Below are 55,835 nucleotides of genomic sequence, written 5' to 3' on the forward strand. Positions count from 1 at the left end.
GGTCATCGGTGGTCTTGCCGACGATGGCGAAATCGAGGCCCCACTTGACGAAGATCGCCTTGGCGACCTCTTCCTTGGCGGGCTCCAGCACCATGAGCATACGCTCCTGGCTCTCCGACAGCATCATTTCGTAAGCGGTCATGCGCTCTTCGCGCACCGGAACGGTGTCGAGGTCGAGCTCGATGCCGAGGTCGCCCTTGGCGCCCATTTCGACCGCAGAGCAGGTGAGGCCAGCCGCACCCATGTCCTGGATGGCGATGACCGCGCCGGTCGTCATCAGCTCGAGGCAGGCTTCGAGCAGGCACTTTTCGGTGAAGGGGTCGCCGACCTGAACGGTCGGGCGCTTCTCTTCGATCGACTCGTCGAACTCGGCAGACGCCATGGTCGCGCCGCCGACGCCGTCACGGCCCGTCTTGGCGCCGAGATAGACGACCGGGAGGCCCACGCCTTCGGCCTTGGAGTAGAAGATGGCATCGCTCTTGGCGAGGCCGGCTGCAAAGGCGTTGACCAGAATGTTGCCGTTGTAGCGGGCATCAAACTCGACTTCGCCGCCGACGGTCGGCACGCCGAAGGAGTTGCCGTAGCCGCCGACGCCGGCAACGACGCCGGAAACGAGGTGGCGGGTCTTCGGATGATCAGGCGCGCCGAAGCGCAGCGCGTTCATGGCAGCGACCGGACGGGCGCCCATGGTGAAGACGTCGCGCAGGATACCGCCAACGCCCGTTGCCGCGCCCTGGTAGGGCTCGATGTAGGACGGGTGGTTGTGGCTCTCCATCTTGAAGACGACGCAATCGCCGTCATCGATGTCGACAACGCCGGCATTTTCGCCCGGCCCCTGGATGACGCGCGGACCCTTGGTCGGCAGCGTGCGCAGCCACTTCTTCGAGGACTTGTAGGAGCAGTGTTCGTTCCACATCGCCGAGAAGATGCCAAGTTCGGTAAAGGTCGGCTCGCGTCCGATCAGGCCGAGAATGCGCTCATATTCATCGGGCTTCAGCCCGTGCGATGCGATGAGGTCCGGGGTGATGGGGCGGGTGTTGGAAATCGTCATCGTCGACCGTCAAATCCTTCGGGCGGCGCGCAATCCACTAGCGAGGAATATGGCGCGTGCGAACCGCAACAGAAACAGGGGGCGCTTTGCGGCTTCTTTAACCTATGCTGCGGCGCGGCGCGACAGAAAAATACGGGCGATCAACAGCGGTTGACCCGCTTATGTTGCTTTGCGGAGAGCCTCCGAAGCTCGCGGCACCCTGTGGACCGGCGCGTCGATCTTACGGCCGAAACCAAGAAAGAACTTTCGCGCATTGATTGTGCCTGCGAACAATCTTCGCGCATTGTTAAGAAGTGCGCCCTACGGTTGTATTCACGCATTGCAGCCACCGATTCGCGCATGAAGCCCGAACTGACGTACTTTCCCGCGGATGATGCAGCGGCGGAGGGATGAGGAACGCGCATGACATCCATTGGCGCCACGAACAGCGCAGCCCTGCTGATCCTGCAGCGGGCGCAAGCGCCGGCACCCGAAACCGGCGGCCAGACGAACGCAATCGATGCGATTGCGGCGATCATCTACAAGGTGGCAGGCGGTGACAGCCCGGTGAAGACGCAAGCCGCATCTCAGATCACCAGCGGCCTCCTGGACATCAAGCAGGCCAATGACGACATCGTCTCGGATGCGCTGAAATTCCTCGATTCCGACGGCTTCAAGTCGAGCGATCCCGGCGTAAAGGACACGTTGAAGTCGCTCATTGGCCAGGATGGCAGTCGCTTTGCGGACCTGGTGAAGGCGGAAAAGGTGAAGCGCCCGGGCATCGCGGATGAAAATGCGATCACGAATGCCCTGTTGAAATTCATCAAGGGGAACCGCGAAAAGTTCACGAATGACGAGATCGTCATCGGCTTCCGCTACTCGAACGGTTCATCAAACATACTCAACATTGAAGACATCAATGGGAACAGTACCCGTGGCGCCCTGTGGGCACGTCATACCGCAGCCCAGGACGAAGCGACCGCCGCAATGAAGGAGTTGCTCGAGGTCGCCAAGGATCCGACAAAGCCGAACAATTTTGACGGCAGCAGGCTGAAGACCACGCTGTTAGCGACGCTTGCCGCGGGCGCGGAACTCGCAGCCTGGGGCGACAGGTGGGCTGATGCTTTCGGTTTCAAATCGGGTCGGCCATCGGCCGCCTAAAGCTGCGAGCGCGGATATTGATCGCGGCGCGGAGCAGGTGCGGAAGGACTTGCACGCAGCCACCACGAAAGATGCGGGCGACCAACTGTGGTTGACACCCGCATGCAACATTGGCGAGGCTACGACAGGACGCCGCCTAGAATTTGTAACCGAGGGCGAGGCCGGCCCGTGTCAGGCCGTTGTTGGGACCGTCGCAGAGATTGGCATGCGACGCATGCTCCACGGTCGCCGACACGTTCCAGTGTTCGTCGAGGCGCACGCCGGCAGCGGCGTATTCACGGAAGAGGAAGCGGCAGCCGAGTTGCGGACCGGAACCGTTGGGATCGTCGAGATCGCCGTCGTGAACCGTGCCGCCCGCGCCGAACTCCACGAAGAGGCGCTGCGTCATGTCGAAGGTCCAGCTCAAGCCGGCATAGGCCTGGTTGACGCCGTTCGACGCCGTGGCCACGGCTGCACCGGTATAGACACGCGGCCGCAACAGCTTCTCGCCGAAATCTGCCGCGCCATCCGCATTGAACGGATCGAAGTAGAGCGTGAACGACGGAAACACGCCGTCTTCCTGCTTGCCGCCGCTGGCGATCGATGTCGTCACGCCGAAGCGCATTTCGTCGAAGACGCCGTCCTGAGCCAGCGCCGGCGCGGCGATGACGGACGTGGTCGTGACCAAAAGGAGGGGTGCGATCAGCCGGGACGAGACCGGGCGAAACGGTAGCGGCATGCGAAATCCTTAGGCGCGAATCATCTACGCGATACTGCTAAAATAGTATCTTGCGTAAGCTTGCGCGAAAGTCACCCCGCGGATTTCGATCGTCACTCGAAACTGTCGTAGCCGGCTCGGCCACTGTCGAGCAGCCGCTTCAGCGTCTGGAAGCCAGCCCTGACTTCGGCGCGCTGCGGTGGCGAGGAGAAGCCGATGCGGATCCGATGGAAGACGCGATCGGTGCGACCGGCCTTGAACTCGTCCTCGTCGTCCACGAGCACGCCTTCCTGCAGCGCCGCTTGCTTGAAGGTGCCGGACAGCCAGGGGTCCGGCAGCTTCATCCAGAGGAACGGAATGCAGGGATGCGAGGCGAACTCGATGCCCTCGAAGACTTCGCGCGCCATGGCCTCGCGGGCGCGAACCTCCTCGATGCCCTGGCTGCGCAAGGCCGCAGCCGAGCCGGAGAGCACCAGGCGCGCACACAGTTCCGCAAGGATGAACGGCAGGCCGCCGCTGACCATCTTGTGGGCGATGCGGATGCGCTGGCCGAAATGCGGAGGGCAGGCGACCCAGCCACCGCGAACACCTGCGGCAACGGACTTCGAAAGACCGCCGACGAGGAAGGTGCGTTCGGGCGCAAGCTCGGCGAGCAGCGGCGTCTGGTCGCCGGTCATGGCGCCATAGAGATCATCCTCGACCAGCCAGACACCGTATTTGCGGGCGATATCGGCGATCGCCTGGCGGCGGGCGAGCGGCATGACGGCCACCGTCGGGTTCTGCGCGCTCGGCATCAGGAAGGCGAGCTTGGGATGCTGCTGCGCACAGACGCGCTCGAAGTCGTCGGGGATCATGCCGAAGGCGTCGGATTCGACCAGCGTCGTGCGGCGACCGATCAGGCCGGCGCTGCGGCTGACCTGCGAATAGGTGAGGGTCTCGAAGGCGATGCGATCGCCAGGGGCGGTCACCGCCGCGATCACCGCCACGACGGCCGCATGGGCGCCGAGCGTCGGAACGATGTTCTCAGGCTTGGGGCGAAACCCGCCGCGCGCCAGCCATTGGCACCCGGCTTCGAACCAATGATCCGGGAAGTTCCGCGCGTAGCTGGCGATATCGGCGTGATGCTCGTGGCTGATCTCACCCAACACTTCGCTCAGCACCGTTCCCTGGCCGATGTCCGGCGCCGCTGTGCTGTCGAACCTGAGCTTGCCGATGGGCGCGACCAGGGGGCGGGTGCCGGCAAGCGACGTCGTCAGCGGATCCGATTGCTCCGGCGGCCGGCTTTCGGGATGGTCGAGCACATAGGTGCCGCGTCCGACCTCGCCACTCACCAGCCCGCGCTCGCGGACGATATTGTAAGCGCGCCCGATCGTGCCGATTGTCACCCCGATATCGTAGGCGAGGTTGCGTTGCGGTGGCAATTTGGCGCCGACGGGCAGGGCGCCGTTGCCAATTGCCTGTTCGATCTGGTCGGCGATGCGCGCGTAGAGCGGGCCATGACCTTGCTGAATGTCTGGGAGCCAATTTGTCATAGTGACAATTCTTTAGATTACAGCGTGAAATATGTCAATTATCACCGATACAACGATAGCAATCGCTGCATTGGGGTTATCAATGAGTACAATAGATACAATTTGTTTGTCCCGCTCGGAGGCGAAGTCCGCAGGCTGCACCGGAGCATTGCTGGGTGGCGACTATTCGGACGAGCGCGAAAGCCTGCTGAAGCGTCTTTGGAGCCTCTATTGCACGCTGGCTGCAAAGCGGCGCGGCCGGCTGGCGCTCGGGGAATTGAGTGAGTGGCAGCTCAAGGATATCGGCGTTTGCGAGAAGGATGCGCGCCAGGAATCGTCTGTCCCGTTCTGGCGCTGACCGATCGGATCGGAACGACTGTCCGAAATGCAAAAGGACCGGCAACCTTGAGGTCAACCGGCCCTTGGATCAATTCGATACGTTCAACTTGGGCTATTTGCAGCCCTGTCCGCCAGCGGCCCAGCGCTTGATGTCGGCGGCCATGCGCGTTCCCGTCGGTTCGCTCATCAGCGGCCCGAAGGCCTGCAGGCGGGCCGGATTGCCCTCGGCCTGAACGACGGCGAGGGGGCGTGCCTCCGGCGATTTGCGCGGGACAATCAGGATGCGCGGACGGCCGGAGAATGAGTTGAGCTCGGGCGCAAGGCGATAGGACTTGAATTCGGCGTCACCCGACTTGAACCAGCAGCTGTTGGCACCGAGAGCCACGCGTTCCATGGTCGGCAGCGCCGCCGTGTTCGGGCTTGGTGCCGGCGGCTTCGGCGACTGGCACGAGGCCAGAAGCACAAGACCGAAGGCCGTGCAGGCAAGGCCGGTCAGGCGTGCAGGGGCAAATGAAGGCATCGACGGTCTCGCTCGCAAATGGGGATGGGTCGAATGCCTTCTACCAGCCGGATGGTTAAGCGGCGATTACTTCGAGGGCAGACGCAAACAGGCCGCGACCGTCGGAACCGCCGTGGGCTGCTTCGATCAGGTTTTCCGGATGCGGCATCATGCCGAGCACGTTACCTTCAGCGTTCATGACGCCGGCGATATCGTTCATCGAACCGTTCGGGTTGGTGCCTTCAGCATAACGGAAGACCACCTGGCCATTGCCTTCGATCGTCTTCAACGTCTCGGCATCGGCGAAGTAGTTGCCGTCGTGGTGGGCGACCGGCGACCGGATGATCTGGCCCTTGGAGTAGGCGCGGGTGAAGTCGGTGTCGGCGTTGACAACTTCGAGCTTGATCTCGCGGCAGACGAATTTCAGCGAGGCATTGCGCATCAGCGCGCCGGGCAGGAGCCCCGCCTCGACGAGGATCTGGAAGCCGTTGCAGACGCCGAGAACCTTGACGCCCTTTTCCGCCTTGGCCTTGATCGCCTGCATGACCGGCATGCGCGCTGCGATCGCGCCGCAGCGCAGGTAATCGCCATAGGAGAAGCCGCCGGGAATGACGATCAGATCGACATCCGGAATATCGGTTTCGGTCTGCCAGACGGTGACAGGCGCCTTGCCGGAGATCTTGGTGAGGGCCGCGATCATGTCGCGGTCGCGGTTGAGGCCCGGAAGCTGGACGACGGCTGACTTCATATCTCTGTCTCCGATACGGCAAGATCAATCTTGATGCCGCACTCGGACGAGCCAGGCATCTGCTGCGACGATGGCAGCGGCGTTTCCCATGGGACCAGCGGCTGCTCCGGCATTTCGTAACGTCTGGTTCCGCGCCCGAAGACGCGGAACGCCTTCTTCGCCTGTAGGATCAGGCGAAGGAGATGCTGTAGTTCTCGATCACAGTGTTGGCGAGCAGCTTTTCGCACATGGCCTTGAGGTCTTCCTCGGCCTTGGCCTTGTCTGCGGATTCGATCTGCAGGTCGAAGACCTTGCCCTGGCGAACCTGGCCGATGCCGTCGAAGCCGAGCGCACCGAGCGCGCCTTCGATTGCCTTGCCCTGCGGATCGAGAACGCCGTTCTTCAGCGTCACGGTTACACGTGCCTTGATCACTTTGATTTTCCCCGAAGTTACTTCACGAGAACCGGACCGGTGCCGCGCACGGGTTCGTTCTCATTCATGATGCCGAGACGGCGGGCGACTTCCTGGTAGGCCTCGACGAGGCCGCCGAGGTCGCGGCGGAAACGGTCCTTGTCGAGCTTCTCGCGGGTCTCGATGTCCCAGAGACGGCAGCTGTCCGGCGAGATCTCGTCAGCAAGGACGATGCGCATCATGTCGCCTTCGAACAGGCGACCGCACTCGATCTTGAAATCGACGAGCTGGATGCCGACGCCGAGGAACAGGCCCGTAAGGAAGTCGTTGATGCGGATGGCGAGCGCCATGACGTCGTCGAGTTCCTGCGGGCTTGCCCAGCCGAACGCCGTGATGTGCTCTTCGGAGACCATCGGGTCTTCGAGCGCATCGGCCTTGTAGTAGAATTCGATTATCGAACGGGGGAGGACCGTGCCTTCCTCGATGCCGAGACGCTTGGCCAGCGAGCCGGCGGCGACGTTGCGCACGACGATCTCAAGCGGGATGATCTCGACTTCCTTGATCAACTGCTCGCGCATGTTGAGGCGGCGGATGAAGTGCGTGGGGATGCCGATCTTGTTGAGGTGCGTGAAGATATACTCGGAAATCCGGTTGTTCAGCACACCCTTGCCGTCGATGACGTCGTGCTTTTTCTTGTTGAAGGCGGTCGCGTCGTCCTTGAAGAACTGGATCAGCGTGCCCGGCTCGGGACCCTCATAGAGGATCTTGGCCTTGCCCTCGTAGATACGGCGGCGACGATTCATGGATTTGTCTCTGTGTTTACTGGCGCTCTTGGGGCGCGCACGTGGAGTATCTCTCGCGGTCCATAGCTGAAAAGAACCGATTTCACAATCGGCCTATGTTCCAGTCCCCTGATTTGCATGGGGCACTGCGTGTCCTCCTCGACGCACCGGATGCCGCGATGCTTTCCGGGATAGAACGCGACCGAGGAAACCCTTCAAAGGTAACACGAAAGTCATCGATCCGAAAAACTTCGCATTGCAGTTTGACCCGCGTTTTGATTTATGGCGATAAACTGATTTCAGACATGGAATTCTCAGGGAGATTGATTGATGACGTCGATGCAGGATCGCGAAAAGGCCTTCGAAGCAAAGTTTGCGATGGACGAAGAGCTGAGGTTCAAGGCTGAAGCGCGTCGCAACAAGCTGCTCGGTCTGTGGGCCGCCGGCCTGCTCGGCAAGGCCGACGCCGACGCCTATGCCAGCGAAGTGGTGGCTGCCGATTTCGAAGAAGCCGGCCATGAAGATGTCGTTCGCAAGATCAAGGCGGATTTCGACGCGGCAGGCGTTGCCCAGAGCGAAGAGCAGATCCGCGTGCGGATGCTCGAACTGCTCGGCGAAGCCGTCCAGCAGCTGCAGAGCAAGTAAGCCGAAAGGCTGTTGCCAGATCCATTGAAGCGCCGCCCGTCCTTCTGGCCGGGCGGTTTTTATTTGTCCGGACCGCCGAACACCGGCTTCCACCCGCGGCGCAAGCGCTGCTCCAGCTCCAGCCGGTCCATCGGCCGCGCAAGCGCGTAGCCCTGCAGCACGTCGCAGCCGAGATCCCGCAGCATCGCCGCGTGCTCCCAGGTCTCCACACCTTCACCCACGACAGCGATGTTGAGCGAGTGACCGATGTCGATGATCGCCCGCACCAGCTTTGCCTGCTTGGCGCTTTCGGTCATCGGGCCGACGAGCGCCCTGTCGATCTTGAGCCGGGCCGGATTGAGGTTGAGCAAGCCGATGATCGAGGCATGGCCGGTGCCGAAATCGTCGATTTCGATTTCGATGCCGAGGTCGCCGAGCGCCGAAATGGTCTCGGCGATTTCGTCTTCCGGATCGTCGAGGAAGATCGACTCGAGCAGCTCGAAAGAAAGGATGCCCGGCGGGATCCGCATGTCGCGCAGATCGGCGATCAACCCGGGATCGCGCAGCCGCGGCGACGACATGTTGACCGAGATCTTGGGAACCCCGAGCCCTTCCTTCTGCCAGAACTGAAAGTCGCGATAGGCGAGCTCGACCACCTTCCTGTCGATCGCCGGCAGGACGTTGATCTCCTCGGCCACTTTCAGGAAATGGAAGGGGGCGAGAATGCCGCGCTCCGGGTGGTTCCACCGCACCAGTGCCTCGACGCCGGATATCTCCAGCGAGCGCGCGTGGAACTGCGGCTGGTAGTAGACCGTGAACTGCCCTTCCTCGATCGCCTGGCGAATGTCGTCACCGATACGCTTGGCGTTGAGGATCTGAGTTTGAATGAGCTCTGAAAACACCTCGACGCGATCACGCCCGACGCTCTTTGCCCGATAGAGGGCGATGTCGGCATTCATCAGCAGCTGTTTGGCGTCGAAGTCTTCGCCGCCCCTGAACGCGATGCCGATGCTTGCACCCAGGCGGCAGAGCTGGCCGTCATAGGGGATGGGGCGGCGGAAGGCATGGACGATGCGCTCGGCAAGCTCGGTCAGTTGCGGCAGGTCGCGGTCGCGGCGGCAGAGGATGACGAACTCGTCACCGCCGATGCGGGCGATGAAGTCGTCGTGGCGGGCGTGCGCGCGCAGGATCGCGGCCGCATGCGTCAGCATGGCGTCGCCGGCCTGGTGGCCGAGTGTGTCGTTGATCTGCTTGAAGCGGTCGAGATCGATATGCAGGATCGCGTTGACGGCGACATTCTCCGTCAGCATCTGATCCAGGTAGCGACGGTTGGGCAGGTCGGTCAGGTAATCGTGCAGCGCGTTGTACTCGATCCGGATCCGGGCCTGCTCGAGTTCACGGTTGCGCGCTTCGGCCGATGCCTTCGCCTGGCGCAACTCCTCCTGCAGCGCAATGTCTTCCGTGACGTCCCAGTTGGCGCCGATGAGCTTGCGTGTGCCGAGATGATCGACATAGGTCGCGGCATTGGAACGGATGTGACGGACGGACCCGTCCGGGCGCACGATGCGGAAGGCGTTGGCGTAGGGCTTTCCCGAGGCGATGCCTTCATTGGTTCTGGCAATGACGGCGTCGCGGTCGTCAGGGTGCAGGCAGTTTTCCCAGGCCTCCGAGGTCGGCGCGCCATCAGCAGGGTCGAGACCATAGATCTCGAACATGCGCTCGTCCCAGTCGTCGCGCAGCGCATCGAGATTGAAATCGAACACGCCGATCTTCGACACGCCGAGCGCCAGCCTCAGGCGGCGGGAGACTTCTTCTAGCCGCGCCTCGGCCTCCTTGCGGGCGGTGATGTCGGTATCCGTCCCGATGATGCGGCTCGGCCTGCCGTCCGGCCAGTAGGCAACGGAGGCGCCGCGGCTTTCGATCCAGATCCAGTGACCGTCGGCGTGGCGCTCCCGATACTCGAAGGTGTTGAAGATCGCTTCGCCGGAATCCTGCCGCTCGATCGCCGCCCGCACATGCGCATGGTCGTCGGGGTGAACGTTCTGGATCCAGTTTTCGAGCGTACCGTCGACCTGGGCATCTTCGGGCAGGCCGCGAAGCCGCCTCCAGGTGGCCGAATAAAACAGGTCTCCGGTTTCGAAGTCGTGATCCCATACGCCCTCAAGCGCGCCGTCGAGGGCGTATTTCCAGCGGGTCTCGTCGTTGCGCAATCCGGCGATCTCGTTGACGAAATCGTCGGCCGGCAACATCAGCAGCAGCGAGGCGGCTTCATCGCCAAACCGCACCGGCGAACAGGCAACGAGCATCGGCGCTGAGCGGCTTGGGCCGAGGAAATGGATCGTCTCGGCGACCGCCGACGTTGCGCGCGGCGGCACGCGCGGCCGATCCTCGTCCGCCACGAAGTCGCTCAGAAAGGCGTGTCGCAACTGTGAAAGCGTGCGGCCGAACACGTCGCAGGCGCGGGCGTTGGCAGCCAGGATCCGTCCGTGCGCATCGACAATGACGGCGCTTGCCGGCAACCGTTCCAGGGTGGCCTGCGTCAGAGCATCCGGATGCGCCGGTGCGTTTTGCGCACCTTTGGTGAGACGTTCGTTTACGGCCACTTCCCATGTCCAGTATCTGCGGCCGGACGACCAAACCAAAGGATCCGGTCAATGCGGGCGCAGATCAAGGTTCGACAGCGCTCGGCACCATCATGAGACGAGTCGCATCGTGTCGGCGATGATGACCGCGGACAATGAACGTCGGATTAATATGGCCGCAACAGGTGGCCGCGGCGCGTCAGGGTTTAAGCCGGCTCAGGAACTGGGCAAACACCATCGTGCCCTCCGGCCACGGCCCATGGCCGGACTCGGTGTTGATGTGACCGGATTCACCCGCATCGACGAGCAGCGAACCCCAGGCGTTGGCGATGTCGTCCGCATGTTCGTAGGAACCGAAGGGATCGTTGCGGCTGGCGACCATCAAGGACGGGAAGGGAAGCGGATCGCGCGGATAGGGGCCGAAGGTCATCAGATGCTTCGGACGGATCGCCGGGTTGGCAACATCCGGCGGCGCCACCAGGAAAGCACCGGCAATCGGCTTCTTGAAATGGGGCAGGGCGTGGATGGCCGTCGCAACGCCCAGCGAATGGGCGACGATGACAACAGGCTTTTCCGACGCATTGACCTCGTCGACCATGCGCGCCACCCAATCGTCGCGGACAGGCTTTGCCCATTCCGCCTGCTCGACGCGGCGTGCGGTCGACATCTTGCGCTCCCAGCGCGTCTGCCAGTGCTCCGGTCCGGAGTTGGTGTAGCCTGGAACGATGAGGATATGGGCGTCGGAAACTTTCATGGTGGCCGCGATGTGGCGCTGAAAGGCGCGGAAGTCAAGGCCTGTGGCCCAACCCGTTCATCACGGCCCAGACGACGCCCATGGGAGCCTGGCTGACGGCCCCGATGTTTCGCGTTCCAGGCGGCTGCTTAACGTGGCGAGAGGCGGCAGGCGACAGGCGTCGCATTTTCTGTATAATCGAACGGACGGTCGCGGATGGTGCGGCTTGGTTCGCCGTAACTCTGTTCCGTGGCCGCTCTGGTTCGTTGAGGAGTGTGAGCCATGACAACATTCCATGTCTTGTCGGGAGCGGACGCGAGTGTCGCCCATCCCGGAATAAAAAAGATTGGCGTCGCGGATGTATTCGACGCCTTACGCTTGGGCTTTGACGATTTTCGCGAGAAACCATCGCACTACGTCTTTCTTTGCCTGATCTACCCGATAGCCGGTGTCGTTCTGATCACCTGGAGCGCCGGCGCCAACATGCTGCCGCTGCTTTATCCTCTTGTCTCCGGCTTCGCGCTGATCGGCCCGGTCGCTGCGATCGGCCTTTACGAGATCAGCCGACGGCGAGAACTCGGCATGGACTACTCCTGGCCACACGCGCTTCGCCTGCACCGCTCTCCGGCGCTGCCGTCGATCATGGCCGTCGCCGCCATGCTGTTCGTTGTCTTCATCATCTGGCTGCTGGTCGCCCAGGCGCTCTATGTGCAGATCTTCGGGGCGGAACCACCGGATTCGATCGCGGCCTTCTGGAACGGCATCGTCGGCACTGAACAGGGCTGGAACCTGATCCTCGTCGGCAACGCCGTTGGCTTCGTCTTCGCCGTCATCGTTCTGTCGACATCCGTCGTGTCGTTCCCGTTGCTGATCGATCGGGACGTCGGCGCCGTATCGGCGGTCGAGACGTCCATTCGCGCAACGCTCGTCAACCCGGTGCCCGTCGCCGTCTGGGGTTTCATCATCGCCGCCGGCCTAGTCATCGGCTCGATCCCGGTCTTCGTCGGCCTCGCCGTCATCATGCCGATCTTCGGACACGCCACCTGGCACCTCTATCGCAAGATGGTGGAACCCGGTCCGCGCGCGCGGTCACACTGATCGCTGACAACCGAAGGCAGGATAACCGCTCAACGGAAAAAGCGCCGCATGTCGATCGACGTGCGGCGCTTGTGGCGTGTTTGCCGAAATGCCCGGCCTAGCGAAAATGCTTGTAATAGGATGAGATCTGCGCCGCCGTGTTGGACGACAGGTTGAGCTTGATGCCGATCTTGTCGCCGCGATACCAGCGGACCATGCCGGTCAGGAAGCCGAGCTCCTCGCTTCTGATCGTCACTTCCTGCCCCGTCTTGGCGCCGATGTCGAAGAGCAGCTGAAAGCAGATGCCCTCGGCTGAAAGATCCTTGACGATGCCGCTGCTGGAGCCGGATTTGACGGTCACCGTACCTGTAATTTTCGTTTGCGTGCGCTGCGTCGCCCGCTCGACACTGTCTTTGTAGGCCATGCGATCCTCAGAACCTGGATTGACAGACCCTGAGCTTTGCACGCAATGCGTGAATTTCCTGCTAACGCAAATGCCCGCATTCGAGCGATGTGCTCCAAATGCGGGCATGGCAACAAAACCAAAGGCCTACGGCCGTCCGCTCAGCGCGGAACTTAGCCGAAGACGCGCTTGAAGATCGTGTCGACGTGCTTGGTGTGGTAGCCGAGATCAAACTTCTCGCGGATGTCTTCTTCGGAAAGCGCCGCACGGACTTCCGCGTCGGCCAGCAGTTCCTCGAGGAAGTCCTTGCCCTGTTCCCAGACCTTCATGGCGTTGCGCTGCACGAGGCGATAGGCATCCTCACGCGACACGCCCGCCTGCGTCAGTGCCAAAAGCACGCGCTGCGAATGCACGAGCCCGCGGAACTTGTTCATGTTGTTGATCATGTTCTCGGGGTAGACGAGCAGCTTGTCGATGACGCTGGTCAGACGAGCGAGCGCGAAGTCCAGCGTCACTGTCGCATCCGGGCCGATCATGCGCTCGACCGAGGAGTGCGAGATGTCGCGCTCATGCCAGAGCGCAACGTTTTCCATGGCGGGAATGGAGAAGGCGCGAACCATGCGGGCAAGGCCCGTGAGGTTTTCGGTCAGGACCGGGTTACGCTTATGCGGCATGGCCGACGAGCCCTTCTGGCCCGGCGAGAAATACTCCTCCGCTTCGAGCACTTCGGTGCGCTGCAGGTGACGGACTTCCGTCGCCAGGCGCTCGATCGACGAGGCGATGACGCCGAGGGTTGCGAAGTACATGGCGTGACGGTCGCGCGGGATGACCTGGGTCGAAACCGGTTCCGGCTTCAGGCCAAGTGCCTCGGCGACATGTTCTTCAACGCGCGGGTCGATGTTGGCGAACGTGCCGACGGCGCCCGAGATCGCGCAGGTGGCGACTTCTTCGCGTGCGGCCAGCAGGCGCTGCTTGCAACGGTCGAACTCGGCATAGGCGAGCGCCAGCTTGACGCCGAAGGTGGTCGGCTCGGCGTGGATGCCGTGCGAACGGCCGATCGTCACCGTGTCCTTGTGCTCGAAGGCGCGGCGCTTCAGGGCTTCGAGCAGCTTGTCGAGATCGGCGAGAAGCAGGTCGGTCGCGCGCACCAGCTGCACGTTGAAGCAGGTGTCCAGCACGTCGGACGAGGTCATGCCCTGGTGGATGAAGCGGCTGTCGGGGCCGACGAATTCGGCAAGATGCGTCAGGAACGCAATCACGTCATGCTTGGTGACGGCCTCGATTTCGTCGATGCGAGCGACGTCGAAAGTGGCAGCGCCACCCTTTTCCCAGATCGTGCGCGCGGCATCCTTCGGGATCACGCCGATTTCGGCAAGCGCATCGCAGGCGTGGGCCTCGATCTCGAACCAGATGCGGAATTTCGTTTCCGGCGACCAGATGGCCACCATTTCCGGTCGGGAGTAACGGGGGATCATGGGCTTAAGCTTTCGTCGTCAGTGGAGGGATGGCCGTGCCTCTAGCAAAGATAGCCGCGAAGCTCAACGCCGTTGCTCATGGCGAGCGCTTGCCAGCCACAGGCAGACGGCGAACAGTATAACACCGCCGACGGGCAAAAAGAGGCGAAGGCCCATGACCAGAAACTGGTAGAAGGCGATCAGCGTCGTAAAGGCGAACTGGAAGAGCCAGGTCGTGGTTCCGATCGGGGCGTGCCACTGTGCATAGAATTCGCGGTAGTCGAGCGCGAAAAGCAGTGCCGTCATCCCGATCGTGCCGAGCGAGAGGAAGAAGAGATAGGCCGCGAAACGCGTTTCCACGCGGCGTCCGATCGCGGCGAAGCGGGCGAGAAACAGCGCCGGCGGCCAGGCGAGCATAGCGCCGGCCCCGAAGACCCAGAGCAGTTCGGCCAGATGGAAGGTCGCGTCCCGTTCCCGCAGCCACAGCGCAAACCACGCCGACAGCGTCATCGACGCGCTCCACACGGGCGCGCCGAAGAGCAATAGCGGAAGGCTCGGCACGGACCGGGCGAGGCGGGTCCGTTTCCGGGCACCGGCCGCCGCACGCCCCGCTTTCGCTTCGACGCTGGCGGCCGCCTCGTTCATTTGGCGATCCGCGTCGGGATCGCGATCCAGCGCCCGTCCGTCGTGCCTTCAAAGCCGAGCGACTTGACGAGCACCATGATCACGTGGGTTTCCGAACCGTCGTCGTTGCGGTGGGTGATGGCGCCGCCGACCTGATAGCCGGTGGGGCAACGGCGGCTTTCCGGTATGCGGCTGTCATCCTGAAGCACGTCGCTTGCCGGCGCGCCCGCCTTCATCGTCATCGACAGACGGAAACCCTTGGTTTCCTTCAGGAAGTCCTTGCAGATGCCGTCCGGCTCGAAGGTCTTTTCCTCGAGCGTAACCGTATAGGTCTCGCGGAAAGCTTGATCGGCTGCAAAGGCATCGTAGGTCAGCGAGAGCGGCTTGCCGTTGGCTTCCGTGATCGGGTTGAAGGCCGCGAGCAGCCCGGGCGCATCGGCCAGGCGATAGGCATCGATCAAGGGGGCTGCCCGACGCCGGGCTTCATGGCGCGCCTTCGACAGCGGGCTGCCGTCTTCGCGGCTGACAGCCCGCACCGGCGCGCCCGGCAGGAAGCTGTCATTGCGCGTGTCGATCACATAGATGGTCGAATAGGGAAAGCCGGAGCCGTCCTGGACGCCATATTCCTCGAAGGCAAAGACATTGCCGTCGGCCGAGAAGCCGATCGGCTGCAGTGCGGCATAGTCGCCAGCAAGAGCCGGCGATGCGGCGGCGGCCGCAGCCAGGCAACAAAGACCGGAAATGGCCGCGCGTGCTGTCATCGATAGGCCTTCTCGGCCGGCGCACGGATCGCTTCGATCGCTGAGCGATAGGCCTCGACCGAGCCGCCTTTGAAGATCGCCGAGCCGGCAACGAGAACATTGGCGCCAGCGCCGGTGGCAATGGCTGCCGTTTCAGGCGCAATGCCGCCATCGACTTCGATCTCGATCGGCCGATCGCCGATCATCGCCTTGATACGACGGATCTTTTCTGCAGTCGCGCCGATGAACTTCTGCCCGCCGAAGCCCGGATTGACGGTCATGACGAGGATCAGGTCCAGCTGATCGAGCACGTATTCGATCGCGCTTTCGGGCGTTGCCGGATTGAGCGACACGCCCGCCTTCTTGCCGAGCGAACGGACCGTCTGCAGCGAGCGGTGCAGGTGCGGACCGGCCTCGGCATGCACCGTCAGGATATCGCAGCCGGCCTTGGCGAAGGCTTCGAGAAACGGGTCGGCCGGCGAAATCATCAGGTGGCAGTCGAACGTCGCATCGGTGTAGCGGCGCAACGACTTGATGACATCGGGGCCGAAGGTGATGTTCGGCACGAAATGACCGTCCATGACATCGAGATGGATCCAGTCCGCGCCGGCATCGACGACATCGCGAACCTCCTGGCCGAGCTTGGAGAAATCGGCCGCCAGGATCGACGGGGCAATGCGGATAGGGTGGGTCATGGCGCACTCCAGCGTGTTTTCCGCGGGAATAGCACCGCCGAGCCCCGCAAACAACATGCCTGCAATCAAAGCTGCGTCAGCGACGCTGCGACCAGCAGGGCATGAGATCGTTTTCCGCCGGCGTCGCGTCGTGGACCCCGCGGGCGATCGCGCGCGCCATGGTCGAGGCGGCAACCGCGCCGAGATCGATGAAATCCTCTGTTGTCGGCGTCTTGCCGCTGGCGCCGGTCGCAAGCGCGAAGATCAGGTCGCCGTCGAGCGGCGTGTGCGCCGGCCAGAGCCCGCGGGCAAAGCCGTCATGGGCGGCAATCGCGAGGCGCTTGGCTTCGGCCTTCGTCAGCACCGCATCCGTCGCGATCACCGCGATCGTCGTGTTGGCGACGGCCGCCTGGCGGTCGCGGAACTTGATGCGGATGTCGGCCGCGTTGGCCGGCATCGGGTGGGGCAGGCCAAGCCCGCCGAACTCGTCATCCATCTCGAAGGGCGCGGACCAGAAATGCCCGGTGTCGCCGACGGTGGCGGATCCGAGCGCATTGACGGCGACAAGCGCGCCGATGGTGATGCCGTTCGGCAGGACGGTCGACGCCGAACCGAGCCCACCCTTCAGGCCCGCGGTCAGCGCACCGGTGCCAGCGCCTGCCGAACCGGTCGAAAATGTCGCGCCAGCCCGACCGACTGCCTCGAAGCCGAGTTCGCGGTAAGGCGGAAAGCGGCCCCAATCCTTGTCGCCACCGTTGATGAGGTCGAAGAGGATCGCCGTCGGGACGATCGGGATCCGGTGCGGGCCGACAGCGAAGCCGCGGCCCATTTCCCTGAGGGCGGCCTGCGCACCGGACGCAGCGTCAAGCCCGAATGCCGAACCGCCGGAAAGAACGAGTGCATCGACCGTCTGCACCGTGTTGTGCGGGTCGAGAAGGTCGGTTTCCCGGGTACCCGGCGCACCACCCAGAACCTGGACGGCGGCCGTTGCCGGCGGGTCGCAGACAACAGCGGTGACACCCGATTTCAGACGATGGTCCTCGGCGTTACCGACCGTCAGACCTTTGACATCGGTGATCAGGTTCAGCGGCCCAGGACGCATCATGGCGTGGCTCCTTCAGCGGCCGCAGGCACGAAATGGTCGCCTTGCCACTGCATCAAACGGTAGGGATTGTCGGCGCGCTCGTGCGCAGCGTTAAAGGCGGTGAGGCCGAGAACGGTCGGGTAGGGCCCCTTGCCGGCGATCGCTTCGGTCAGTGACTTGTCTTCCTGTGCTGCCCTATCCTTGGCTTCCTCCAGCAACGCCATCACCGCGAAGGCCGGCATCACATAACCTTCCGGCTCGATGCCGCCGGCGCGCATTTCGTCGGCAAAGGGCTTGCCTTCCGGCGATTGCGCCGCATCCGGCAGCGTTACTGCGAGCACGCCATCGGCAAGCGGAACCGTGAGATCGGCCGCGTTCAAGGCGTCGCCGCCAAGCAAGGTGAGGTTCGCGCCTTCGCCAAGGGCATCACGGGCGATCACTGCGGTATCCTGCCGGTCGCCGCCGGTAAAGACGTGGGTTGCGCCGCTTTTCACCAGGCGCCGCACCAGGTTGATCTGCTGCTCTTGCGCCGGCCGGTAGGTGTCGCTGAAGACTGGTGTCATGCCGATTTCGGCAAGCGCTGCGCGCACCGCCTCGACCAGCTCCCGGCTGTGGATCGTACCGTCGTCGACGAGCGCGATGGGCTTGTCCTTCCAGCGGTTGACGATGGCATCGACGATGGCCACGGCCTCGGCATTGCCGCTCGGCGCAAGGCGGAAGAGCGGCCATTTGTTCTTGAGCGCGTCTTCCATCAGGATATCGGAGCGCACGCTGAGGGTGATTGCCGGCAAGCCCGCTTCGGTCAGGGCCGGAAGCGTGGCATCCAGGCTTTCGGTGCAGAGAAAGCCGACGGCGGCTTCGGCACCTGCCGCAAGCAATGCCTTGGTCAGCGCCTCGTTGCCGGCGGTATCGCAGGTCTCGGGAATGACGACGATCTCGCTGCCGCGATCACCGGCCTTGAAGCCTGCGCCGTCGATAATCTGCTTGCCGAGCGGCGCGAACGGACCTTCCACCGGCGCCACGACCGCCACCTTGATACCGGCCGCCCAAGCCGGCGTTGCCTGCACCAGTCCGGCAAGGATAAGGCTGGTGACAATGGATCGACGCATTCACTTACTCCGCCGCCGCAAGCTTTCCCGTCCGAACCGATCCGGGGCAAAATCCTACGGCGAGCCACCACAGCTTCCTCTTCCGTTGCCGCTCGCGTCTGACGCGAGGCACGGTCGTTGCCGCATGTTTTAAGGAAGTGCCCCGCGGCGTCAAAGGAAAAGATGTCGCTCCTGGTGAAGAAGGTTCAATCTGCGTCACGGCCACGTCGCAGATGTGCAAGAATCTCCCTCCGGCGGGTTTCATATTTTCCGACAGCGTCTATGTATGTGCCTGACATCGCCCGGAGAAAGATGTGTTGGAGAAGACCCGGCTGGACCCTATCAGTTATCGCGACGCGATGAGCCGCCTGGCCGGTCACGTGCAGATCATTACCGCCGCTGACGGCAACGAGCGGCGCGGCGTCACCGTGACTGCGGCCTGCTCGGTTTCCGATAGCCCGCCGACGGTGCTCGTCTGCCTGAACGGCGCCAATCCGCGCAACGAGATCTTCACCCGCAGCGACAGCTTTGCGCTCAACCTGCTCGGCGACGAACACCGGGCGCTGGCCCATGGCTTCTCCGGCCGCGACCAGCTCGACATGGATCTGCGCTTTGCGCTCGGACAGTGGACGCGGCTTACGACCGGTGCGCCGATCCTCGTCAACGCCACCGCCGCTTTCGATTGCCGTTTGGTCGAGGTGAAGACGATCGCCACGCATCTGGTGCTCTTTGGCGAAGTCGTCGACGTCTCGATCGGGTCGTCCCGCCCGCCGCTCATTTATGTGGACCGCGGATACCACTCGCTATAAGTTTTTTACTGAGCGATCGACTGGTCATAGAAACATGAGAAGATCGCTCTAAGTCGTTGAGCTCGCCGGTGGATTTTATCCCCTTCCAGCTTCCAGCGATCGATTCGGGCCGTGGTGGAGGAGACATGGCGACACAGGCGGCAACGGGCCTGCCACAGTCCATCGAAGAGACGATGGCACTGCTGGAGGCGCATGATTATCTCGCCGGCACGGCGCTGGCGACCGTGCTGTTTCTTGCGCTCAGGATGAAGCGCCCGCTTTTTCTTGAGGGCGAAGCCGGCGTCGGCAAGACCGAGATCGCCAAGGTTTTGGCCAAGGCGCTCGACCGGCCGCTGATCCGGCTGCAATGCTATGAAGGTCTCGACGTCGCCTCGGCCGTCTACGAATGGAACTATCCAGCGCAGATGCTCGAAATCCGCCTGTCGGAAGCATCCGGCAAGGTCGATCGCAAGCGGGTCGAAAGCGACATCTTCTCCGAACGTTTCCTGATCCGCCGCCCGGTTCTGCAGGCGATTTCGTCGAACGGAGGGCGTGCGCCCGTTTTCCTGATCGACGAGCTCGACCGGACAGATGAAGCCTTCGAGGCGTTCCTGCTGGAAGTTTTGTCCGATTTCCAGGTGACAATTCCGGAACTTGGTACGATCCGGGCGGACGAACCGCCTGTCGTCATCATCACCACCAATCGCACCCGCGAGATCCATGACGCACTCAAGCGCCGCTGCCTCTATCATTGGGTCGATTATCCGAAGGCAGCGCAGGAACTGGAGATCATTCGCCGCAAGGTTCCCGGCTGCAACGCCACCCTGTCACGCGAAGTCATCGCCTATGTGCAGCGGCTGCGCACGATCGACCTCTTCAAGAACCCGGGCGTTGCGGAAACCATCGACTGGGCAACGGCGCTGACGGAGCTTGACCGGCTGGCGCTCGATCCGGAGACGATTGCCGACACGCTCGGAACGCTGCTGAAATACCAGGACGACATCGCCAGGATAGAGGGGGCAGAGGGGCGAAAGCTGCTCTCCGAGGTCAAGGCGGAATTGCTGGCGGCAAACTGATGACGGAGGCGCGGGAGCAGCACAGGAACGATGTTCCCCCGCCAATCGCGGCAGGCGACGGACGGCTTGCCGACAACATCGTCTTCTTCGCGCGCGCACTCCGGCGCGCCGGCATCAAGATCGGGCCAGGCGCCATCGCTGATGCCATCGATGCGGTGGCGTTGATCGGGATCGGCGGACGGGACGCGTTCTACGCCGCGCTGCAATGCGTCTTCGTCAAGCGTCACGAAGACCAACCGGTCTTCGACGAGGCGTTTCGCCTGTTCTGGCGGTCGCGCGGGCTGGTCGAAAAAATGATCGCGATGATGTCGCCGCTGGCGCCGGAACGCGAGAGCGAACGGCAGCAGCGCCGTGCAGGCGAAACCCGCGTCAGCGACGCGCTGGTTTCCGGGCACGAGGCGGATCGACCGCCACGCGACGAGCCGGAGATCGAAGTCGATGCCCGTTTCACGGTTTCCGGTCGCGAGCTTCTGCGCCGTGCCGATTTCGCGCAGATGAACGCCGCCGAGCTTGCCGAGGCCAAGCGCGCGCTCTCGGCCCTGACGTTGCCGATGGACCGCGTCGTCACGCGGCGCTTCCGCTCCTCGAAGCGTCAGATCCGCATCGACCCGCGCGCGACTATGCGCGATGCCATGCGCTTTGGCGGCGAACTGATCCTTCCGCGGTTTCGGGAGCGGCGCGTCGTCCATCCGCCGCTCGTCGTGCTCGCCGACATCTCCGGCTCGATGAGCCAGTACACCCGCATCTTTCTGCACTTTCTGCATGCGCTGACCGAGGAGCGGCGGCGTGTGCATACCTTCCTCTTCGGAACCCGGCTGACCAATGTCTCGCGCCAATTGCGCAATCGCGATCCGGACGCGGCGATCGACGACTGCGTCGCTGCGGTCAAGGACTGGTCCGGCGGCACGCGCATCGGCGAGACCTTGCATGAGTTCAACCAGCGCTGGTCGCGGCGCGTGCTCGGGCAGGGTGCGATCGTGCTTCTGATCACCGACGGCCTGGAGCGCGACGACGTGGCCGATCTCGAAATCGAGATCGATCGCCTGCACCGATCCTGCCGGCGGCTGATCTGGCTCAACCCGCTGCTGCGCTTCGACGGCTTCGAAGCGCGCGCGCGCGGTGTGCGGGCGATGCTGCCGCATGTTGACGAATTCCGGGCCGTGCACAATCTTGAATCAATTGGCGAACTGGTGAAGGCGCTGTCCGGTCAGGGCTGCCGCCAGGCGGATCCGCGGCGGTTCATCGAACCAAGATGACTAGGCCAAGATGACCGGATGAACGGCATTGATGGGAGGTGGCAGGCATGGGGCAGGCAGGCAATGTTCTCGATCCCCTCGATATCGCCGAGGCCTGGCTGAAGCAAGGACGCCGGGTGGCGATCGCAACGGTGATCGAGACCTGGGGCTCGGCACCACGGCCGGTTGGCAGCCATCTGGTGATCGATGGCGACGGCAATTTTCAGGGCTCGGTTTCGGGTGGGTGCGTCGAGGGCGCCGTCATCACCGAGGCAACCGACGTGATCGTCTCGGGTGCTGCGAAAATACTCGAATTCGGCGTCGCGGACGAGACCGCCTGGCGCGTCGGGCTTTCCTGCGGCGGCAGGATCCGGGTCCTCGTGGAGCGGGTAAACGGCTGACAATGGAACGGGCGATCCTGGAAACACTCAACCTTGCGCGCGCGGCCCGCCGTGCCGCCGTCACCGTCAACGATCTTGCGGGCGACGTCCGCGTCCACCTCGAAGGCGACGACTGTCCCGACCCCTGGCGCGAAGCCGTTGCCCGTGCGCTGCAATCCGGCCGGGCCGGCATCGTCGAGACCGGGCAGGGCGCATTCTTCCTCAACGTCTATCTGCCGCCGCCGCGCATCATCGTCATCGGTGCAGTGCACATTTCGCAGGCCCTGGCGCAGCTTGCGCCCGTTGCCGGTTTCGACATGACCATCATCGATCCGCGCACGGCCTTCGCCACGCCGGAACGTTTTGCCGGTGTCGACCTCATCGCCGAATGGCCGGAGGACGCCCTGAAACTCAGACCGCTCGACCGCTTCACAGCCCTTGCCGCCGTGACGCACGACCCGAAGATCGACGACGGACCGATCCAGGCGGCATTGTCGGCCGGTTGCTTCTATGTCGGTGCGCTCGGCAGCCGCAAGACCCACGCCACGCGGATCGAAAGGCTGCGACATGCGGGGGTCGCCGATGCCGATATGGCTCGCATCCGAGCGCCGATCGGTCTCGATATCGGCGCAGCAAGTCCGGCCGAAATCGCGGTTGCGATCCTCGCCGAAATCATCGAGGCGCTGCGACGGCGTGACGTTGGCGCCGCGGGGAGTGGAGCATGAGGTTCGGACCGATCAAGGTCGCGGAAGCAGAGGGCGCCATGCTCGCGCATGCGGTGAAGGCCGGCGATCTCAGGCTGCCGAAGGGGCACCGGCTCACGGCCGCCGACATCGCCGCTTTGATCGCCACCGGCGTCGATACGGTTGTGGTCGCGCGGCTTGATGCCGGCGATTTCCCGGAAGACGAGGCGGCCACGCGCATTGCCACGGCCATCGCCCCCGATCATCTCCGGTTCTCGCGGGCTGCGACCGGCCGCGTCAATGTCTATTCCGAGGTCGCCGGTCTCTTCGTTGCGAGCCGCGAAATCGTCGATCGGTTGAACCGCATAGATCCGTCCATCACCTTCGCCTGTCTCCCCGACCATGCGCCGGTGCAGCCCGGCGATATGGTCGCGACGATCAAGATCATCCCGCTTGCGGTCGCCGGCGCCTTCGTCGAGCAGGCGGAAAGGCTGCTGCGCGACCATCGCGCCTTCGAGGTCAAGCCGTTCGTGGCGCGGCGCTCGGCATTGATAGCAACGGAGTTGCCGAACCTCAAACCGCAGGTCATGGACAAGACACATGCCATTCTGGCGGCGCGGCTGCGACAGGCCGGAAGTGAACTCCTCACAGAACGGCGCGTCGCGCACAGCGAGGCCGCCGTTGCGACGGCGATCGCCGAAATGCGAGAAACGCACGACCTGCTTGTCGTCTTCGGCGCGTCGGCGGTTGCCGATCCCGACGACGTCATTCCCGCAGCAATCCGGCGAGCCGGCGGCGTGGTCGATCACGTCGGAATGCCTGTTGATCCCGGCAATCTTCTCGTTCTCGGCCGGGTCGGCGAGACGCCGGTGATCGGTGCGCCCGGCTGCGCCCGCAGCCCGCGCGAGAACGGCTTCGACTGGATCCTCGACCGCATCCTTGCCGGCGAGTGGCCGAGCTTCGACGATATTACCGGCCTGGGGGTCGGCGGTCTCCTGAGCGAAATCCCGACCCGGCCGCAGCCGCGCGATACTGCAACGGAGTTGTCATTGCCCTCGGTTTCTGTCGTCGTTCTGGCCGCTGGCCGGGCCAGCCGTATGGGCGCGGACGGCGGACACAAACTTCTCGCCACCTTCGACGGCGTGCCGCTCGTGCGCCGCAGCGTCGAAGCCGCGCTCACGGCCGCGCCGGGCAGGGTCAGCGTTGTGACCGGCCACCGCGAGGCCGACATCCGCCACGCGCTGCAAGGGCTGCCGGTGACATTCGTCTCCAACCCCGACTACATCTCGGGCATGGCCGCCTCGCTAACGGCGGGGCTTTCGGCAATTGGGACGCGGGCAGCCGGCATGCTGGTCATGTTGGCGGACATGCCCGGGATTACCGGCGACGACCTGCGCAGGCTCATCGAGCGTTTCGTCACCGAGGGCGGCCGCTCGATCATCCGGGCGACCGCCGGCGGGCAGCGCGGCAATCCGGTGATCCTGCCGCGTCAGACATTTTCGGCGATCCGGCAGTTGCTCGGAGACGTTGGCGCAAGGCACATCATCGAAAAGAGCGGCCTGCCGGTCATCGATGTCGAACTCGGCGCCGCGGCGCGCCTCGATCTCGATACGCCGGAACAGATCGTCGCCGCTGGCGGTATATTGGAGGAACAGACGCGTGGATAATGCCGCAATCGAAGAGATGTTCGAAGTCCTCGGGCCGGTGACCATCAAGCGGATGTTCGGCGGCAAGGGCATCTACTGCGAGGGCGTGATCTTCGCCCTTGAGGTCGACGGCGAAATCCTGCTCAAGGGCGACGAACAAACAGCGCCCGCGCTCGAGGCAGCCGGTTCGCGGCAATGGGCCTATGACGGCAAGGGCAAGCCGGTGAATTTGCCCTATTGGAGCATTCCGGACGACGCATTCGACGATCCGGACGAGATGGCGCGCTGGGTGCGGCTTGCCTATGAGGCAGCGCAACGCTCCCGGAAGTAGGCCGCCCAACATATGCGTGGCCTCAGATGAAATACAGATCACCGCGCCGCCCACCCGCGCGCCTAAGTGACGTCGGCCGGATCCAGCGATGCCAGTCACACGACACATGATCCCGCAAGGTGACGGAACGGCCGTTGAACTGTTCCAGGCGTCTGCCATCGGAACCGCGCCAACGGGTGCGCTTCTGCTTGTCCATGGCAACCAGGGCGGACGTCGTCTCGGCGCAAGCGAATTTGTCGACAGTGGTGCTCTCACGCGGTTTTCGTCCCGACTGAACATTGTGACGGCGGCGGTTTTCCAGCCAGGGTTCGGCGACACGGACGGGCCTGCGGATTTCTGTGGCCCCCGAACGCAGCAAGCCATCATTGCTGCCGTCGCCTTTCTGAGAGAGCAACTGGCAATCGATCCGGACCGAATCGTTCTCTATGGAAACAGCCGCGGCGCGGTCGCTGCGGCTATGGTCGCAGCACAGCTATCCCACCTTCGTGCCGTCGTTCTGGCAAGCGGCGTCTATGATCTCAAAAGCGTTTTCGACAACGCCCCTATGGAGATCCGAAAGGCGATAGAACGGGAGGCCGGGCTTTCCAGTGAAGTCTTCAAGGCTCGCTCCGCCTTGCATCATGTTGGTAGTATCAGGTCAGAGATCCTGCTTCTGCACGGACGGCATGATGACCGCGCGCCCGTTTCCCAGGCAGAGGCGTTTTACGAAGCCTTGTCCGACGCCGATGTGCCCGTCGATCTCAAGGTATTCGACTGCGGGCACCGTATCCCGCGTGACGAATCACAAAGGGTGGTCGACCCGTTTTTGCAGAGGATTTTCGCTTCCGGCGTCACACGCCACTAGGCATTGCGTTCGGAAGACGGTTGTTCCTCCGACAGCGGCACCCGAAAAATTGCGGAATGAGACGCGCCCGATGAACGCCGGCAGCGATTTGGCCGATCGCCGCCAAGCTATGCGGCGACGTCGTGTTCCTGCTTGCGCAAGGCTTCAGCAGCGTCGGCGGTAAAACGCGACAGCGGTTGGGGCAGGGCGTCGAGGCTGAACCAACCGAATTCGGAAAGCTTGTCCGGCTCGACGAGTTGCGGCTCGCCGGAGAAATCCCGGGTCACATAGATCATCGAGATCCAGTGCTGGCGATCGGCTTCGATCACCTGTTCGCTCAGGCAGAGGAATTCGCTCGACCGGATCTTGAGGCCGCTTTCTTCTTCGGCCTCGCGTCGGGCCGCAGCTTCCGAGCGCTCCATGTGGTCGACCTTGCCGCCGACGATGTTCCAGTAACCGGCCTCAGGCGCCTTCAAGCGCCTGTAAAGCAGGATCTTGCCATCGCGCACGACGACAAGTCCGCAGCCGAAGCCCGGAAAATCGATGCCTGGCTGGCCCATCCGTTCGGATCAGGCCTTGCCGGCAATCAGCATGAAGGCGGGGATTTCGTCGCCGAAACCGACCGGCGTCGGGCCGTCGTCATAGTCGCGGCGGTGGCGGTTGCGGCGGTCGCGATTGTCGTCGTTGGCAGGGTTCGATGCACGCACCGGACGATCGCCACGATTGTTCTGTGCCTGCTTGTTCTCTGCGCTGCGTGCCGGTTTCACCGATTCCGCCCTTTCCACGACTGTTTCAATTTCGGCCTCACTATCGGCGCGCACGGTATCGGATTTATGATCGGAACGGCCCCTCGAGCCGCGATCCCCATCTTTTTTCCGGTCCTTGCGGCCATCACGGCCGCGTTCGCGGCGGCCGGTGTCGTGGCTTTCCATCGGCTCAGGCAGATTGGAAAGGTCGCCGTTCAGCCATTCGACCTTCTGGCCGATCAGCTTTTCAATGGCGTCGGAGAATTTCGTGTCGCGCTTGGTCACCAGCGTGAAGGAAGCGCCCGAGCGACCGGCACGGCCGGTACGGCCGATGCGGTGGACGTAGTCTTCCGCGTGGATCGGAACGTCGAAGTTGAAGACGTGGCTGACATCGGGGATGTCGAGACCGCGAGCAGCAACGTCCGAGGCGACGAGCAGCTTGATGTTGCCGTCCTTGAAGTTGGCCAGCATCGTCATGCGCGAGCGTTGGTCCATGTCGCCATGCAGAGCGCCGACGGAGAAGCCGTGACGGTCGAGCGAACGGAAGAGGTCGGCGACGTCCTTCTTGCGGTTGCAGAAGATGATCGCGTTCTTCAGCTCGTCCTGGGCACGAATCAGGTCGCGCAGCACTGCGCGCTTTTCGTAGTCCTTGGCGTGCGCTGCGACGAAGCGCTGCGTTACGGTCTGCGCCGTCGAAGACGGGCGGGCAACTTCGACGCGCTCCGGGTTCTGCAGGAAGCGATCGGCAAGCTTCTGGATTTCCGGCGGCATGGTCGCCGAGAAGAACAGGGTCTGGCGCGTGAACGGGATCAGCTTGGCGATCCGCTCGATATCGGGAATGAAGCCCATGTCGAGCATGCGGTCGGCTTCGTCGATCACCAGGATTTCTACGCCGGTCATCAAGAGCTTGCCGCGCTCGAAGTGGTCGAGCAGGCGGCCGGGCGTGCAGATCAACACGTCAGCGCCACGCTCAAGCTTGCGGTCCTGCTCGTCGAACGACACGCCGCCGATCAGAAGCGCGATGTTGAGCTTGTGGTTCTTGCCATACTTGTCGAAGTTCTCTGCGACCTGTGCAGCGAGTTCGCGCGTCGGCTCCAGAATGAGCGTGCGCGGCATGCGCGCACGGGCGCGGCCCTTTTCGAGCAGCGTCAGCATCGGCAGCACGAACGAAGCGGTCTTGCCGGTACCCGTCTGGGCAATGCCCAGAATGTCACGACGCTGCAGCGCCGGCGGGATGGCGCCAGCCTGGATCGGGGTCGGGATTGTGTAGCCCGCATCGGTGACAGCGGAGAGAACTTTTTGGCTCAGGCCAAGGTCAGCAAAATTGGTCAAAGGGAAATCTGTTTCCGTTCCGGTTCAATAGAACACTGATCGATCGATGGAAAACGCACGAGCACGTGGCCGCGCTCTTAAGCTGAACGCCACTGAAAGTCAAGAAATCCAGCACGTTGAAGCAGTAAAAGGTAAATAGTGGCGAATCTGTCGCATTTCTTGTCAAGCAGAACCGCGCGGCAGCGTCAGTTCATATAGCTCGCAAGCTTGGTGCTCGCATCCAGAAACCGCATGGGATCCACGGCCTCGCCGTTCAGCCGGATTTCATAGTGGAGGTGCGGCCCGGTGGAGCGCCCGGTGTTGCCGGACTTGGCAATGACTTCGCCAGCCTTCACCTGGTCGCCGGCCTTTACCAGCACCGTCGAAAGATGGGCGTAGCGCGTCGCCACACCATTGCCGTGGTCGATTTCGACCATGTTTCCATAGCCGCCGGTCAGCCCCGCATTGGTCACCGTTCCAGGCGCTGCCGAGCGGATGCGGGTGCCGACCGTCGCGCGAAAGTCGATGCCGGCATGCAGCGCGAGGCGCCCGAGAAACGGATCAAGCCGGTTGCCGAAATCGCTGGTGATGTCGCTGGCCGGCGAGGGATTGCCGAAGGGCAGCTTGCGAACCTCGGCGCGCGTGCGGTCGAGTTCCAGGAGCGCGGTATCGAGTGCTGCAAGCGAACGGCCGAAATCGTCATCGTTCACGGGTTCGACGAAGGGGCCGCCGATCGCGGTGTCGGCGGACGTGGATATGTCATTGACCGGGATCATCTCGGCGACATCGTCGGCGGGCAGGTCGACACCGGCGCGCCCGACGATCGAGCGAATCGCACCCGACGTCTTCGCCGCGCCGTCCGTCAACTGCTGGACCCGCGCCATCTGCTCGCGCTCGACATCCTTCAGCGAGAGCGTGACTTTCGAAAAAATCCGGTCAGCCCGGTCGGAACTTGATTCGCCGGCATCGGGTGCCGCATAGGCGAGGGCAGGGACGGCCGCGGCACCGACCGGCGCAACGTTCAGCCCCATCAGCTTCTCGATTGCCTTCACACCACCGCTGCCGCTCGCGTCGGCGCGTTTGTCATAGGCAAGCGGCTCGACGGCCGCGGGCGCGTCGGTTGCGGTCGTCACGCCGGAATTTTCGGCTCTTTCGACCAGGGCGCCGAGCTTCCCGTTGCGCGAGGTCAGCGCCATCTGCTGGCGCAGCAGCTTCTCGACCTTTTCCTCGACCACCTGCTGGTCAAGCAGTTGACGGCTGGTGACCCGATCCACCTGCGCGCGTAGCGCCGTGATCCGATCCTCGTATTCGTGCTGCATGCGCGCCTGGCGGGCAATCGTGCCGCCGATCAGGTCGTCGCGCAAAACCAGGTAGGAGGTGGCCGCGAGATAGCCGATGCTGCAGACGCCGGCAAAGGAGACGGCGATCGCCGCCATCCACGGACGCACGGTCATGTGCCGGACCTTGTCGCCGCTGGCCAGGATCAGGACGTGATTCTGCTTGCGTTTTCCAAAGGTACGATTTGCCTGATGTCCAGACACCCGTTCTCTCCCGCCATGTGCGCGTTGCCTCGCATCACCTGGGGATCATTACACTTTGTTAGGGTTAACAATCGGTAAGCAAGATTGCGGGAAGGTGATGGCCGCTATCGATTGGTCGAAGCGGTCATCGAGCGGTAGAAGGACGGCGTCAGGCCGGCCTCGGCGCGGGCGATGTCGTTGAACGGCGCTTTCAGGGGACCGCGGAAATTGGCGCGCACCAGCGCCTGGAAGGTCGCCGCCGGGTCCTTCTTCTCGCGGGCGCAGAGAAAACGGAACCATTTGGCGCCAACGGCGACGTGGCCCTTCTCGTCCTCATAGATGACATCGAGCACGGCAGCGCTCTCGAAGTCGCCGGTTTCGCGCATCTTGGCCTGCAGCGCCGGCGTCACATCGAGACCGCGCGCTTCGAGAATGAGCGGCACGACGGCGAGCCGCGCCGTCAGGTCGTTGCGCGTATCGTGCGCCGCCTGCCAGAGGCCGTCATGGGCGGGCAGGTCACCATAGTCGGCGCCGAGGTCGTTCAGCCGCTGACGGACCATGCGGAAGTGTTTCGCCTCTTCGAAGGCGACGCGCATCCAGCCGTCGAAGAAGGAATTGGGCACCGGCTCGGTCGCAAAGCGGGCGACGATATCAAGGGCGAGATCGACGGCGTTCAACTCGATATGGGCGATCGAGTGGAGGAGGGCGATTCGGCCCTTGAGCGAACCGAGGGACCGTCGTTTGACCTGGGTCGGTGGCGTCAGCACCGGCTTGTCGGGCCGGCCCGGGCGTACCGGCACCGGCCGGTCGAGCGGCGAGCGCAGCGACAGCGTGCGGCGCTGCCAGCGACGCGCCGCTTCCTGCGCAAGCGCCGTCTTGACCTCGAGGTCCGCGGCGCGGATCGCTTCGACGGCGCCGCCCCGCAGGCTGTGAAACACGGGCAACTCGCTCATCGGCGGCCTCAGATCGCCTTTGCGGCGTCGAGGACCTCGCGGGCGTGACCGTCCACCTTCACCTTTTCCCAGACCTTGACGACGACACCGTCGGCGCCGATCAGGAAGGTGCTGCGCTCGACGCCCATATATTTGCGCCCGTACATCATCTTCTCGACCCAGACGCCATAGGCTTCGACCACTGCCTTCTCCTCGTCGGCGGCAAGCGGCACCGTCAGGTTGTGCTTCTTGGCGAAGCGGTCGTGCTTCTTCACCGAATCGGGCGAAAGCCCGATCAGGGCGATGCCGGCTGCGGCGAATTCGTCGGCCAGCTCCGAAAACGAGATCGCCTCGAGCGTGCAGGCCTGCGTGTCGTCCTTCGGATAAAAGAACAGAACGACCGGACGGCCGCGCAGGGCCGAGAGCGAAACCGTACCGCCGCCGTCACGCGGCAGGGTGAAGTCGGGAGCGACATCTCCGGGAGCGGGTCTTGCCATGATTAAACCTTCCTTCCGCCAAGTTTTGCAGACAATCGCGCACTACTGCATGTTTTCATTGGTCTTTGCCGACCAGAGGGCAAAACGTGCAGTGCTCAAGGTAGTCGAGCGCCATTTGCGCGCCACAGGGCACGCGATGCTCTTGGGCATAGCGAAAATCGTCGACCGCCGTCCAGCGCATTTGTGCTAGATTCGACAGGTTTCGGACGGCATGGGCCGCTACGAAACGTTGCAATCGCCTGCGCGCGCGAATTCCATCGCAGGTGGTCGCTGTCCACAGCATGGTCCCGCGTCCCTTGGTGACTCGGCACGATGACATGTGGTCTACAGAAGCGAGAAGTGGTCGCCCCGTACCGTGAGAGACGAAGGGTGGCGACGAAGCTCGTATCGAACGGAGGACGTCCGCGCTGATGAGTGAGATCCGCGGCGAAAAAGTCGGCTTTCGCAAGAAAGACATCGTCGCGTTGCATGCGTTGCCTTCAGCGCAGGCGCACGAACCCATGATCGTGCACGCGCCGCGCAAGAACAGAGCCGCGCGCGTCTGCGCCAAGATCGCACTGCTGATATCGCTGCTCGCGCTTTCCATCGCCGCAATCCTCATCGTCGTCATCGAAAGCGGAATGATGGACAGCACGCTCAATGCGCGCGCCCGCACCGCACTCAATGCAGCACTCGGCGACACCTATCGCGCCGAGGTCGGCAGCACCGTCGTGCGCATGACCGCAGGCGGCGCGATTGCGCTGAGGGCCCGCGAAGTGGCGCTCAGCGAAGCCTCCTCCGGCCAGCCGGTTGCCAAGCTGCGTGCGATCTCGATCGCGCTCGACCCGCTGGCGCTGATGACCGGCCGCATCGCCGTCTCCAATCTTGAGGCGGAAGGCGGCGACTTCGATACCGGGTTGCTGCCGCGCGGCGAGCCGCTCGATCTGACCAAGATTCGCATTGCCGACGTCGGCGATGCACTCGAAGCAATCTTCTCGCACGTCGATCGCATGTCGCAGATGGCAGCCGGCCGCGGCAGCCAGAAGGTCACGCTCTCGGATTTCAGTTTCTCCGTCATCGGCTCCCGCGATCGCATCGTGCCCATCGTCGCCAAGGCGCTGGAGTTCAACCGCGATTCTGGCGGGTCGATGAGCGTCAAGGGCAGCGTCACCGTCGATGGGGTGGACGTCGAACTCAGCGCCGACGCCCTCGGCGACAAGGGACACATGACCGGCTTCGAGGCGTCGGTCACCAATCTGCCGCTCGCGCCCTTCTTCTACCATGGCAAGGTTGGTTCGGAGCCGCCCTTCGGCGTCGTCGCGTCGGCCGGTCTGTCGCTGAAGGCGACGCGGGCCGCCGGCAACGCGAAACCGGATCTGCGCGTAACGGTGCGCACGTCCAAGGGCGAGTTCCACGCAGGCAACCTCATCTCGACCCTCAATGCCTCGCAAATGGACGTCGCCTACGACTTCGAGCGCTCGTCCGTCGAGATCCTGCCGTCGTCGGTCAAGATCGGCCGTTCGATCTTTCCGTTCACCGGGGCGATCATCGACCTCGACAAGATTGCCGGCACAACGGAGACCGGGTTTGCCATTGATCTCCTGCTCAAGAATGCAAGCTCCGCCCCGGAAGACGTCGCTGACGCGCCGCTGATCTTCGATGCCAAGGCAAATGGCCGCTTCGTGTCGGACAAGCGCCAGTTGATCTTCGACCAGCTCGCCGTGTCGACCCCGCTCGGTTCGATGTTCGGTTCGCTTTCCGTCGCCTTCGGCAAGACCTCGCCACAGATCAGCTTCGCTTCTGTCAGCGATCGCATGGAGGCGACCGCCGTCAAGCAATTGTGGCCGTGGTGGCTCGCCAAGGGCGCGCGCCGCTGGGCGATCGCCAACCTCTTCGGCGGCACGGTTACCAATGCCCGCATCGAAGTGTCGGTCGCAGAGGGCCGGATCGCCAACAATGAAGGCGAGCTCAAGCTCGACGAGCAGGAGCTCAATATCAATTTCGACATCGACGACACGCGCATCAACATTACCGGCGAGATACCGCCGCTGCGCGACACCTCAGGCAAGTTCAAGTTGAGCGGCCAGCGGATGACGGCGGAGATCGAGAAGGGGACCGCCTTCTTCCCGTCGGGACGCTCGGTCGCGCTCAACGGCGGCGACTTCATCCTGCCCGACGTCTATACGAAACCGCTGATGGCGGAGATGAAGATCGAGGTCGGCGGCAACGCCGATGCGATCGCCGAGCTCGTCAGCTACAAGCCGATCCAGGCGCTGCAAAAGACCCCCCTGCTGCCGGAAGATTTCAGCGGCCCCTTGACGGCTGTCGTGGGCGCCCGTTTCGGCCTGATCTCGGATCAGAAGCCGCCGAAGCCGCTCTATCAGGTACAGATGCAGCTCGATAAGGTCACCGTCCAGAAGGCCATGTTCGGGCGCGCAGTGGAGGATCTCGTCGGCACATTCCGGGTCGATAATCAGCAGGCGGTCCTCGATGCGGATGCCCGCATCGAAGGCGCTAAGGTCAAGGTCGCGCTGACGGAACCGGTCGATTCCGGTTCGACCGTCAAGCGCTCGCGCGAGATTTCGGGCTCGCTGGAGCAGGGTGTCTGGCAGAAACTGATACCGGGTCTTTCTCGGATCGTTTCCGGGCCGATCACGATTGACGTTGCAATAGACGAGGCGAGCCGGCAGACGGCAGAGATCGACCTCACGAAAGCCCAGCTCTCACTTCCCTGGATCGGCTGGAGCAAGGGCGTCGGGATCCCGGCCGAGGCGCAGTTCATGTCCTCGATGGACGGCAAGATCGCAACGATCAGCAATTTCGCGCTTGCCGGCGACGGCTTCGGTGCGCGCGGCAAACTGCAGATCGACGATGGCGGTCTTCTCTCTGCGGATCTCGACAATGTCCGCTTGGCGCAGGGTGACGACTTCAAGGTCTCCGTCGACCGCAACAGGGGCGGCTACACGGCGTCGCTCTCCGGAGCTGCAGCCGATATCAGGCCGATCCTGGCGCAATTGAAGACCGGAAGCGACCAGAACCAGGGTGGTGGCGACGACATTGCCATCAAGGCTCAGCTTGGTCGTGTCACCGGCTTCAACGGCGAATCGCTGTCGAACGTCAATCTCGTCTACGGCGAACGCGGACGCCAGATCGAGGACGTCAACCTCTCGGCTGTCACGAGCAGCGGCCAGGCGCTGGTTGCCCGGCTCGCCAAGGCCGGCGCCGACAACACGCTGGAACTGACCACGGGCGATGCCGGCGCGCTGGCCCGGTTTGCCGATATCTATCAGAACATGCGCGGCGGCCTGCTCAATCTGAAACTGCGCGATCGCGGCGGCCGTTCGTGGCGCGGCAGCGTCGATATCCGCAAGTTCCAGCTCGTTGGCGAACAGCGCCTGCAATCGATGGTGTCGACGCCAACCGGTGCCGACGGCCGAAGCCTCAACCAGGCCGTGCGCCGCGACATTGACGTGAGTTCGGCCCGCTTCGAACGCGGCTTCGCGCAACTGGCGCTCGACCGCGGCGCGATCCGCGTCGATGGCGGCGTGCTGCGCGGGACGGATGTGGGCGCGACCTTCCAGGGAACGGTGCGCGACAACAACGGCATCATGGACATGACCGGCACCTTCATGCCGGCCTATGGGCTCAACCGCATCTTCGGCGAACTGCCATTGATCGGCGTGCTGCTCGGCAATGGTCGTGACCGTGGCCTGCTCGGAATCACCTTCAAGCTCAACGGCCCGTTCAACCAGCCGAAGCTGACGATCAACCCCTTGTCGATCATCGCGCCGGGCGTCTTCCGCAGCATCTTCGAGTTCCAATAAAAAAGCCGGCGCACTGCATGTTCCTTAAGTCGTTGCCGATTTAAGGACAAAACATGCAGCACTTCAAAGTTCTACAGCGACCTTTGCGCGTCTTAACAGACGCGCTGCGCTGTAGGGCCGGCCTTTCTCATTCTTGGCTGACGCCCCGTTTAGGCCGGGCGCACCAGAATGTGTTTCTTCTTGCCAAGCGACAGCTTCACGACATTGTCGGCCGTCACGTCGCCGGTGCCGATGACCCGGCGCTCGTCGCCGACAGCTTCATCGTTGATCCTGACGGCACCGCCCTGGACATGACGACGGGCTTCGCCGTTGGAGGCGGCAAGGCCTGCGCGCACGATCAGCGTCAGCAGGCCGAGGCCGGCTTCGAGTTCGGCGGTCGGGATGTCGACCGACGGCAGGTCGGCGGCAAGCGCGCCTTCCTCGAAGGTCTTGCGGGCGGTCTCGGCGGCCTGCTCGGCGGCCGGACGGCCGTGCAGCATGGCGGTGATTTCCGTCGCCAGGATCTTCTTGACCTCGTTGATCTCCGAGCCGCCAAGCTTGGAGAGGCGGTCGATTTCGGCCATCGGCAGGGTCGTGTAGAGCTTCAGGAAGCGGGTGACGTCGGCATCCTCGGTGTTGCGCCAGTACTGCCAGAAGTCGTAGGCCGACAGCATGTCCGGGTTCAGCCAGATGGCGCCGTTGACCGACTTGCCCATCTTGGCGCCCGACGAAGTCGTCAGAAGCGGCGAGGTCAGCGCGTAAAGCTGCTCTGTGCCCATGCGGTGGCCGAGGTCGATGCCGTTGATGATGTTGCCCCACTGGTCCGAGCCGCCCATCTGCAGGCGGCAGCCGGTGCGCTTGTGCAGCTCGACGAAGTCGTAGGCCTGCAGGATCATGTAGTTGAATTCGAGGAAGGAAAGCGACTGCTCGCGATCCAGCCGCGTCTTGACGCTGTCGAAGGACAGCATGCGGTTGACCGAGAAGTGACGGCCGACATCGCGCAGGAATTCGAGGTAGTTGATGCCAAGCAGCCAGTCGGCGTTGTTGATCATCAACGCGTCCTTCGGGCCCTCGCCGTAATTGAGGTAGTTGGAGAACACCGTCTTGATGCTGGCGATGTTGGCGTCGATCGTCGCCGGCGTCATCAGCTGGCGCGCCTCGTCCTTGAAGGACGGGTCGCCGACCATGCCTGTGCCACCGCCCATCAGCGAGATCGGCCGGTGACCGGTCGCCTGCATCCAGTGCAGCATCATGATCTGGATCAGGCCGCCGGCATGTAGGCTCGGCGCCGTCGGGTCGAAGCCGATATAGGCCGTCACGGTTTCCTTGCGGAACAGTTCGTCCAGGCCAGTCTCGTCGGAGATCTGGTGGATGAAGCCACGCTCGCTGAGGGTGTGAAGGAAATCGGACTTGAAACCGGACATGATCTGTCTCTCTTGCGGGGGGAGTTTTTGAACGAACGGGCGTTTAGCACTGTTTTTGCGCATAATCACTTCAAAAGTGATTCTGGAAATATTGACCCGCATGACACAGACAAGAACCGCGATCGGCCTGATGAGTGGCACAAGCATGGATGGCATCGACGTCGCCCTGCTTCGAACGGATGGGGAGACCGTCGTCGAGCGCGGTCCATCCGCCGGCTTTCCCTACGATGCGCGTTTTCGCGATCGCTTGAAGCAGGGACTGGTCGACGCGAAGGCGATCACGCAACGTGACCAAAGGCCGGGCGCCCTTGATGCGCTTGAGCGCGACCTGACGCTGCGACACGCAGAAGCGGTCAAGACCTTCCTCAAGCAGAACAGCCTGTCTGCGGCGGATATCGACGTGCTCGGCTTTCACGGGCAGACCGTGCTGCATCGCCCCGACGAGGCTCTGACGGTACAGATCGGCGACGGTGTGCTGCTTGCCGGAGAAACGGGCATCGACGTCGTCTACGACATGCGCGCCAACGACATGCAACATGGCGGGCAGGGCGCCCCGCTGATCCCCGCCTACCACGCGGCACTGGCGCGTGGCGCGGCCGGCCTTGCAGCCCCGGTTGTCTTCGTCAACATCGGCGGCATTTCCAACCTGACCTTCATCGGCGGAGGCGAGACGCTCATCGCCTATGACAGCGGCCCCGGCAACACGCTGATCGACCAGTGGGTCGAAACGCATGCGGGCATTCCCTTCGACCAGGGCGGCATGATCGCCAGCGAGGGAACGGTGCTGCCGGCGCTTGCCGAGCGCTATCTCTCCAATGCCTTCTTCACCGCGGCCACACGCCGCTCGCTGGACCGGAACGATTTTGCACCGCCGGCTGGAAGCGACGCTGGTCTCGCCGACGGTGCCCGCACGCTAGCCCATGTCACGGCGGCAGCGATCATCAAGTCGGCCGGGCACCTGCCGCAGCGGCCGGCCACCTATGTCGTCTGCGGCGGCGGGCGGCTCAATCCGGTGATCATGCGCGACCTCGCTTTACTTGCCGAGGAAGAGGCCGCGACGGTGCTTGCGGCGGAAGCCGTGGGCTTCAACGGCGATTCGATGGAGGCCGAGGCCTGGGCGTATCTCGCCGTCCGCTCCTTGCGCGGTTTGCCGCTCACCTATCCGGGAACGACGGGCGTGCGGCAGCCAGTCAGCGGCGGCCGGCGCGCGGCGAAAACTTAAAGTTGATCTCGCGTTTCGCCATGAGTTCGTCACCCGGACGGATTAATCAAATTTTCGCAACAGCGAATTAGGATCTCAGCCGCTGCCACAGGAGGTGGCGAGGAGCGGCTTGGTGCCGCACGAGGGTTTCGGGTTCTTCGATGGGTGGTGCGATTTCTCTGCTGGCCGTGAATTTCATCATCGCGCAGATCTTCACAGCCGCATTTCTCATCATTGCCGCAAAGAGCCGGCAGCGGCGTGCGGCGCTCTGGTGCGCCGCCGGATTTGCCGTCGCCTCGCTTGCAGCCGTCTGCGAAGCCATCGTTCCTTTTTCCGCGACCCCGCGGCTCTTTGCCATCAGCGCCTTTGCCTGCGTACTCGGCGGCTTCTGTCTCCTGCGGTTTGGCCTCGGCCTTTTCTATCAGGTGCCGGTGCGCCTGCCGCTGCTCGGCGCCTTCTTCGTTGCCGGCGTTTGCCTGGATCTGACGATCTACGACCTGCCCAGAGGCACCTGGCAGCATGCCATCCCGTACCAGGCGCCCTTTGTCGTGATCCAGGCCTGGACGGCATCGGTCGTCCTGCGTTCCGGCCGCCGCACCTTCTTTGACTGGCTGCTGTTCAGCCTGCTGGCGCTCTCGGCCGCCTATTACTTCGTGAAGATCTATGCTGCGGTCGTCGCCGGCTCTGGCGCGACGGCCCAGGACTACGTTTCCAGCCCCTTCGCGCTCATCTCGCAGGCGTTCGGTGCGATGCTCATTGTCGGTGCCGGTCTTTCCATGCTCGGCGTCATGGTCAAGGAAATCGTCGACGACGCGCAAGCGCGCTCGGAAATCGATCTGCTCTCCGGCCTCTACAACCGCCGTGGCTTCATCGAGCGGGTCATGCCGCTGCTGCACGCCCGCGCCACCCAGACACCCGGCACACTCATCCTTGCCGATCTCGACCGCTTCAAGCTGGTCAACGACACCTACGGCCACCTCACGGGCGACGAAGTCATTCGCCGGTTCGCCCGGGTGCTGATGGACGTCATGCCGAACCGCGCCGTTGCCGGCCGTCTCGGCGGTGAAGAGTTCGCGGTGTATCTGCCCTGCACGGATCTGTCGGAAGCGCGCGTCGTCGCTCATGGCATGCGTGCAGCGATCATGTCCCAGCAGATCGGCGGTCTTCCGGAAGCCGCACGGGTGACGGCAAGCTTCGGCGTCACGGCCGTCGGTACCGGTGAGGCGCTGGAGCCCGTGATACAGCGCGCCGACGAGGCGCTTTACACGGCGAAAGCCAACGGTCGCAACCGCGTCGAATGCGCCGAAGCACCGACCACGGTCGTCAATCCCAGCGTTCCGCACTGGATCGGGCGATCATAGGCGACTGGCGTCTAGGCGATGCATTTCTCTCGGAGAAACCGGAGGATGTCTTCGGTGAACTGGGCCGGGTTCTGCAGTAGCGAAAAATGGCTGACCTCAGGCTGAATCAACAGGCCGGCACCCGGAATGTTGTCGGCGATGAACAGGGTGTCGTCGCGTTTGATCGCTTCCTCATGGTCCCCGTCCACCACCCAGACAGGGATCCGGATTTTCTGAAGGTCGCTGGCGGTGATGTTCGGCTGCGACGTCCACATCGCATTCATCTCGCGGAAGAAGGTCGTAAATCCCCCTGGCGTTGACGACCGCAGGGCGTACTCTTCGCCCGTCCGCGCGATATAGGCGTTGAAGACTGCGCTCTTGGACAGATCGTGTGTTCCGGACGGATTGCTGTTCGCCCCGAAGGAAAAGACACCGGCTATGAGGTCCGGATGTCGAATCGCCAGCAGGAGCCCGATAATCGCGCCGTCACTCCAGCCGACAATGGACGCCTTCGACAAGGTCAGGTGCGCCATCAGTGCCATGACATCACCTGCCATCAGATCATAGCTCATGCTCCCGCTACCCCGGGAGCTGCGTCCGTGGCCGCGGCTGTCCATCACGATGACCTCATAGGTCTTGGCAAGCTCGGCGACCTGAAGCCCCCAATAGTCGGAGTTGCCGAGCCCGCCATGGAGTAGAATGACGGGAGCGCCCGAACCGTAGACCGCATACCAGATCCTGGCGTCCGCGACCTCGACAACACCGTCTTGACCGCCGGCCGGAAGCTGTGGAGTGGCGGGCAGGGTTAGCCACCTCGGCGAGGACGCCGACCCATTCGACACCTGCGACATGGCTCCCCTCCTGTGAACACTGCTCGGCTCTGCCCCGACCAAACAGCCTAGACTTGCACTATACGCCGATCGCACGGCGCTGAAACTCACCCTGTCGGGTGAGCCCTATCGCGGCCCTCAGGCGCACGACCACTGGGCGCATTTGTCCATAAAAAAAGCCGCGCACCCGAAGGGATACGCGGCGTTTGTGTACTTTGGTCCGGGTCTCTAGCGGATGCGCTTGGCGGCCGGCTCCGGCGTCAGTTCGCCGTTGAGGCGACGGTCGAGGTAGTCCTCGCATTCGCCCATCAGGCCCTCGACCTGGCCATTGAAGAAGTGGTTGGCGCCCGGCACGGTCTTGTGGGTGATGAGAATGCCCTTCTGGGCCTTCAGCTTCTCGACGAGACCGTTGACGTCCTTTTCCGGCGCGACCTTGTCGGAATCGCCGTTGATGATCAGGCCAGAGGACGGGCAGGGTGCCAGGAACGAGAAGTCATAGATGTTCGGCTGCGGCGCGACGGCCATGAAGCCCTCGATTTCCGGGCGGCGCATCAGGAGCTGCATGCCGATCCAGGCGCCGAAGGAATAGCCGGCGACCCAGCAGCTCTTCGAATCCGGATGCAGGCTCTGCACCCAGTCGAGCGCCGAGGCTGCGTCCGAGAGCTCGCCGGCGCCATGGTCGAATTCGCCCTGGCTGCGGCCGATGCCGCGGAAATTGAACCGGAGCGTCGTGAAGCCGCGCTTCTGGAACATGTAGAAGAGCTGGTAGACGATCTGGTTGTTCATCGTGCCACCGAACTGCGGGTGCGGGTGCAGGATGATGGCGATCGGCGCGCTCTTCTGCTTCGAAGGCTGATAACGGCCTTCGAGGCGGCCGGCGGGTCCGTTGAAGATGATTTCGGGCATTGGCTCTCCGGGAGTGTTCCTGGTTCGAATCTTGGGTTCAGATCGCGATGAGTCTTGACGAAAGCAGTCAGCTTTTCTAAAACCTAGTTTAGAACCGTTCAAAACTTCTGTGCGGGCATTCCGCCTTGTGCTTCGTCTCATAAGGCAAGCGGCGCGGAAAATTCAAGGAAAATGCATCGCCAGAGGTTGCGGGCTTGTGACCTGTTGATCTAGCGAAGGAAATCATGTCGAGTTCGCGCATCTATATGGACTGGAACGCCACGGCGCCGCTTCTACCGGAAGCGCGCGAGGCTTGCCTGTCGGCGCTCGACCTTCTCGGCAACCCTTCTTCCGTTCACGGCGAGGGCCGCGCATTGCGCACGCTCGTCGAAAATGCGCGTCGCGACGTGGCGTTGCTCTGCGGCGCCAAGCCCGGCAGCGTCATCTTTACCAGCGGCGCCACGGAAGCGGCCAACCTGGTGCTGACGCCCGATTTCCGCATGGGTCGCACGCCGCTGAAGATCGGCCGGCTCTATGCCTCGTCGATCGAACATCCGGCGGTGCGCGAAGGGGGGCGCTTCCCGCGTGAAGCGCTCAGCGAAATCCCGGTGACATCGGATGGCGTCGTCGATCTCCCGGCGTTGCGTGACCTGCTGACGGCGCACGACCGCCAGCTCGGCTTGCCGATGGTTGCCGTCATGCTGGTCAATAACGAGACGGGCATCATCCAGCCGGTCGCCGAGATCGCCGAGATCGTCCGCCCTCATGGCGGCATTCTCGTCGTCGATGCGGTGCAGGCTGCCGGCAGACTGCCGCTTTCTATCGAAGACCTCGGCGCCGATTTCCTGATCATCTCCTCGCACAAGATCGGTGGCCCGAAAGGCGCCGGCGCGCTGGTGGCGCGCGGCGAGGTCATGATGCCCGCGCCGCTGATCCGCGGCGGCGGGCAGGAGAAGGGACACCGCTCCGGCACGGAAAATACGGTCTCGATTGCCGGCTTTGCCGCAGCCGCCAGGAAGGCAGGCGAAGGCGTCGGCCAGCGCATGAGCCAAGTCGGCGCGCTGCGCGACAAGCTCGAAGCCGACATGCTTGCGGCCGCGGCGGACGTCGTCATTCACGGCCGCGACGTTTCGCGCGTTGGCAACACGACCTTCTTCACGCTTCCTGGCCTCAAGGCCGAGACCGGACAGATCGCCTTCGATCTCGAAGGCGTGGCGTTGTCGGCGGGTTCGGCCTGCTCCTCGGGCAAGGTCGGGCAGAGCCATGTGCTGACGGCGATGGGTTACGATCCGCGCCAGGGCGCACTTCGGATCTCGATCGGCGAGGGCACGACACAGGCTGATATCGACCGTTGCGCCGCGGTCTTTGCAAAGGTAGCAGCAAGACGACGGATGCCCGGGCAAGCGGCCTGAGCGGAACGACCGGACGAAATTGCGGAAAAGCAATTTTCCGCTTGGCAAACAGGGTGAAAAGCGCCTTTTAGCCATTACATAAGCGGTGCGCCAAGTTCGCATCGTGTTGACAAGCTGCCGGACCTTGGATCCGGCAAGATTGGAGAACGACATGCCTGCCGTGCAGGAGACCATTGATCAGGTCCGTCAGATCGACGTGGACCAGTACAAGTACGGTTTCGAGACGACCATCGAAGTCGAAAAGGCCCCCAAGGGCCTTTCCGAAGACATCATCCGTTTCATCTCTGAAAAAAAGAGCGAGCCGGAATGGATGCTCGAGTGGCGCCTTGAGGCCTATCGCCGCTGGCTGACGCTCGAAGAGCCCACCTGGGCGCGCGTCAACTATCCGAAGATCGACTTTAACGAGATCTACTATTACGCCGCTCCCAAGGGCGTAACGGGTCCGAAGTCGCTCGACGAAGTCGACCCGGAGATCCTGAAGGTCTACGAGAAGCTCGGCATTCCGCTCAAGGAACAGGAAATCCTCGCCGGCGTGCAGAAGTCCAAGATCGCCGTCGACGCCGTTTTCGACAGCGTCTCGGTCGTCACCACCTTCAAGGAAGAGCTGAAGAAAGCCGGCGTGATCTTCATGTCGATCTCCGAAGCGATCCGCGAGCATCCGGATCTCGTGAAGAAGTATCTCGGCTCGGTCGTTCCGACCACCGACAACTATTACGCGACGCTGAACTCGGCTGTGTTCACCGACGGCTCCTTCGTCTTCGTGCCGAAGGGCGTTCGTTGCCCGATGGAACTGTCGACCTACTTCCGCATCAACGAGAAGAACACCGGCCAGTTCGAGCGCACGCTGATCATCTGCGAAGATGGCGCCTACGTGTCCTATCTCGAAGGCTGCACGGCGCCTCAGCGCGACGAGAACCAGCTTCACGCTGCCGTCGTCGAACTCGTTGCGCTCGATGATGCCGAGATCAAGTACTCGACGGTGCAGAACTGGTACCCGGGCGACAAGGAAGGCAAGGGCGGCATCTACAACTTCGTCACCAAGCGTGGCGATTGCCGTGGCAAGAACTCCAAGATCTCCTGGACGCAGGTCGAGACCGGTTCGGCGATCACCTGGAAGTACCCGTCCTGCATCCTGCGCGGCGACGGTTCGCGCGGCGAGTTCTATTCGATCGCCGTCTCGAACGGTCATCAGCAGATCGACAGTGGCACCAAGATGATCCATCTCGGCAAGAACACGTCGAGCCGCATCGTCTCGAAGGGTATTGCCGCCGGCGTTTCGGAAAACACCTATCGCGGCCAGGTTTCGGCTCACCGCAAGGCCGAGAACGCCCGTAACTTCACCCAGTGCGATTCGCTCCTGATCGGCGACAAGTGCGGCGCGCACACCGTGCCTTACATCGAGGCGAAGAACTCGACGGCACAGTTCGAGCACGAGGCCACCACGTCGAAGATTTCCGAGGACCAGCTGTTCTACTGCCTGCAGCGCGGCATCCCGACCGAAGCGGCGATCGCACTGATCGTCAACGGCTTCGTCAAGGAAGTCATCCAGGAACTGCCGATGGAATTTGCCGTCGAAGCGCAGAAGCTGATCGGCATCTCGCTGGAAGGCTCTGTCGGCTAACGGGAGGCGGACCATTTGGTCGAGCAGAGGGCTCTGTCGACGGGAATGAAAGTGATGGTTCTGTCCATCTTCGTTTCCGTCATCGGCCTTGCCACCGGAGTTGCGGGGTTGATCGCAGATTGGCCCATCGCAAAGGGAATTGGCATCTGTTCCGGCCTGCTTCTGGTCGTCGTTTTCTGGCTTAGCGCCAACGTCAAAGATGAGACATTGAACCGCTTCCTTTTTGGAAGACGAGATTGAGAGACACGAAATGCTTGAAATCAAGAACCTGCACGCCCGCATCGCCGAAGACGGCACCGAAATCATCCGTGGCCTGAACCTGACCGTGAAGGCCGGCGAAGTCGCCGCCATCATGGGTCCGAACGGCTCCGGCAAGTCGACGCTGTCCTACATCCTGTCGGGCCGCGAAGACTACGAAGTCACCGAAGGCGACATCCTCTATAACGGCGAGAGCATTCTCGAGCTGGACGCCGCCGAGCGCGCGGCCAAGGGCATCTTCCTGGCCTTCCAGTACCCGGTCGAAATCCCGGGCGTTGCCACCATGCAGTTCCTGAAGGTGGCGATGAACGAGCAGCGCAAGTATCGCGGCGAAGACGAACTGACGACGCCGGAATTCATGCGCCGCGTCAAGGAAGCGGCTGCCGAGCTGAAGATCGCTCCGGAAATGCTGCGCCGTCCGCTCAACGTCGGCTTCTCCGGCGGTGAGAAGAAGCGCGCCGAAATCCTGCAGATGTCGCTGCTCGAGCCGAAGCTGTGCGTGCTCGACGAGACCGACTCCGGTCTCGACATCGACGCGCTGAAGATCGTTGCCGATGGCGTCAACGCGCTGCGTTCGCCGGACCGCGCGGTCGTCGTCATCACCCACTACCAGCGCCTGCTCGACTACATCGTGCCGGACACGGTGCACGTGCTCTACAAGGGCCAGGTGATCAAGTCGGGCGACAAGACGCTGGCACACGAACTCGAAGCCAACGGCTACGCGGAAATCATCGAGGCCGCGGCCTGACGCCTGTTGAAGGAGTGTTCGAATGAATATGCAACAGGCAATCAAGATGACGGCGGCCGAAACGGCGCTCGTCGACGCCTACACCGCGCAGATCGGTGATCTGCCGGGCGACGGCTCGGTACTTTCGGTTCGCGACACGCTGGTGCACGAACTGCGCACCGCCGGCCTTCCAACCCGCCGCGTCGAATCCTGGCACTATACCGATCTGCGCACGCTGCTGCGCGCGGTGCCGGCTGCTGACCCGACGGCTTTTGCCGATCGCGTCGACGCCCTGGTTCCGGGCTCGACGGTGTTTTCCGTCCGTAATGGCCAGGCAGAGGCCAAGGGCAGCCTTCCCGAGGGCGTGACGGTCCGTTCCTATGTCGACAGCTTGCTCGACGGTTCGGCCGCAGCCGGCCTCGCCGTGCTCGGCTTTGACGACGCGATCGGCCGCATCAACGGCGGTCTCGTTCGCGGCGGCCTCGAAATCGCTGTCGCCGATGATGCCACGCTCGAAAACCCGCTGGAAATCCAGTTGGTCCAGAGCCTCGGCCAGGCGCACACGCGCTTCCCGGTCACTTTCGGCGCCAACGCCAAGGCGACCGTGATCGAGCGGCATCTGTCGACCAAGGACGCCGAGAGTTTCGTTTCCTCCGTCAGCGACGTGACGGTTGGGGAAGGCGCCGATATCATCTGGATCATCCTGCAGCAGCAGGGCGCTGCCGATACCCATCTCGGCCAGATCCGCTTCGACATCGGCAAGAACGCCAAGCTGCATCTCTTCGTGATCAACGCCGGCGGCAAGCTGGTGCGCCAGGAGATCCACGGCAAGACGAGCGGCGAGGGCGCCGACTTCAAGCTGCGCGGCATCAACCTGCTTGGCGGCGAGACCCATACGGACGTGACCTTCACGCTCGGCCACAACGTGCCGCACACGACCTCGACGGAAATCATTCGCAACGTCGTGTTCGACCGCGCCAAGGGCGTGTTCCAGGGCAAGATCCTGGTTGCCAAGGACGCACAGAAGACCGACGCGAAGATGGCGTGCAACACGCTGCTTCTGTCCGACGACGCCGACCTGTCGGCCAAGCCGGAACTGGAAATCTTTGCTGACGACGTGCAGTGCGGCCACGGTGCGACGGTTGCCGATATCGACCACACGCAGCTCTTCTACCTGATGGCGCGCGGCGTTCCGGAAAACAAGGCGCGGGCCATGCTCGTCAATGCCTTCGTTGCCGAGATCGTCGAAGAGCTTGAGGACCACGAAGCGCTGGTCGAGGCACTGGAAGACGTCATCTCGACCTGGCTCGACAAGCACGCCTGACGGGCTCCTTGCGTAATTCCTTAAATCGGCAGCGATTTGAGGGTAAATTATGCAGCGGCTCAACATGTTGCAGCGCGCCTAGCGCGTCTTAAGGGACGCGCGGCGCTCCAGGGCAATTGGATTAAGAGACATGGAACACACTGTACCGGTGCCTGCCTACGACGTCGAAGCGATCCGCAAGGATTTCCCGATCCTGTCGAAAACCGTCTACGGCAAACCGCTTGTCTATCTCGACAACGGCGCATCGGCACAGAAGCCGCAGGTCGTGATCGATGCGATCTCCCATGCCTATTCCAACGAATACGCCAACGTCCATCGCGGCCTGCATTTCCTGTCGAATGCCGCGACGGAAGCCTATGAGGCGGCGCGCGAAAAGGTGCGCCGTTTCCTCAACGCCCCATCGGTCGACAACGTCATCTTCACCAAGTCCTCGACCGAGGCGATCAACACGGTCGCCTATGGCTACGGCATGCCTGCCCTTGGCGAGGGCGACGAGATCGTGCTCTCCATCATGGAGCACCACTCCAACATCGTTCCCTGGCACTTCATCCGCGAGCGCCAGGGCGCCCAGCTCGTCTGGATCCCGGTGGACGACGACGGCGGGCTGCATGTCGAAGATTTCGTCAAGTGCCTGACCGACAAGACCAAGCTCATCGCCATCACCCATATGTCGAATGCGCTTGGAACCGTCGTTCCGGTCAAGGAAATCTGCCGCATCGCCCGTGAGCGCGGCATTCCGGTGCTCGTCGATGGCAGCCAGGGCGCCGTGCACATGCCGGTCGATGTCCAGGACATCGACTGCGACTGGTACGTGATGACCGGCCACAAACTCTACGGTCCCTCGGGCATCGGCGTGCTCTACGGCAAGACCGATCGCCTGAAAGAGATGCGGCCGTTCCTCGGCGGTGGCGAAATGATCGAAGTGGTCACGGAAGACACCGTCACCTACAACGATCCGCCGCATCGCTTCGAAGCCGGCACACCGCCGATCGTGCAGGCGATCGGTCTTGGCTACGCGCTCGACTATATGGAAAAGCTCGGCCGGGCAGCCATACAGGCGCACGAGGCGGACCTGACGGCCTATGCGCGCGAGCGGCTGTCGGCGGTCAACTCGCTCAGGGTCTTCGGCAATACGCCCGACAAGGGCAGCATCTTTGCCTTCGAGCTTGCCGGCATCCATTCGCACGATGTGTCGATGGTGATTGACCGAGCAGGTGTCGCCGTTCGCGCCGGCACGCATTGCGCCCAGCCGCTCTTGAAACGCTTTGGCGTCACCTCCACATGCCGTGCATCCTTCGGCCTTTATAATACTCGGGCCGAAGTCGATGCTCTGGTCGAGGCACTGGAACACGCTCGCAAGTTTTTCACTTGAGGAATAATATATAGAAGGTTCAAAGACTTCTCATAAATATTTGAACCAGAAGAGAAAGTTCAGGAGGCCTGACATGAGCCTTGATGCTACGGAAGAAAAGATCGACGTTCGTGAAGGCATCGTCCATTCGGCGATTCCGGCCGAAGAAATTGCGCGCCTCAGCGACGATATCATTGCCGCGCTGAAGACCGTCTACGACCCGGAAATCCCGGCCGACATCTTCGAACTGGGCCTGATCTACAAGATCGACATCGAAGACGATCGCATGGTCAAGATCGACATGACGCTGACCGCACCCGGTTGCCCGGTAGCGGGCGAGATGCCGGGCTGGGTCGAGAATGCCGTCGGCGCCGTCGAGGGTGTCTCGGGTGTCGAGGTCAAGATGACCTTCGATCCGCCGTGGACGCCGGACCGCATGTCCGAGGAAGCACAGGTCGCCGTCGGCTGGTACTGAGCCCTGCCATATTGATCCGTTAAGGCACGGATACTACATTTGATTCTGTAAGGCGCCGGGCCTTTACCCCGGTGACGACAAGGAGAATGAGCCCATGGGCTTTGCCGTGATGAGCCTGACCGACGCTGCTGCTGGCCGCGTGCGCGCGATCGTCGAGAATTCCGGCGCCGATGCCAAGGGCATTCGCGTCGGCATCAAGAAGGGTGGCTGCGCCGGCATGGAATATGCCGTTGATCTCGTGACCGAACCCAATCCCAAGGACGATCTGATCGAGCATCAGGGCGCCAAGGTCTGGATTGCGCCGGAAGCCGTGCTCTATCTGCTCGGCACGCAGATGGATTTCGAGGTGACAACGCTGCGCTCCGGCTTCACCTTCCACAATCCCAACCAGACATCCGCCTGCGGGTGCGGTGAATCGGTCGAGTTGAAGCCGGCCGATCTGGCGGCACTTGCCGCACAGGGCGACGCCGTCGTGCGCGCCAACTAAGTTTTACCATTCCTTCAATTGGATAGGTCGGCCCGGTTTTCGCCGGGCCTTTTTTCTGCTGAGATACACATCTATGGAATAGGGAGAGGGACATGGCGGCGTTGAACGAAGATCTCGTCTTCAAGGCGCTCTACGAAACGTTTCCCGATCCCGTGATTATCATCGACGCCGAGCGGATCATCCGTTCCGCGAACAATGCAGCGCTCCGCCAGTTCGGCTATCCGGCTGCGGAGTTCATCGACAAGTCCGTACGCCTGATCTACGCGACCGACGCGGAGTACGCCAAGCGCCTGCAGAATCGGGCGGCACGCGTGGACGAAACCGCGCCCCGATCCTCGAACTATCTTTATGTCCGGCGCGACGGCTCGACGTTTTCGGGGCATCTGCGCACGACGCCGCTGATCAACGACGCCGGCGAAGAGCTGGCGCTCATCGGCATCATCAGAGACATTTCGGACCTGACCGAAGCCGTGAGCGAACGGCAGAAGGCGTCCGAGATGCTGAATGCGGCGCTCGAAGCGATGCCCGAGGGCTTTGCCATCTTCGACCGGGAGGAACGGCTGGTCGTCTATAACAGGGCCTATCAGGCGATCTGCGGGCCTGCCGGTCAGGCACTCAAGCCCGGCATCACCGCCGAGGAAATCCTGCTCTTGGCGCGTCAGGGCGGTCATTACCCGGACGCCTTGCCGGGCACGCGCGAAGGCGACGAGTGGATCGCCTCGCGACTGCGCGATTTCCGCTATCCGGACGGAAAGCCAAAGATCCACCGTTATGCCGACGACCGCTGGCTGCGGGTGGAAAACATCAAGGCCAAGGACGGCAACACAGTCGTCGCGCGTGTCGATGTCACGGACCTGAAGCGCGCCGAGCTGGCGCTCGAGCGGCAACGACAGGAACTGGAGCACAAGAACGAAGCGCTCGATCAGTTCACCGCCACCGTCTCCCACGACCTCAAGGCTCCGCTTCGGCACATCTCGATGTTCTCCGAGATGATCGAAGACGACCTCAAGGCCGGCAATCAGACCGAACTTGCCGAAAATGCCCGGCACTTGCGCGACAGCGTCCGGCGCATGAACCGCGTGGTCGACAGCCTGCTCGACTATGCGCAGATCGCGCATCGCATCACCGAATGGACCGAGGTGAAGCTGAACGACGTCGTCTCGGAGACGCTGGCTATCCTTGCCGGTGACGCCAGCGACGCCAACGCTACCTTCGAGGTTGGCCCGCTGCCGGAACTGGAGGGGGATCCCGAGTTGCTGCGCCGCCTGGTCCAGAACCTCGTCGGCAATGCGATCAAGTACCGGCACGCCGACCGTCGCCCGGTCATCCGCATTCACGGCAACAATTTGCACCAGACGGTGGAACTGGTGGTGGAGGACAACGGCATCGGCATCGATCCGCGGTTTGCGACCCGAATCTTCGAAGTGTTCCAGCGGCTGCACAAGGATGAGACGGTCTATGGCGGCACCGGAATCGGCCTGTCGCTCGCCAAACGCATCGCCGAAAGCCATGGCGGTTCGATCTGCCTTGACACGAGCTTCCGAGAAGGCGCACGTTTCATCGTGTTGCTTCCGAGGTGGCTGAGGAAGGCGAAGTAGGGCGGAACAAGGTGACCTCGACGCCAAAGCGATTGCTCTTGGTGGAAGACGACGCGCACGATGCGCGTTTCGTGATGCGCGCCTTTGCCCAGGTCGATAAATCGATCGAACTCGTTCTGGCGACCGATGCGGACGAGGCCCTAGGGCAGCTCGCCAGCGGGCACTTCGACTACATGCTGATGGATATCAAGCTGCCCGGCAGCGACGGCATCGAGCTTCTAAGGCGCGTGCGCAAGAGCCGCGCCACTGCGCTGATCCCAATCATCGTGCTGACGTCCTCGATCAATCCGGCCGACGTGCTTCAGTGCTACGGTGCCGGCGCCAATGCCTATGCGGCAAAACCCTCCTCGGTCATCGAGTATCGCCGTTTTGCCGAGGCCTTTATCCGCTTCTGGGTCGAAAGCACGATCCTGCCACCGGGCATGAGCGCGCGCCGATAGCTGCGGCCCGCACGCTACGGGTATGACACGTCACGATCTCTTGGGAAACAGGCGGAGTGCAGATGCGGCGCATCCATCCGGGCGCAGGCGCGCCGGAAAGACAACCGGCGGAACATTGCTGCTCCGCCGGTCGATGTCGTTACTCTGCGGCTTCCGCGTAGCTTTCCAGCGGCGGGCAGGTGCAGACGAGGTTGCGGTCACCGAAGACATTGTCGACGCGATTGACCGGCGACCAGTACTTGTCGACCCGGAAGGCGCCCGGCGGGTAGCAAGCCTGCTCGCGCGAATAGGGGCGATCCCATTCGCCGACCAGGTCTTCGACCGTGTGCGGAGCGTTCTTCAGCGGGTTGTTGGTCTTGTCCATGCGGCCTTCTTCGATCGCACGGGCTTCCTCGCGGATCGCCAGCATCGCCTCGCAGAAGCGGTCGATTTCGGCCTTGGTTTCCGATTCGGTCGGCTCGATCATCAGCGTGCCGGCAACCGGCCAGCTCATGGTCGGCGCGTGGAAACCGCAGTCGATCAGGCGCTTGGCGACGTCGTCGACGGTGACGCCGGCGCTTTCGACCAGCGGACGCGTGTCGATGATGCACTCATGCGCCACACGACCCTTGGACGACTTGTAGAGCACCTCATAGGCGCCCTTCAGCCGTGCGGCGATGTAGTTGGCGTTGAGTATCGCCACCTTCGTCGCCTGGGTCAGGCCTTCGCCGCCCATCATCAGGCAGTAGCTCCAGGAGATCGGCAGGATCGAGGCCGAGCCGAAGGGAGCAGCCGAAACCGCACCGTCCTGGCCGTCCGTTTCCGGGTGGCCCGGCAGATAGGGAGCCAGATGCGCCTTGACGCCGATCGGGCCCATGCCGGGACCGCCACCGCCGTGCGGGATGCAGAAGGTCTTGTGCAGGTTGAGGTGGCTGACGTCGGAGCCGATGTCGCCGGGGCGGGCAAGGCCGACCATGGCGTTCATGTTGGCGCCGTCCATGTAGACCTGGCCGCCGTGCTTGTGCACGATCTCGCAGACTTCACGCACGTTCTCCTCGAACACGCCATGCGTCGAGGGGTAGGTGATCATGCAGCACGAGAGGTTTTCGGCGTACTGCTCGGCTTTCGCACGGAAATCTTCCATGTCGATGTCGCCGTTTTCGCTGACCTTGATGACGACGACCTTCATGCCGGCCATCTGGGCCGAGGCCGGATTGGTGCCGTGCGCCGAGGTCGGGATCAGGCAGACGTCGCGATGGGCGTTGCCCTGAGCGAGGTGGTAGGCACGGATCGTCAGGAGACCGGCATATTCACCTTGAGCACCGGAGTTCGGCTGCATCGAGATCGCATCATAGCCGGTGACCGCGCAGAGCTTTTCCGACAGGTCCTCGATCATGTGCTGGTAACCAGCCGCCTGATCCTTCGGCACGAACGGATGGATCTCCGCAAATTCCGGCCAGGTGATCGGAAGCATTTCCGCCGTCGCGTTCAGCTTCATCGTGCAGGAGCCGAGCGGGATCATCGCCCGGTCGAGCGCGAGGTCGCGGTCGGACAGCCGGCGGATGTAGCGCGTCATCTCGCTTTCGGCGCGGTTCATGTGGAAGATCGGGTGCGTCAGGTACTCGCTGGTGCGCAGTAGCGCCTCCGGCAGACGGTAACCCGGCTCGAACTCTTCCACCTTGAAATCGCCACCGAAGGCGCGCCAGACGGCTTCGAGCGTGACGGGGCGCGAGCGCTCGTCGAGGCTGATGCCGATCTTGGTTTCGCCGATCTTGCGCAGGTTCACTTCCTCGGCGACCGCGGTCTTGAGGATGATGCCCTGCAGCTTGCCGACTTCGACGGTGATCGTGTCGAAGAAGACATCCGGCTCAACGGTGTAGCCGAGCTTTTCGAGGCCCATGGCGAGACGAACGGTCTTCTGGTGAACGCTCTGGGCGATCGCCTTGATGCCCTTCGGGCCATGGAAAACGGCGTACATCGAGGCCATGACGGCGAGCAGTACCTGCGCGGTGCAGATGTTCGACGTCGCCTTTTCACGGCGGATGTGCTGTTCGCGGGTCTGCAGCGACAGGCGATAGGCGCGGTTGCCGCGGGCATCGACCGAAACGCCGACCAGACGGCCGGGCATCGAACGCTTGTGCGCGTCCTTGACGGCCATATAGGCCGCATGCGGACCACCATAGCCGACCGGAACGCCGAAGCGCTGGGTGCAGCCGATGGCGATATCGGCACCCATTTCGCCAGGCGACTTCAAAAGCGCCAGCGCCAGCGGGTCGGCAGCGACCGTCGCGATCGCACCGGTCTGGTGCAGACGCGCGATCAGACCGGTGAAATCGTTCACCTGGCCGTAGGTGCCCGGATATTGGAAGATCGCTCCGAAGACGTCGACCGGATCGAGATCGGTGAAGGGATTGCCGATGACGATCTGCCAGCCGAGCGGCTCGGCGCGGGTCTTCAGAAGCGCGATCGTCTGCGGGTGGCAGTTTTCGTCGACGAAGAAGGACTTGGCCTTCGACTTCGAAACGCGCTCGGCCATGGCCATGGCTTCAGCGGCTGCCGTGGCTTCATCGAGAAGCGACGCGTTGGCAACGTCGAGGCCGGTCAGGTCGCAGACCATGGTCTGGTAGTTGAGCAGCGCCTCGAGGCGGCCCTGGCTGATTTCCGGCTGGTAGGGCGTGTAGGCCGTGTACCAGGCCGGGTTTTCCAGGATGTTGCGCTGGATAACCGGCGGCGTGATCGTGCCGTAGTAGCCCTGGCCGATCAGCGACACGAGCTTCTGGTTGCGGTTGGCCGTTTCGCGCATCTTGTCGAGCGCCTCGCGCTCGGTCATCGGCGCGCCCCAGGCAAGCGGCGTCTTCTGGCGGATCGACGGCGGCACGGTGTCGTCGATGAGCGCATCGAGCGTCGGATACCCGACCACCTTCAGCATCTCGTCCATTTCGGCCGGCGACGGGCCGATATGACGCCGATTGGCGAAGTCATACGGCTTGTAGTCCGTAAAGGTGAAATCCTTGGGCATGCTCATCAGGCGACGAGCTCCTTGTAGGCCGCTTCGTCGAGAAGGGCGTCGGCTGCGTTCGGATCGGCGAGCTTGAGCTTGAAGAACCAGGCAGCGCCCTGCGGGTCGCTGTTGACCAGCGACGGGTCGTCGACGATCGCCTGGTTGACTTCGACGATTTCGCCGTCAAGTGGACAATAGACGTCGGACGCCGCCTTGACGGACTCGACCGTTGCCGCCGTGTCGCCCTTGGCGAAGGTGGAGCCGGTTTCCGGCAATTCCACGAAGACCAGGTCGCCGAGCTGGCCGGCTGCGTGCTCGGTGATGCCGACCGTTGCAACGCCAGCTTCGACCTTCAGCCACTCGTGTTCGTCGGTGAACTTCAACATTATCGCTCTCTCCTGATCAGCGTTTGTAGGTTTGTTTGACGAAGGGAAGGGCAGCGACCGCCAGGGGCAGGTACTTGCCGCGCACTTCCGCAAAAAGGGTGGTGCCGACGTCCGTGTGGCCGGTTTCGACATAGCCCATGGCCACAGGGCCATCGACGGAGGGGCCGAAACCGCCCGAGGTCACCTGACCGACCGGGGTCTTGCCCTCGGCATCGGCAAAGAGGTTGGCGCCACCGCGAACCGGCGCGCGCCCCTCGGGCTTCAGACCGACGCGGCGGCGCGAGGCGCCGTCGGCGAGCTGTGCGAGGATACGGTCGGCACCGGGGAAGCCGCCCGCCCGGGCGCCGCCGGCGCGGCGCGCCTTCTGCATCGCCCATTCGATGGCGCCCTCGACCGGCGTGGTCGTGGTGTCGATGTCGTTGCCATAGAGACAAAGGCCCGCTTCCAGACGCAGCGAATCGCGCGCGCCAAGACCGATCGGCTTGACATCGGGGTGTTCCAGCAGCCGTTGTGTCACATCGACGGCGGAGGCTGCGGGAATGGAAATCTCGAAACCGTCCTCGCCGGTATAGCCCGAGCGCGAAATGATGCAGGTGACGTCGTGAAGGTCCGCTTCGGCGACATCCATGAAGCGCATGCCCGAGACATCGGCCCAGAGTTCGCCAAGAACGGCTTCGGCATGCGGCCCCTGCAGCGCGATCAGCGCGCGGTCGTCGAGCATGGTGACGTCGCAGGTGTCGGCAAGGCCGGCCTTCAGATGCTCGAAATCCTGGTCCTTGCAGGCGGCGTTGACGACGAGGAACAGATGATCGCCGCGGTTGGCGATCATCAGGTCGTCGAGGATGCCGCCTTCGGCATTGGTGAAGATCGCATAGCGCTGCCGGCCTTCGCCAAGACCGAGAACGTCCACCGGCACCAGCTTTTCAAGCGCAAGCGCTGCGTCCTCGACCTTGCCGGACTTCGGACGCACCATGACCTGGCCCATATGCGAGACATCGAAGAGACCGGCGGCAACACGGGTGTGCTGGTGTTCCTTCATCACGCCATCGGGGTACTGCACCGGCATGTCGTAACCGGCAAAGGGTACCATGCGCGCGCCAAGTGAAAGGTGCAGCGCATGCAGCGGCGTCTGTTTCAAATGAGGATTGTTTTCCAAATCCGGCCTCCAGGTCTGGCGCTCCCGCGCCGGCTCACACTTCCGGCGTCAATCGCCGTCGATTCGAGCCCCCTCTGTCCCTTTGCCTGAGATTGTTATCCCTTCGGCGAGCGTTAAAACGCTTCTCTCCAGAGTCCTACCGGCACCTTGCTGGTCCTTTGGCCTGAGAGTTTCCGGGGCGGTTGCTCCTTCGGCACCGGTTTGAGCCGGCTTCTCCCAACAAGATCGTCTCCAGATAACGGCGAAGGCGGGATGTTGGCAAGGGGGCGGTGTCGCGCTGAAACACATTTTTGTCGCACGACCAAAAGACGCAGCCGGGCCGGGTGCGGCAATTCTGCCTTTGCATTCTTCTCCGGTTGAGGATAACCCAAGACAGATACCGGGGATAACCATGACAGGGCGCGACGGAAAATTCGGGATAGCAGTGCGGCTGATCGCCGTCTTTGCGCTCGTTTTCCTGACCTTCGCCCACAAGCCGCTCAGCGCCAAGACACTGAGCCCGGCTGAAATTTCCGCCTATCAGCTGCCTGACGGAACGATCGGCGAAATCTGCTTCGGCATGGATGGCGTCGACCATGAAAGCGGCAAGGGCCAGGCGATGGCCCCGATCTGCGAGGCCTGCCGTCTTTCGGGCTCCATTCTGCTGCCGGCTCCGCCAACCGAGAGCCTTCGCGCCGAAACGGGCGCGTGGCAGGTTTATCCAATCGCCGCTGTAAACGCGGCACCCCATCAGCATCTACGGCTGCTGCCGCCTTCGCGCGGGCCTCCAGCACGCTCGTAATTCTCCTCTCGCATCCCAATACAATTTGCCGCGTTCAAGCGGCTTGGACCACCGGACATCGGGCAAAGCCCGGCGCGTGGTCAGGAGATTACGACATGACAAAGACCAGGATCGCTTCGCTTTCGCTCGGCCTTACCCTTGCTGCAAGCGGCATCGCCCACGCCCACGCCACCTTCGAGAAGGACACGGCGCCGGTGGAGAGCACCTTCAAGGCGGTGCTGCAGGTTCCCCATGGCTGCGACGGCAAGCCGACGACGGAAGTGCAGATCAAGCTGCCGGAAGGCTTCGTCTTCGCCCAGCCGCAGCCGAAGCCCGGCTGGGAGATCGAGATCATCAAGGGCGACTACCAGAAGACCTACGACAATCACGGCAAGAAGGTCACATCCGGCCCGCTGGAGATCCGCTGGAAGGGCGGCAATCTTCCCGACGAATATTACGACACCTTCGTCGTGCGCGGCAAAGTCTCGGGCTTCGACAAGGAGACGGTGCTTGCCTTCCCGACCACGCAGCTTTGCGGCACCGAAGGCAAGGTCGTCTGGGACCAGGTGGCGGCAGAAGGTCAGAACGCACATGACCTGAAAAGCCCGGCACCGACCGTGACTGTGACGATGGCCGATGCCGCCGATCCGCATGCTGGCCATGGCGGGCATATGGCTGCAGCCGGCGGCTCGGCGAAGGTCGGCGATCTCGATATCACCGGCGGCTCGGTGAAGGCCATGCTGCCCGGCGCCAAGGTCGGTGGCGGGTTCCTGACGATCAAGAACGGTGGGGCAGGTGAAGACCGGCTCGTTGCTGTCGAAAGCCCCGCGGCCGCACGGGTCGAGATCCATGAGATGAAGATGGAAAACGACGTGATGCGGATGCGCAAGCTGGACGACGGCGTGGCATTGCCGGCCGGCGAAACGGTCGAGCTCAAGGCCGGCGGCCTGCACCTGATGTTCATGGACGTGAAGACGCCCTTCAAGGAAGGCGAAACGGTTCCCGTCACGCTCGTCTTCGAAAAGGCCGGCAAGGTCGATGCGACTTTCCCGGTCGGCTCGGCCAAGGGCGGCGAGGCAGCCGGCGGCCAGAAGCATCATTGACCCGAGAAATGGCGATACCGCTCAAGCGGCGTCGCTCTCATCCTCCTGGCCGGCGGGTTCATCCTGCCGGCCTTCGTTTTCCTGCT

General features: G+C 63.0%; 55 protein-coding genes, 1 pseudogene and 1 riboswitch (2 of these 57 only partly in view). Of the genes and pseudogenes, 27 read left to right on the forward strand and 29 right to left on the reverse strand.

The features are described from left to right. On the reverse strand, positions 1-1,051 hold the beginning of the coding sequence (gene purL / locus M2267_RS09585) for a phosphoribosylformylglycinamidine synthase subunit PurL (protein WP_429114234.1). Its footprint begins 1,181 nt before the window's first position; the window shows 1,051 of its 2,232 coding nt (coding positions 1-1,051); its start codon is at positions 1,049-1,051; its stop codon lies beyond the left edge, outside the window. Between the two features lie 402 nt (positions 1,052-1,453). On the opposite strand from purL, the gene M2267_RS09590 reads away from it, so the two are divergent. Then, positions 1,454-2,191 carry a hypothetical protein gene (locus M2267_RS09590; protein WP_429114236.1) on the forward strand — a complete coding sequence of 246 codons (738 nt, stop codon included), beginning with the start codon at positions 1,454-1,456 and terminating at the stop codon, positions 2,189-2,191. A 136-nt stretch (positions 2,192-2,327) separates the two neighbouring features. Here the strand turns inward: M2267_RS09590 and M2267_RS09595 are convergent, their stop codons facing one another. Together M2267_RS09595 and M2267_RS09600 are read right to left on the reverse strand one after the other, a co-directional pair. After that, positions 2,328-2,909 (reverse strand): acyloxyacyl hydrolase, encoded by a 582-nt coding sequence (locus M2267_RS09595; protein WP_429114237.1) that lies wholly within the window; start codon positions 2,907-2,909, stop codon positions 2,328-2,330. 92 nt (positions 2,910-3,001) lie between these two features. Next, positions 3,002-4,420, reverse strand: a complete 1,419-nt coding sequence (locus M2267_RS09600) for a PLP-dependent aminotransferase family protein (RefSeq protein WP_429114239.1) — start codon at positions 4,418-4,420, stop codon at positions 3,002-3,004. Positions 4,421-4,526: 106 nt separating this feature from the next. On the opposite strand from M2267_RS09600, the gene M2267_RS09605 reads away from it, so the two are divergent. Continuing rightward, positions 4,527-4,757: a DUF1127 domain-containing protein gene (locus M2267_RS09605; protein WP_429114240.1), complete on the forward strand. Its 231-nt coding sequence runs from the start codon at positions 4,527-4,529 to the stop codon at positions 4,755-4,757. A 93-nt stretch (positions 4,758-4,850) separates the two neighbouring features. Here the strand turns inward: M2267_RS09605 and M2267_RS09610 are convergent, their stop codons facing one another. The 4 genes from M2267_RS09610 to purC form a co-directional block, all read right to left on the reverse strand. Then, positions 4,851-5,258 carry a hypothetical protein gene (locus tag M2267_RS09610; RefSeq protein WP_043614513.1) on the reverse strand — a complete coding sequence of 136 codons (408 nt, stop codon included), beginning with the start codon at positions 5,256-5,258 and terminating at the stop codon, positions 4,851-4,853. Positions 5,259-5,313: 55 nt separating this feature from the next. Continuing rightward, complete coding sequence (gene purQ, locus M2267_RS09615) at positions 5,314-5,985, reverse strand: phosphoribosylformylglycinamidine synthase subunit PurQ (protein WP_043614510.1); 672 nt, start codon at positions 5,983-5,985, stop codon at positions 5,314-5,316. Positions 5,986-6,154: 169 nt separating this feature from the next. Then, positions 6,155-6,397: a phosphoribosylformylglycinamidine synthase subunit PurS gene (purS, locus tag M2267_RS09620; RefSeq protein ID WP_034794427.1), complete on the reverse strand. Its 243-nt coding sequence runs from the start codon at positions 6,395-6,397 to the stop codon at positions 6,155-6,157. A gap of 17 nt (positions 6,398-6,414) precedes the next feature. Then, entirely contained in the window at positions 6,415-7,179 is a 765-nt protein-coding gene (gene purC, locus M2267_RS09625) for a phosphoribosylaminoimidazolesuccinocarboxamide synthase (RefSeq protein ID WP_043614507.1), read from the reverse strand. A 309-nt stretch (positions 7,180-7,488) separates the two neighbouring features. Between purC and M2267_RS09630 the strand changes: the two genes are divergently transcribed. After that, positions 7,489-7,803 carry a DUF1476 domain-containing protein gene (locus tag M2267_RS09630; RefSeq protein WP_043614504.1) on the forward strand — a complete coding sequence of 105 codons (315 nt, stop codon included), beginning with the start codon at positions 7,489-7,491 and terminating at the stop codon, positions 7,801-7,803. Between the two features lie 59 nt (positions 7,804-7,862). Here the strand turns inward: M2267_RS09630 and M2267_RS09635 are convergent, their stop codons facing one another. After that, entirely contained in the window at positions 7,863-10,385 is a 2,523-nt protein-coding gene (locus M2267_RS09635) for a sensor domain-containing protein (protein ID WP_429114243.1), read from the reverse strand. Between the two features lie 178 nt (positions 10,386-10,563). After that, the gene (locus tag M2267_RS09640; RefSeq protein WP_043614501.1) at positions 10,564-11,118 is read right to left on the reverse strand and encodes an RBBP9/YdeN family alpha/beta hydrolase; all 555 of its coding nucleotides are present in this window, start codon (positions 11,116-11,118) and stop codon (positions 10,564-10,566) included. Positions 11,119-11,379: 261 nt separating this feature from the next. On the opposite strand from M2267_RS09640, the gene M2267_RS09645 reads away from it, so the two are divergent. Continuing rightward, positions 11,380-12,195, forward strand: a complete 816-nt coding sequence (locus M2267_RS09645; RefSeq protein WP_043614499.1) for a DUF2189 domain-containing protein — start codon at positions 11,380-11,382, stop codon at positions 12,193-12,195. A gap of 97 nt (positions 12,196-12,292) precedes the next feature. Here M2267_RS09645 and M2267_RS09650 read toward each other — a convergent pair whose 3' ends face one another. From M2267_RS09650 to M2267_RS09680, 7 genes are all read right to left on the reverse strand, one after another. After that, positions 12,293-12,598, reverse strand: a complete 306-nt coding sequence (locus tag M2267_RS09650; protein WP_034794416.1) for a PilZ domain-containing protein — start codon at positions 12,596-12,598, stop codon at positions 12,293-12,295. 152 nt (positions 12,599-12,750) lie between these two features. Next, on the reverse strand, positions 12,751-14,052 hold the full coding sequence (gene purB, locus M2267_RS09655) for an adenylosuccinate lyase (RefSeq protein ID WP_060585098.1): 1,302 nt from the start codon (positions 14,050-14,052) through the stop codon (positions 12,751-12,753). A 63-nt stretch (positions 14,053-14,115) separates the two neighbouring features. Continuing rightward, a complete protein-coding gene (locus M2267_RS09660) occupies positions 14,116-14,676 on the reverse strand; it encodes a hypothetical protein (RefSeq protein ID WP_429114248.1) in 561 nt (186 codons plus the stop codon). Further along, positions 14,673-15,416: a DUF2259 domain-containing protein gene (locus M2267_RS09665; RefSeq protein ID WP_429114250.1), complete on the reverse strand. Its 744-nt coding sequence runs from the start codon at positions 15,414-15,416 to the stop codon at positions 14,673-14,675. Before M2267_RS09665 ends, M2267_RS09660 begins: the two co-directional genes overlap by 4 nt. Next, positions 15,413-16,090, reverse strand: coding sequence for a ribulose-phosphate 3-epimerase (rpe, locus tag M2267_RS09670; protein ID WP_429114251.1), 678 nt, complete (start codon positions 16,088-16,090; stop codon positions 15,413-15,415). Before rpe ends, M2267_RS09665 begins: the two co-directional genes overlap by 4 nt. A 76-nt stretch (positions 16,091-16,166) precedes the next feature. Further along, positions 16,167-17,174 (reverse strand): P1 family peptidase, encoded by a 1,008-nt coding sequence (locus M2267_RS09675; protein ID WP_429114252.1) that lies wholly within the window; start codon positions 17,172-17,174, stop codon positions 16,167-16,169. After that, entirely contained in the window at positions 17,171-18,262 is a 1,092-nt protein-coding gene (locus M2267_RS09680; protein ID WP_429114255.1) for a branched-chain amino acid ABC transporter substrate-binding protein, read from the reverse strand. Before M2267_RS09680 ends, M2267_RS09675 begins: the two co-directional genes overlap by 4 nt. A gap of 261 nt (positions 18,263-18,523) precedes the next feature. Between M2267_RS09680 and M2267_RS09685 the strand changes: the two are divergent. The 8 genes and pseudogenes from M2267_RS09685 (at position 18,524) to M2267_RS09720 (ending at position 25,224) form a co-directional block, all read left to right on the forward strand. Next, positions 18,524-19,050, forward strand: a pseudogene (locus M2267_RS09685) (flavin reductase family protein). 125 nt (positions 19,051-19,175) lie between these two features. Continuing rightward, positions 19,176-20,105 (forward strand): AAA family ATPase, encoded by a 930-nt coding sequence (locus M2267_RS09690; protein WP_043614478.1) that lies wholly within the window; start codon positions 19,176-19,178, stop codon positions 20,103-20,105. Further along, positions 20,105-21,361 (forward strand): vWA domain-containing protein, encoded by a 1,257-nt coding sequence (locus tag M2267_RS09695; protein WP_429114257.1) that lies wholly within the window; start codon positions 20,105-20,107, stop codon positions 21,359-21,361. The genes M2267_RS09690 and M2267_RS09695 overlap by 1 nt, the downstream gene beginning before the upstream one ends. A 47-nt stretch (positions 21,362-21,408) precedes the next feature. Continuing rightward, positions 21,409-21,741: an XdhC family protein gene (locus tag M2267_RS09700; RefSeq protein ID WP_429114259.1), complete on the forward strand. Its 333-nt coding sequence runs from the start codon at positions 21,409-21,411 to the stop codon at positions 21,739-21,741. A 2-nt stretch (positions 21,742-21,743) separates the two neighbouring features. After that, a complete protein-coding gene (locus M2267_RS09705) occupies positions 21,744-22,445 on the forward strand; it encodes an XdhC family protein (RefSeq protein WP_429114260.1) in 702 nt (233 codons plus the stop codon). Next, the gene (locus M2267_RS09710) at positions 22,442-24,070 is read left to right on the forward strand and encodes an NTP transferase domain-containing protein (RefSeq protein ID WP_429114262.1); all 1,629 of its coding nucleotides are present in this window, start codon (positions 22,442-22,444) and stop codon (positions 24,068-24,070) included. The genes M2267_RS09705 and M2267_RS09710 overlap by 4 nt, the downstream gene beginning before the upstream one ends. Next, the gene (locus tag M2267_RS09715) at positions 24,063-24,380 is read left to right on the forward strand and encodes a TfoX/Sxy family protein (protein WP_429114263.1); all 318 of its coding nucleotides are present in this window, start codon (positions 24,063-24,065) and stop codon (positions 24,378-24,380) included. Before M2267_RS09710 ends, M2267_RS09715 begins: the two co-directional genes overlap by 8 nt. Positions 24,381-24,468: 88 nt before the next feature. Next, positions 24,469-25,224, forward strand: a complete 756-nt coding sequence (locus tag M2267_RS09720; protein ID WP_429114265.1) for an alpha/beta hydrolase family protein — start codon at positions 24,469-24,471, stop codon at positions 25,222-25,224. 107 nt (positions 25,225-25,331) lie between these two features. Here M2267_RS09720 and M2267_RS09725 read toward each other — a convergent pair whose 3' ends face one another. The 6 genes from M2267_RS09725 to M2267_RS09750 form a co-directional block, all read right to left on the reverse strand. Next, positions 25,332-25,763: an NUDIX domain-containing protein gene (locus tag M2267_RS09725; RefSeq protein ID WP_429114267.1), complete on the reverse strand. Its 432-nt coding sequence runs from the start codon at positions 25,761-25,763 to the stop codon at positions 25,332-25,334. A gap of 9 nt (positions 25,764-25,772) precedes the next feature. Beyond that, positions 25,773-27,281: a DEAD/DEAH box helicase gene (locus M2267_RS09730; protein WP_043614459.1), complete on the reverse strand. Its 1,509-nt coding sequence runs from the start codon at positions 27,279-27,281 to the stop codon at positions 25,773-25,775. A gap of 185 nt (positions 27,282-27,466) precedes the next feature. Next, positions 27,467-28,801 carry a M23 family metallopeptidase gene (locus tag M2267_RS09735; protein WP_429114269.1) on the reverse strand — a complete coding sequence of 445 codons (1,335 nt, stop codon included), beginning with the start codon at positions 28,799-28,801 and terminating at the stop codon, positions 27,467-27,469. 104 nt (positions 28,802-28,905) lie between these two features. Next, the gene (locus M2267_RS09740; protein ID WP_043614454.1) at positions 28,906-29,733 is read right to left on the reverse strand and encodes a ferritin-like domain-containing protein; all 828 of its coding nucleotides are present in this window, start codon (positions 29,731-29,733) and stop codon (positions 28,906-28,908) included. A gap of 8 nt (positions 29,734-29,741) precedes the next feature. After that, positions 29,742-30,209 carry a peroxiredoxin gene (locus M2267_RS09745; RefSeq protein WP_205238748.1) on the reverse strand — a complete coding sequence of 156 codons (468 nt, stop codon included), beginning with the start codon at positions 30,207-30,209 and terminating at the stop codon, positions 29,742-29,744. Positions 30,210-30,264: 55 nt separating this feature from the next. After that, on the reverse strand, positions 30,265-30,492 hold the full coding sequence (locus M2267_RS09750; protein ID WP_429114270.1) for a hypothetical protein: 228 nt from the start codon (positions 30,490-30,492) through the stop codon (positions 30,265-30,267). 127 nt (positions 30,493-30,619) lie between these two features. Here M2267_RS09750 and M2267_RS09755 point away from each other — a divergent pair, with 127 nt between their 5' ends. After that, entirely contained in the window at positions 30,620-34,012 is a 3,393-nt protein-coding gene (locus tag M2267_RS09755) for a DUF3971 domain-containing protein (protein WP_429114272.1), read from the forward strand. 149 nt (positions 34,013-34,161) lie between these two features. Here M2267_RS09755 and tyrS read toward each other — a convergent pair whose 3' ends face one another. Beyond that, positions 34,162-35,415: a tyrosine--tRNA ligase gene (gene tyrS / locus M2267_RS09760; RefSeq protein ID WP_429114274.1), complete on the reverse strand. Its 1,254-nt coding sequence runs from the start codon at positions 35,413-35,415 to the stop codon at positions 34,162-34,164. 100 nt (positions 35,416-35,515) lie between these two features. On the opposite strand from tyrS, the gene M2267_RS09765 reads away from it, so the two are divergent. Together M2267_RS09765 and M2267_RS09770 are read left to right on the forward strand one after the other, a co-directional pair. Continuing rightward, complete coding sequence (locus M2267_RS09765) at positions 35,516-36,637, forward strand: anhydro-N-acetylmuramic acid kinase (protein WP_429114276.1); 1,122 nt, start codon at positions 35,516-35,518, stop codon at positions 36,635-36,637. Positions 36,638-36,777: 140 nt separating this feature from the next. Continuing rightward, on the forward strand, positions 36,778-37,977 hold the full coding sequence (locus tag M2267_RS09770; protein ID WP_429114278.1) for a diguanylate cyclase: 1,200 nt from the start codon (positions 36,778-36,780) through the stop codon (positions 37,975-37,977). A gap of 11 nt (positions 37,978-37,988) precedes the next feature. Here M2267_RS09770 and M2267_RS09775 read toward each other — a convergent pair whose 3' ends face one another. Together M2267_RS09775 and M2267_RS09780 are read right to left on the reverse strand one after the other, a co-directional pair. Continuing rightward, positions 37,989-38,807 carry an alpha/beta fold hydrolase gene (locus M2267_RS09775; protein ID WP_429114280.1) on the reverse strand — a complete coding sequence of 273 codons (819 nt, stop codon included), beginning with the start codon at positions 38,805-38,807 and terminating at the stop codon, positions 37,989-37,991. 207 nt (positions 38,808-39,014) lie between these two features. Continuing rightward, complete coding sequence (locus M2267_RS09780) at positions 39,015-39,692, reverse strand: alpha/beta hydrolase (protein WP_043614433.1); 678 nt, start codon at positions 39,690-39,692, stop codon at positions 39,015-39,017. Between the two features lie 224 nt (positions 39,693-39,916). Between M2267_RS09780 and M2267_RS09785 the strand changes: the two genes are divergently transcribed. The 10 genes from M2267_RS09785 (at position 39,917) to M2267_RS09830 (ending at position 49,364) form a co-directional block, all read left to right on the forward strand. Then, complete coding sequence (locus tag M2267_RS09785) at positions 39,917-41,083, forward strand: cysteine desulfurase family protein (protein WP_429114283.1); 1,167 nt, start codon at positions 39,917-39,919, stop codon at positions 41,081-41,083. A 151-nt stretch (positions 41,084-41,234) separates the two neighbouring features. Beyond that, positions 41,235-42,704: a Fe-S cluster assembly protein SufB gene (gene sufB, locus M2267_RS09790; protein WP_043614427.1), complete on the forward strand. Its 1,470-nt coding sequence runs from the start codon at positions 41,235-41,237 to the stop codon at positions 42,702-42,704. A 54-nt stretch (positions 42,705-42,758) separates the two neighbouring features. Beyond that, the gene (locus tag M2267_RS09795) at positions 42,759-42,944 is read left to right on the forward strand and encodes a hypothetical protein (RefSeq protein ID WP_429114286.1); all 186 of its coding nucleotides are present in this window, start codon (positions 42,759-42,761) and stop codon (positions 42,942-42,944) included. A gap of 10 nt (positions 42,945-42,954) precedes the next feature. Then, positions 42,955-43,710: a Fe-S cluster assembly ATPase SufC gene (gene sufC, locus M2267_RS09800; RefSeq protein ID WP_043614649.1), complete on the forward strand. Its 756-nt coding sequence runs from the start codon at positions 42,955-42,957 to the stop codon at positions 43,708-43,710. Positions 43,711-43,732: 22 nt separating this feature from the next. Next, positions 43,733-45,013, forward strand: coding sequence for a Fe-S cluster assembly protein SufD (sufD, locus tag M2267_RS09805; protein WP_429114287.1), 1,281 nt, complete (start codon positions 43,733-43,735; stop codon positions 45,011-45,013). 130 nt (positions 45,014-45,143) lie between these two features. Beyond that, positions 45,144-46,385 carry a cysteine desulfurase gene (locus M2267_RS09810; RefSeq protein WP_429114290.1) on the forward strand — a complete coding sequence of 414 codons (1,242 nt, stop codon included), beginning with the start codon at positions 45,144-45,146 and terminating at the stop codon, positions 46,383-46,385. A gap of 73 nt (positions 46,386-46,458) precedes the next feature. After that, positions 46,459-46,839, forward strand: a complete 381-nt coding sequence (locus M2267_RS09815) for an SUF system Fe-S cluster assembly protein (protein ID WP_043614418.1) — start codon at positions 46,459-46,461, stop codon at positions 46,837-46,839. A 94-nt stretch (positions 46,840-46,933) separates the two neighbouring features. Next, the gene (gene sufA / locus M2267_RS09820; RefSeq protein ID WP_034794319.1) at positions 46,934-47,326 is read left to right on the forward strand and encodes a Fe-S cluster assembly scaffold SufA; all 393 of its coding nucleotides are present in this window, start codon (positions 46,934-46,936) and stop codon (positions 47,324-47,326) included. A 92-nt stretch (positions 47,327-47,418) separates the two neighbouring features. Continuing rightward, on the forward strand, positions 47,419-48,924 hold the full coding sequence (locus M2267_RS09825; protein WP_429114293.1) for a sensor histidine kinase: 1,506 nt from the start codon (positions 47,419-47,421) through the stop codon (positions 48,922-48,924). Positions 48,925-48,935: 11 nt separating this feature from the next. Beyond that, positions 48,936-49,364, forward strand: a complete 429-nt coding sequence (locus M2267_RS09830) for a response regulator (protein WP_156134021.1) — start codon at positions 48,936-48,938, stop codon at positions 49,362-49,364. Positions 49,365-49,503: 139 nt separating this feature from the next. On the opposite strand, the gene gcvP is transcribed toward M2267_RS09830, so the two are convergent. Genes gcvP through gcvT form a run of 3 tightly spaced genes read right to left on the reverse strand, consistent with a single transcriptional unit; the run spans position 49,504 to position 53,886 of the window. After that, positions 49,504-52,368 (reverse strand): aminomethyl-transferring glycine dehydrogenase, encoded by a 2,865-nt coding sequence (gene gcvP / locus M2267_RS09835; RefSeq protein WP_043614412.1) that lies wholly within the window; start codon positions 52,366-52,368, stop codon positions 49,504-49,506. Then, positions 52,368-52,730 (reverse strand): glycine cleavage system protein GcvH, encoded by a 363-nt coding sequence (gene gcvH, locus M2267_RS09840; protein ID WP_025427112.1) that lies wholly within the window; start codon positions 52,728-52,730, stop codon positions 52,368-52,370. The genes gcvP and gcvH overlap by 1 nt, the downstream gene beginning before the upstream one ends. A gap of 16 nt (positions 52,731-52,746) precedes the next feature. Beyond that, positions 52,747-53,886, reverse strand: coding sequence for a glycine cleavage system aminomethyltransferase GcvT (gene gcvT, locus M2267_RS09845; protein ID WP_429114299.1), 1,140 nt, complete (start codon positions 53,884-53,886; stop codon positions 52,747-52,749). Positions 53,887-54,027: 141 nt separating this feature from the next. After that, a riboswitch (glycine riboswitch) is annotated at positions 54,028-54,115 on the reverse strand. A 162-nt stretch (positions 54,116-54,277) separates the two neighbouring features. Here gcvT and M2267_RS09850 point away from each other — a divergent pair. After that, positions 54,278-54,667 (forward strand): hypothetical protein, encoded by a 390-nt coding sequence (locus M2267_RS09850; RefSeq protein WP_043614406.1) that lies wholly within the window; start codon positions 54,278-54,280, stop codon positions 54,665-54,667. 95 nt (positions 54,668-54,762) lie between these two features. Continuing rightward, positions 54,763-55,749 (forward strand): DUF1775 domain-containing protein, encoded by a 987-nt coding sequence (locus M2267_RS09855; RefSeq protein ID WP_043614403.1) that lies wholly within the window; start codon positions 54,763-54,765, stop codon positions 55,747-55,749. A gap of 21 nt (positions 55,750-55,770) precedes the next feature. Here M2267_RS09855 and M2267_RS09860 read toward each other — a convergent pair whose 3' ends face one another. Continuing rightward, positions 55,771-55,835, reverse strand: partial view of a hypothetical protein gene (locus M2267_RS09860; RefSeq protein ID WP_429114302.1) — the 3' end only. The gene runs 292 nt beyond the window's last position; only the last 65 of its 357 coding nucleotides appear in the window; the start codon falls outside the window, past its right edge; its stop codon occupies positions 55,771-55,773.

It is taken from the genome of Ensifer sp. KUDG1, assembly GCF_050434285.1.
Lineage (GTDB): Bacteria > Pseudomonadota > Alphaproteobacteria > Rhizobiales > Rhizobiaceae > Ensifer.

Bases quoted from the DNA above. Each gene is read 5' to 3' on its own strand.
- sufA (WP_034794319.1), top strand. From the start codon at position 46,934: ATGGGCTTTGCCGTGATGAGCCTGACCGACGCTGCTGCTGGCCGCGTG.
- M2267_RS09600 (WP_429114239.1), bottom strand. From the start codon at position 4,420: ATGACAAATTGGCTCCCAGACATTCAGCAAGGTCATGGCCCGCTCTAC.
- purQ (WP_043614510.1), bottom strand. From the start codon at position 5,985: ATGAAGTCAGCCGTCGTCCAGCTTCCGGGCCTCAACCGCGACCGCGAC.
- M2267_RS09850 (WP_043614406.1), top strand. From the start codon at position 54,278: ATGACAGGGCGCGACGGAAAATTCGGGATAGCAGTGCGGCTGATCGCC.
- M2267_RS09650 (WP_034794416.1), bottom strand. From the start codon at position 12,598: ATGGCCTACAAAGACAGTGTCGAGCGGGCGACGCAGCGCACGCAAACG.
- M2267_RS09680 (WP_429114255.1), bottom strand. From the start codon at position 18,262: ATGCGTCGATCCATTGTCACCAGCCTTATCCTTGCCGGACTGGTGCAG.
- M2267_RS09675 (WP_429114252.1), bottom strand. From the start codon at position 17,174: ATGATGCGTCCTGGGCCGCTGAACCTGATCACCGATGTCAAAGGTCTG.
- M2267_RS09770 (WP_429114278.1), top strand. From the start codon at position 36,778: ATGGGTGGTGCGATTTCTCTGCTGGCCGTGAATTTCATCATCGCGCAG.
- M2267_RS09595 (WP_429114237.1), bottom strand. From the start codon at position 2,909: ATGCCGCTACCGTTTCGCCCGGTCTCGTCCCGGCTGATCGCACCCCTC.
- M2267_RS09690 (WP_043614478.1), top strand. From the start codon at position 19,176: ATGGCGACACAGGCGGCAACGGGCCTGCCACAGTCCATCGAAGAGACG.
- M2267_RS09660 (WP_429114248.1), bottom strand. From the start codon at position 14,676: ATGAACGAGGCGGCCGCCAGCGTCGAAGCGAAAGCGGGGCGTGCGGCG.
- tyrS (WP_429114274.1), bottom strand. From the start codon at position 35,415: ATGTCCGGTTTCAAGTCCGATTTCCTTCACACCCTCAGCGAGCGTGGC.
- M2267_RS09825 (WP_429114293.1), top strand. From the start codon at position 47,419: ATGGCGGCGTTGAACGAAGATCTCGTCTTCAAGGCGCTCTACGAAACG.
- M2267_RS09725 (WP_429114267.1), bottom strand. From the start codon at position 25,763: ATGGGCCAGCCAGGCATCGATTTTCCGGGCTTCGGCTGCGGACTTGTC.
- M2267_RS09710 (WP_429114262.1), top strand. From the start codon at position 22,442: ATGAGGTTCGGACCGATCAAGGTCGCGGAAGCAGAGGGCGCCATGCTC.
- M2267_RS09750 (WP_429114270.1), bottom strand. From the start codon at position 30,492: ATGCTGTGGACAGCGACCACCTGCGATGGAATTCGCGCGCGCAGGCGA.
- M2267_RS09745 (WP_205238748.1), bottom strand. From the start codon at position 30,209: ATGGCAAGACCCGCTCCCGGAGATGTCGCTCCCGACTTCACCCTGCCG.
- sufD (WP_429114287.1), top strand. From the start codon at position 43,733: ATGAATATGCAACAGGCAATCAAGATGACGGCGGCCGAAACGGCGCTC.
- M2267_RS09640 (WP_043614501.1), bottom strand. From the start codon at position 11,118: ATGAAAGTTTCCGACGCCCATATCCTCATCGTTCCAGGCTACACCAAC.
- M2267_RS09810 (WP_429114290.1), top strand. From the start codon at position 45,144: ATGGAACACACTGTACCGGTGCCTGCCTACGACGTCGAAGCGATCCGC.
- M2267_RS09740 (WP_043614454.1), bottom strand. From the start codon at position 29,733: ATGAGCGAGTTGCCCGTGTTTCACAGCCTGCGGGGCGGCGCCGTCGAA.
- M2267_RS09720 (WP_429114265.1), top strand. From the start codon at position 24,469: ATGCCAGTCACACGACACATGATCCCGCAAGGTGACGGAACGGCCGTT.
- purC (WP_043614507.1), bottom strand. From the start codon at position 7,179: ATGAATCGTCGCCGCCGTATCTACGAGGGCAAGGCCAAGATCCTCTAT.
- M2267_RS09815 (WP_043614418.1), top strand. From the start codon at position 46,459: ATGAGCCTTGATGCTACGGAAGAAAAGATCGACGTTCGTGAAGGCATC.
- M2267_RS09695 (WP_429114257.1), top strand. From the start codon at position 20,105: ATGACGGAGGCGCGGGAGCAGCACAGGAACGATGTTCCCCCGCCAATC.
- sufB (WP_043614427.1), top strand. From the start codon at position 41,235: ATGCCTGCCGTGCAGGAGACCATTGATCAGGTCCGTCAGATCGACGTG.
- M2267_RS09755 (WP_429114272.1), top strand. From the start codon at position 30,620: ATGAGTGAGATCCGCGGCGAAAAAGTCGGCTTTCGCAAGAAAGACATC.
- M2267_RS09610 (WP_043614513.1), bottom strand. From the start codon at position 5,258: ATGCCTTCATTTGCCCCTGCACGCCTGACCGGCCTTGCCTGCACGGCC.
- rpe (WP_429114251.1), bottom strand. From the start codon at position 16,090: ATGACCCACCCTATCCGCATTGCCCCGTCGATCCTGGCGGCCGATTTC.
- M2267_RS09765 (WP_429114276.1), top strand. From the start codon at position 35,516: ATGACACAGACAAGAACCGCGATCGGCCTGATGAGTGGCACAAGCATG.
- M2267_RS09630 (WP_043614504.1), top strand. From the start codon at position 7,489: ATGACGTCGATGCAGGATCGCGAAAAGGCCTTCGAAGCAAAGTTTGCG.
- M2267_RS09665 (WP_429114250.1), bottom strand. From the start codon at position 15,416: ATGACAGCACGCGCGGCCATTTCCGGTCTTTGTTGCCTGGCTGCGGCC.
- M2267_RS09645 (WP_043614499.1), top strand. From the start codon at position 11,380: ATGACAACATTCCATGTCTTGTCGGGAGCGGACGCGAGTGTCGCCCAT.
- sufC (WP_043614649.1), top strand. From the start codon at position 42,955: ATGCTTGAAATCAAGAACCTGCACGCCCGCATCGCCGAAGACGGCACC.
- gcvP (WP_043614412.1), bottom strand. From the start codon at position 52,368: ATGAGCATGCCCAAGGATTTCACCTTTACGGACTACAAGCCGTATGAC.
- gcvH (WP_025427112.1), bottom strand. From the start codon at position 52,730: ATGTTGAAGTTCACCGACGAACACGAGTGGCTGAAGGTCGAAGCTGGC.
- M2267_RS09705 (WP_429114260.1), top strand. From the start codon at position 21,744: ATGGAACGGGCGATCCTGGAAACACTCAACCTTGCGCGCGCGGCCCGC.
- M2267_RS09780 (WP_043614433.1), bottom strand. From the start codon at position 39,692: ATGCCCGAAATCATCTTCAACGGACCCGCCGGCCGCCTCGAAGGCCGT.
- M2267_RS09795 (WP_429114286.1), top strand. From the start codon at position 42,759: ATGGTTCTGTCCATCTTCGTTTCCGTCATCGGCCTTGCCACCGGAGTT.
- M2267_RS09700 (WP_429114259.1), top strand. From the start codon at position 21,409: ATGGGGCAGGCAGGCAATGTTCTCGATCCCCTCGATATCGCCGAGGCC.
- M2267_RS09855 (WP_043614403.1), top strand. From the start codon at position 54,763: ATGACAAAGACCAGGATCGCTTCGCTTTCGCTCGGCCTTACCCTTGCT.
- M2267_RS09590 (WP_429114236.1), top strand. From the start codon at position 1,454: ATGACATCCATTGGCGCCACGAACAGCGCAGCCCTGCTGATCCTGCAG.
- M2267_RS09785 (WP_429114283.1), top strand. From the start codon at position 39,917: ATGTCGAGTTCGCGCATCTATATGGACTGGAACGCCACGGCGCCGCTT.
- purB (WP_060585098.1), bottom strand. From the start codon at position 14,052: ATGATCCCCCGTTACTCCCGACCGGAAATGGTGGCCATCTGGTCGCCG.
- M2267_RS09775 (WP_429114280.1), bottom strand. From the start codon at position 38,807: ATGTCGCAGGTGTCGAATGGGTCGGCGTCCTCGCCGAGGTGGCTAACC.